This window comes from Mycobacterium sp. NGS62 (assembly GCF_059812285.1).
This window is the reverse complement of sequence record NZ_JCALCK010000001.1, coordinates 1-56,757: the sequence shown is the minus strand read 5'-3', so window position 1 is coordinate 56,757 and position 56,757 is coordinate 1. Positions and strand designations below refer to the sequence as shown.

55 protein-coding genes, 1 tRNA gene and 1 pseudogene (1 of these 57 only partly in view) are annotated in these 56,757 nt (G+C 65.4%); 21 read left to right on the top strand and 36 right to left on the bottom strand.

All coding sequences use genetic code 11. The features are described 5' to 3' along the window. Together eccCa and eccB are read right to left on the bottom strand one after the other, a co-directional pair. Positions 1-2,276: the 5' portion of a type VII secretion protein EccCa gene (gene eccCa, locus AC5Y49_RS00285; protein ID WP_499883853.1), read on the bottom strand. Its footprint begins 1,906 nt before the window's first position; the window shows 2,276 of its 4,182 coding nt (coding positions 1-2,276); its start codon is at positions 2,274-2,276; its stop codon lies off the left edge, out of view. Further along, positions 2,273-3,796, bottom strand: a complete 1,524-nt coding sequence (gene eccB / locus AC5Y49_RS00280; protein WP_499883852.1) for a type VII secretion protein EccB — start codon at positions 3,794-3,796, stop codon at positions 2,273-2,275. The genes eccCa and eccB overlap by 4 nt, the downstream gene beginning before the upstream one ends. Before the next feature lie 274 nt (positions 3,797-4,070). On the opposite strand from eccB, the gene malQ reads away from it, so the two are divergent. The 5 genes from malQ to AC5Y49_RS00255 all read left to right on the top strand — a co-directional run bounded on the left by malQ (position 4,071) and on the right by AC5Y49_RS00255 (position 11,020). Next, complete coding sequence (malQ, locus tag AC5Y49_RS00275) at positions 4,071-6,224, top strand: 4-alpha-glucanotransferase (protein ID WP_499883851.1); 2,154 nt, start codon at positions 4,071-4,073, stop codon at positions 6,222-6,224. Beyond that, complete coding sequence (locus AC5Y49_RS00270; protein WP_499883850.1) at positions 6,221-6,694, top strand: nuclear transport factor 2 family protein; 474 nt, start codon at positions 6,221-6,223, stop codon at positions 6,692-6,694. Before malQ ends, AC5Y49_RS00270 begins: the two co-directional genes overlap by 4 nt. Positions 6,695-6,783: 89 nt before the next feature. After that, positions 6,784-7,683: a metal-dependent hydrolase gene (locus AC5Y49_RS00265; protein ID WP_499883849.1), complete on the top strand. Its 900-nt coding sequence runs from the start codon at positions 6,784-6,786 to the stop codon at positions 7,681-7,683. Between the two features lie 5 nt (positions 7,684-7,688). After that, on the top strand, positions 7,689-8,789 hold the full coding sequence (locus AC5Y49_RS00260) for a PDR/VanB family oxidoreductase (RefSeq protein ID WP_499884593.1): 1,101 nt from the start codon (positions 7,689-7,691) through the stop codon (positions 8,787-8,789). A gap of 497 nt (positions 8,790-9,286) precedes the next feature. Further along, entirely contained in the window at positions 9,287-11,020 is a 1,734-nt protein-coding gene (locus AC5Y49_RS00255) for a molybdopterin-dependent oxidoreductase (protein WP_499884592.1), read from the top strand. 6 nt (positions 11,021-11,026) lie between these two features. Here the strand turns inward: AC5Y49_RS00255 and AC5Y49_RS00250 are convergent, their stop codons facing one another. Next, positions 11,027-12,319, bottom strand: a complete 1,293-nt coding sequence (locus AC5Y49_RS00250) for an NAD(P)/FAD-dependent oxidoreductase (RefSeq protein WP_499883848.1) — start codon at positions 12,317-12,319, stop codon at positions 11,027-11,029. Between the two features lie 49 nt (positions 12,320-12,368). Further along, entirely contained in the window at positions 12,369-13,244 is an 876-nt protein-coding gene (locus AC5Y49_RS00245) for a maleylpyruvate isomerase N-terminal domain-containing protein (protein WP_499883847.1), read from the bottom strand. A gap of 106 nt (positions 13,245-13,350) precedes the next feature. On the opposite strand from AC5Y49_RS00245, the gene AC5Y49_RS00240 reads away from it, so the two are divergent. Continuing rightward, positions 13,351-13,965 (top strand): TetR/AcrR family transcriptional regulator, encoded by a 615-nt coding sequence (locus AC5Y49_RS00240; RefSeq protein ID WP_499883846.1) that lies wholly within the window; start codon positions 13,351-13,353, stop codon positions 13,963-13,965. Positions 13,966-14,048: 83 nt separating this feature from the next. Next, complete coding sequence (gene usfY / locus AC5Y49_RS00235) at positions 14,049-14,342, top strand: protein UsfY (RefSeq protein ID WP_499883845.1); 294 nt, start codon at positions 14,049-14,051, stop codon at positions 14,340-14,342. 20 nt (positions 14,343-14,362) lie between these two features. Here the strand turns inward: usfY and AC5Y49_RS00230 are convergent, their stop codons facing one another. Genes AC5Y49_RS00230 through AC5Y49_RS00220 form a run of 3 tightly spaced genes read right to left on the bottom strand, consistent with a single transcriptional unit; the run spans position 14,363 to position 16,879 of the window. Then, a complete protein-coding gene (locus tag AC5Y49_RS00230; protein WP_499883844.1) occupies positions 14,363-15,823 on the bottom strand; it encodes an aminotransferase class I/II-fold pyridoxal phosphate-dependent enzyme in 1,461 nt (486 codons plus the stop codon). An 11-nt stretch (positions 15,824-15,834) separates the two neighbouring features. Beyond that, positions 15,835-16,263 carry a type II toxin-antitoxin system Rv0910 family toxin gene (locus AC5Y49_RS00225; protein ID WP_499883843.1) on the bottom strand — a complete coding sequence of 143 codons (429 nt, stop codon included), beginning with the start codon at positions 16,261-16,263 and terminating at the stop codon, positions 15,835-15,837. 52 nt (positions 16,264-16,315) lie between these two features. Beyond that, the gene (locus AC5Y49_RS00220; protein ID WP_499883842.1) at positions 16,316-16,879 is read right to left on the bottom strand and encodes a hypothetical protein; all 564 of its coding nucleotides are present in this window, start codon (positions 16,877-16,879) and stop codon (positions 16,316-16,318) included. 162 nt (positions 16,880-17,041) lie between these two features. Here AC5Y49_RS00220 and AC5Y49_RS00215 point away from each other — a divergent pair, with 162 nt between their 5' ends. The 3 genes and pseudogenes from AC5Y49_RS00215 to AC5Y49_RS00205 form a co-directional block, all read left to right on the top strand. After that, a complete protein-coding gene (locus AC5Y49_RS00215; RefSeq protein ID WP_499883841.1) occupies positions 17,042-18,058 on the top strand; it encodes a DNA topoisomerase IB in 1,017 nt (338 codons plus the stop codon). A gap of 184 nt (positions 18,059-18,242) precedes the next feature. Next, entirely contained in the window at positions 18,243-19,856 is a 1,614-nt protein-coding gene (locus AC5Y49_RS00210; RefSeq protein ID WP_499883840.1) for a DUF4407 domain-containing protein, read from the top strand. 216 nt (positions 19,857-20,072) lie between these two features. Then, positions 20,073-20,540, top strand: a pseudogene (locus AC5Y49_RS00205) (hypothetical protein); the annotation flags it as partial. 86 nt (positions 20,541-20,626) lie between these two features. Here the strand turns inward: AC5Y49_RS00205 and AC5Y49_RS00200 are convergent. Then, complete coding sequence (locus AC5Y49_RS00200; RefSeq protein ID WP_499883839.1) at positions 20,627-21,862, bottom strand: sulfotransferase family protein; 1,236 nt, start codon at positions 21,860-21,862, stop codon at positions 20,627-20,629. 28 nt (positions 21,863-21,890) lie between these two features. Here AC5Y49_RS00200 and AC5Y49_RS00195 point away from each other — a divergent pair, with 28 nt between their 5' ends. From AC5Y49_RS00195 to AC5Y49_RS00180, 4 genes are all read left to right on the top strand, one after another. After that, on the top strand, positions 21,891-22,466 hold the full coding sequence (locus AC5Y49_RS00195; protein ID WP_499883838.1) for a TetR/AcrR family transcriptional regulator: 576 nt from the start codon (positions 21,891-21,893) through the stop codon (positions 22,464-22,466). After that, positions 22,463-23,566, top strand: coding sequence for a DUF1214 domain-containing protein (locus tag AC5Y49_RS00190; protein ID WP_499883837.1), 1,104 nt, complete (start codon positions 22,463-22,465; stop codon positions 23,564-23,566). Before AC5Y49_RS00195 ends, AC5Y49_RS00190 begins: the two co-directional genes overlap by 4 nt. Before the next feature lie 98 nt (positions 23,567-23,664). After that, complete coding sequence (locus tag AC5Y49_RS00185) at positions 23,665-24,762, top strand: ferredoxin reductase (RefSeq protein WP_499883836.1); 1,098 nt, start codon at positions 23,665-23,667, stop codon at positions 24,760-24,762. A 15-nt stretch (positions 24,763-24,777) separates the two neighbouring features. Beyond that, positions 24,778-26,172: a fatty acid desaturase family protein gene (locus tag AC5Y49_RS00180; protein WP_499883835.1), complete on the top strand. Its 1,395-nt coding sequence runs from the start codon at positions 24,778-24,780 to the stop codon at positions 26,170-26,172. Between the two features lie 5 nt (positions 26,173-26,177). Here the strand turns inward: AC5Y49_RS00180 and AC5Y49_RS00175 are convergent, their stop codons facing one another. Genes AC5Y49_RS00175 through AC5Y49_RS00155 form a run of 5 tightly spaced genes read right to left on the bottom strand, consistent with a single transcriptional unit; the run spans position 26,178 to position 31,196 of the window. Next, positions 26,178-26,996, bottom strand: coding sequence for an MOSC domain-containing protein (locus tag AC5Y49_RS00175; protein WP_499883834.1), 819 nt, complete (start codon positions 26,994-26,996; stop codon positions 26,178-26,180). Between the two features lie 5 nt (positions 26,997-27,001). Further along, on the bottom strand, positions 27,002-27,526 hold the full coding sequence (locus AC5Y49_RS00170) for a class I SAM-dependent methyltransferase (protein ID WP_499883833.1): 525 nt from the start codon (positions 27,524-27,526) through the stop codon (positions 27,002-27,004). Positions 27,527-27,555: 29 nt separating this feature from the next. Next, a complete protein-coding gene (locus tag AC5Y49_RS00165; protein ID WP_499883832.1) occupies positions 27,556-28,824 on the bottom strand; it encodes an amidohydrolase family protein in 1,269 nt (422 codons plus the stop codon). 4 nt (positions 28,825-28,828) lie between these two features. Next, a complete protein-coding gene (locus AC5Y49_RS00160) occupies positions 28,829-29,602 on the bottom strand; it encodes a class II aldolase/adducin family protein (RefSeq protein WP_499883831.1) in 774 nt (257 codons plus the stop codon). Then, positions 29,589-31,196 (bottom strand): class I adenylate-forming enzyme family protein, encoded by a 1,608-nt coding sequence (locus AC5Y49_RS00155; RefSeq protein ID WP_499883830.1) that lies wholly within the window; start codon positions 31,194-31,196, stop codon positions 29,589-29,591. The genes AC5Y49_RS00160 and AC5Y49_RS00155 overlap by 14 nt, the downstream gene beginning before the upstream one ends. Before the next feature lie 153 nt (positions 31,197-31,349). On the opposite strand from AC5Y49_RS00155, the gene AC5Y49_RS00150 reads away from it, so the two are divergent. From AC5Y49_RS00150 to AC5Y49_RS00140, 3 genes are all read left to right on the top strand, one after another. Further along, complete coding sequence (locus AC5Y49_RS00150; protein ID WP_499883829.1) at positions 31,350-31,658, top strand: Rv1352/Rv1906c domain-containing protein; 309 nt, start codon at positions 31,350-31,352, stop codon at positions 31,656-31,658. Positions 31,659-31,731: 73 nt separating this feature from the next. Beyond that, the gene (locus AC5Y49_RS00145) at positions 31,732-32,520 is read left to right on the top strand and encodes a DUF732 domain-containing protein (RefSeq protein ID WP_499883828.1); all 789 of its coding nucleotides are present in this window, start codon (positions 31,732-31,734) and stop codon (positions 32,518-32,520) included. 464 nt (positions 32,521-32,984) lie between these two features. Beyond that, positions 32,985-33,146, top strand: a complete 162-nt coding sequence (locus tag AC5Y49_RS00140; protein ID WP_499883827.1) for a hypothetical protein — start codon at positions 32,985-32,987, stop codon at positions 33,144-33,146. A 48-nt stretch (positions 33,147-33,194) separates the two neighbouring features. Here AC5Y49_RS00140 and AC5Y49_RS00135 read toward each other — a convergent pair whose 3' ends face one another. Next, entirely contained in the window at positions 33,195-33,584 is a 390-nt protein-coding gene (locus AC5Y49_RS00135; protein WP_499883826.1) for a DUF805 domain-containing protein, read from the bottom strand. Between the two features lie 296 nt (positions 33,585-33,880). On the opposite strand from AC5Y49_RS00135, the gene AC5Y49_RS00130 reads away from it, so the two are divergent. Beyond that, positions 33,881-34,150, top strand: coding sequence for a type II toxin-antitoxin system TacA family antitoxin (locus tag AC5Y49_RS00130; protein WP_023869322.1), 270 nt, complete (start codon positions 33,881-33,883; stop codon positions 34,148-34,150). A gap of 3 nt (positions 34,151-34,153) precedes the next feature. After that, positions 34,154-34,669, top strand: a complete 516-nt coding sequence (locus AC5Y49_RS00125; protein ID WP_499883825.1) for a GNAT family N-acetyltransferase — start codon at positions 34,154-34,156, stop codon at positions 34,667-34,669. A gap of 6 nt (positions 34,670-34,675) precedes the next feature. Here the strand turns inward: AC5Y49_RS00125 and AC5Y49_RS00120 are convergent, their stop codons facing one another. Next, positions 34,676-36,079 (bottom strand): tetratricopeptide repeat protein, encoded by a 1,404-nt coding sequence (locus tag AC5Y49_RS00120; protein WP_499883824.1) that lies wholly within the window; start codon positions 36,077-36,079, stop codon positions 34,676-34,678. Between the two features lie 70 nt (positions 36,080-36,149). After that, positions 36,150-36,323, bottom strand: a complete 174-nt coding sequence (locus AC5Y49_RS00115; RefSeq protein WP_499883823.1) for a hypothetical protein — start codon at positions 36,321-36,323, stop codon at positions 36,150-36,152. A 48-nt stretch (positions 36,324-36,371) separates the two neighbouring features. Between AC5Y49_RS00115 and AC5Y49_RS00110 the strand changes: the two genes are divergently transcribed. Next, positions 36,372-37,703: a plasmid pRiA4b ORF-3 family protein gene (locus AC5Y49_RS00110; protein WP_499883822.1), complete on the top strand. Its 1,332-nt coding sequence runs from the start codon at positions 36,372-36,374 to the stop codon at positions 37,701-37,703. Between the two features lie 371 nt (positions 37,704-38,074). Here AC5Y49_RS00110 and AC5Y49_RS00105 read toward each other — a convergent pair. The 9 genes from AC5Y49_RS00105 to AC5Y49_RS00065 form a co-directional block, all read right to left on the bottom strand. Continuing rightward, a tRNA-Pro gene (locus AC5Y49_RS00105) sits at positions 38,075-38,151 on the bottom strand. An 81-nt stretch (positions 38,152-38,232) separates the two neighbouring features. Continuing rightward, positions 38,233-39,015, bottom strand: coding sequence for a sulfite exporter TauE/SafE family protein (locus AC5Y49_RS00100; RefSeq protein WP_499883821.1), 783 nt, complete (start codon positions 39,013-39,015; stop codon positions 38,233-38,235). A 28-nt stretch (positions 39,016-39,043) separates the two neighbouring features. Next, a complete protein-coding gene (gene der / locus AC5Y49_RS00095; protein WP_499883820.1) occupies positions 39,044-40,441 on the bottom strand; it encodes a ribosome biogenesis GTPase Der in 1,398 nt (465 codons plus the stop codon). Next, the gene (gene cmk / locus AC5Y49_RS00090; RefSeq protein WP_499883819.1) at positions 40,438-41,118 is read right to left on the bottom strand and encodes a (d)CMP kinase; all 681 of its coding nucleotides are present in this window, start codon (positions 41,116-41,118) and stop codon (positions 40,438-40,440) included. Before cmk ends, der begins: the two co-directional genes overlap by 4 nt. Continuing rightward, on the bottom strand, positions 41,115-41,852 hold the full coding sequence (locus tag AC5Y49_RS00085; protein ID WP_499883818.1) for a pseudouridine synthase: 738 nt from the start codon (positions 41,850-41,852) through the stop codon (positions 41,115-41,117). Before AC5Y49_RS00085 ends, cmk begins: the two co-directional genes overlap by 4 nt. After that, on the bottom strand, positions 41,852-42,541 hold the full coding sequence (scpB, locus tag AC5Y49_RS00080) for an SMC-Scp complex subunit ScpB (RefSeq protein WP_499883817.1): 690 nt from the start codon (positions 42,539-42,541) through the stop codon (positions 41,852-41,854). The genes AC5Y49_RS00085 and scpB overlap by 1 nt, the downstream gene beginning before the upstream one ends. Beyond that, positions 42,538-43,344 (bottom strand): segregation/condensation protein A, encoded by an 807-nt coding sequence (locus tag AC5Y49_RS00075; RefSeq protein WP_499883816.1) that lies wholly within the window; start codon positions 43,342-43,344, stop codon positions 42,538-42,540. The genes scpB and AC5Y49_RS00075 overlap by 4 nt, the downstream gene beginning before the upstream one ends. Next, positions 43,341-44,204 (bottom strand): ParA family protein, encoded by an 864-nt coding sequence (locus AC5Y49_RS00070; protein WP_499883815.1) that lies wholly within the window; start codon positions 44,202-44,204, stop codon positions 43,341-43,343. Before AC5Y49_RS00070 ends, AC5Y49_RS00075 begins: the two co-directional genes overlap by 4 nt. After that, the gene (locus tag AC5Y49_RS00065; RefSeq protein WP_499883814.1) at positions 44,204-44,410 is read right to left on the bottom strand and encodes a hypothetical protein; all 207 of its coding nucleotides are present in this window, start codon (positions 44,408-44,410) and stop codon (positions 44,204-44,206) included. The genes AC5Y49_RS00070 and AC5Y49_RS00065 overlap by 1 nt, the downstream gene beginning before the upstream one ends. Here AC5Y49_RS00065 and AC5Y49_RS00060 point away from each other — a divergent pair. Then, positions 44,409-45,161, top strand: coding sequence for an O-methyltransferase (locus AC5Y49_RS00060; protein ID WP_499883813.1), 753 nt, complete (start codon positions 44,409-44,411; stop codon positions 45,159-45,161). The genes AC5Y49_RS00065 and AC5Y49_RS00060 overlap by 2 nt on opposite strands. Positions 45,162-45,232: 71 nt before the next feature. Here AC5Y49_RS00060 and xerD read toward each other — a convergent pair whose 3' ends face one another. The 11 genes from xerD to AC5Y49_RS00005 all read right to left on the bottom strand — a co-directional run bounded on the left by xerD (position 45,233) and on the right by AC5Y49_RS00005 (position 56,373). Next, entirely contained in the window at positions 45,233-46,159 is a 927-nt protein-coding gene (gene xerD, locus AC5Y49_RS00055) for a site-specific tyrosine recombinase XerD (RefSeq protein WP_499884591.1), read from the bottom strand. 20 nt (positions 46,160-46,179) lie between these two features. Beyond that, on the bottom strand, positions 46,180-46,803 hold the full coding sequence (locus tag AC5Y49_RS00050; RefSeq protein ID WP_499883812.1) for an NUDIX domain-containing protein: 624 nt from the start codon (positions 46,801-46,803) through the stop codon (positions 46,180-46,182). After that, positions 46,796-48,553, bottom strand: coding sequence for a CTP synthase (gene pyrG, locus AC5Y49_RS00045; protein WP_499883811.1), 1,758 nt, complete (start codon positions 48,551-48,553; stop codon positions 46,796-46,798). Before pyrG ends, AC5Y49_RS00050 begins: the two co-directional genes overlap by 8 nt. A gap of 137 nt (positions 48,554-48,690) precedes the next feature. Beyond that, positions 48,691-49,632: a copper transporter gene (locus AC5Y49_RS00040; RefSeq protein ID WP_499883810.1), complete on the bottom strand. Its 942-nt coding sequence runs from the start codon at positions 49,630-49,632 to the stop codon at positions 48,691-48,693. Positions 49,633-49,636: 4 nt separating this feature from the next. Beyond that, positions 49,637-50,821, bottom strand: a complete 1,185-nt coding sequence (gene steA, locus AC5Y49_RS00035) for a putative cytokinetic ring protein SteA (RefSeq protein WP_499883809.1) — start codon at positions 50,819-50,821, stop codon at positions 49,637-49,639. 103 nt (positions 50,822-50,924) lie between these two features. Next, entirely contained in the window at positions 50,925-52,700 is a 1,776-nt protein-coding gene (gene recN / locus AC5Y49_RS00030; protein ID WP_499883808.1) for a DNA repair protein RecN, read from the bottom strand. Between the two features lie 2 nt (positions 52,701-52,702). After that, positions 52,703-53,626 carry an NAD kinase gene (locus AC5Y49_RS00025; protein ID WP_499883807.1) on the bottom strand — a complete coding sequence of 308 codons (924 nt, stop codon included), beginning with the start codon at positions 53,624-53,626 and terminating at the stop codon, positions 52,703-52,705. After that, positions 53,623-54,432, bottom strand: coding sequence for a TlyA family RNA methyltransferase (locus AC5Y49_RS00020; RefSeq protein ID WP_499883806.1), 810 nt, complete (start codon positions 54,430-54,432; stop codon positions 53,623-53,625). Before AC5Y49_RS00020 ends, AC5Y49_RS00025 begins: the two co-directional genes overlap by 4 nt. A gap of 7 nt (positions 54,433-54,439) precedes the next feature. Further along, positions 54,440-54,616, bottom strand: coding sequence for a hypothetical protein (locus AC5Y49_RS00015; RefSeq protein WP_499883805.1), 177 nt, complete (start codon positions 54,614-54,616; stop codon positions 54,440-54,442). A 22-nt stretch (positions 54,617-54,638) separates the two neighbouring features. Next, entirely contained in the window at positions 54,639-55,643 is a 1,005-nt protein-coding gene (locus AC5Y49_RS00010; protein WP_499883804.1) for an HAD-IIA family hydrolase, read from the bottom strand. Position 55,644: 1 nt separating this feature from the next. After that, the gene (locus AC5Y49_RS00005; protein WP_499883803.1) at positions 55,645-56,373 is read right to left on the bottom strand and encodes a hypothetical protein; all 729 of its coding nucleotides are present in this window, start codon (positions 56,371-56,373) and stop codon (positions 55,645-55,647) included. Between the last annotated feature and the right edge of the window lie 384 nt (positions 56,374-56,757).

Sequence of the window (56,757 nt, the reverse complement as noted above, 5' to 3'; positions counted from 1 at the left end):
TCCGGGCCGCCGCCCACGCTGACCTCGATCGGCGTAAAGGACGTGGAAAACAGTTGCGGGCGAATGAAATCGACTGAGTGCACCAGCGGCGCCTGCCCGTCCTCGTCGAGTGAGACGCCGCGGCGGTAGTCACGCCACAAGAACTCGGCCTGGAAGCGGACGATCTCCTCGAGGCTCTTACGGAAATACCCCAGCCCCGCCTGAGCCGGCAGGTTCACCGCGTTGGGTACGCCGGCGGCCTGCGCTGCGCCGGCGGTACGGGCTTTGAGCACCAAGCGGTAACCCATGTTCTCCATAAGCTTTTCGGCTCGGCTCTCGATGGTCTGGGACGCCATCATCAGATGGATCCAGTAGGCGCGGCCCTGCCGCCCGATCGAGTCGAGGACATCGACCGCCGTGGGCATGATGCGGAACCATTCGTAGAACTCGTCGATGACCACCACCAGCATGGGCAGCGGCGGCATGTCCTGGCCGCGGGCCCGCATCCGGGAGCGCATCTCGTTGTATTCCTTGGCGTCGTCCACACCGGCGTTGTCGCAGAACGCTTTCCGGCGTGCGATTTCGCCCCACAACGCATCCAGGAAGCGCTCCATCAGCGCTTGGTCTTCTTCGAGGTCGGTGATGATCCGCGACACGTGCGGTACGCCGGCGAACGGTTTGACCGCCGATCCACCTTTGAGGTCGGCCAGCACGAACTGCAGCTCATCGGGTGGATGCCCAAGCATCAGCGACTCCAGCACGGTGCGCACCAGCGTCGACTTACCTGAACCAGTCGTCCCCGACATCACGCCGTGCGGGCCGTCGCCACCCTCGTCGAGCGACTTCATATCCAAAAACAGCAACTCGCCGTTGTCGGAGCGGTTACCGAACGGCACGCGCAGCCGCGACCGGCGCTGCGAGTCGCCGCGCCCGTTCCACAGCGCTTGGAAATCGATCGCGGCCGGATTCTCAACCCCGTAGTAGGACAGGATGTCTCGCGCACCAATATGTGCCACTCGCTGCCCGATTTCCTCGTAGGCCTCGGCGAGCCGCCACTGCGCCATGCGCTGCGCGAACTGTTCGGCCTCGGGCTCGGTCAGTTGATCGGCCAGCGCGAAGAACCACTTGTTGTCGTCGATCACCATCCAGGTGTCGCGATCGCGCGGCAGCGCCTCGATCACCCCGGCGCTGTCGAATTGCAGCATCCGCTCGGGAGCAGTGGTCCACAGCGCTGACCCCGTCAAATCGAAGAACGTCACCCCGTCAACGCCTTCGGTGCTGATCACGTATTCCCATTGCGGATCGTCGACGTCGACGATGATCACGCGATGCGGTGTGGGCGTTTCCGCCGAGGAACTGGCATGTCGAGGCGTGAACGACCCACGCCCGGCGAACAAGTCGGCTTGGTCAGCGGCGAAGTCACGCACCGAGGAATAGACCATCCGTGCATTGCCTGCGGCATCGCGGCGGCGCGGATCCCCGAAGTGGGGCAGCCATTTGACCCAGTCCCACTGCGCCGCATCGGAAGTCACAACGACCATCTGGACATGGTCTGGACCGTGTGAGAACGCCAGCTGGCAGATAATTGCCCGCATCAGGCCCAGCACCTGTTCACGGTCTCCGGCCAGCGCGTACCACGGCTCGACCAGCAGCGACACCATCTTGGGCAGGTTGTAGACGACGCTTTGATAGCGCCCGAATTCCTGGAGTGCCTTACCGGTGACCGGCTCCAACTCGATATCGGTCGGCATGTTCTGCGGCTCGCCCCAGGTCACCTCGGGCCGCGTCATGCCCACCCCGACCCTGGCCACGCCGAAGTTGAAGTCCTTGCCGTCAGGCTTGCGCTCCCACATCCGGCTCGACCCCACCGCGGCCGACAACGTCGCCGGGTCCGGGTGGAACCACCGGTAGTTGGCGTCCATGCTGTCGGCGGATTCCTGCGCGGTTTCGCGCAGCATGTCCAGCATCAACATGAACTGGGCGCGCATCGCGTCCAACTTCGGGCGGCTCATCTGTTGCTGGCCGCCGCCGAAGCGACCGCCGAACATCATCATCGCGACCCCGCCGATCATGAAGATCGGGAAAATCGAACCGGCCCCCAGGAACATTCGCGAGCCATTGGCGACGGTCATACCGACCATGCCGACCAACAGGCCGAGCACCAGAACTCCGACCACGATCAGCCACCAGGGCTTGCCTTCCGGCGGCGGCACGCTCAGCGGCGTCGGCAAGACGATGTTCTCCGGCTTGACTACCGGCGCGCGCTGCGGCGTTGGCCGCGCAAAGCCACGTTTCACTTCGGTACCACCAACTCTGCAGGGTTCATATCGGTCGGGAGGGTGTCATGACGCACCAGCGCATCGGCCCGCGACAGCGTCGGACCGGACGCCAACAGCCGTAGCGCCACCCAGGGTGCCGGACTGGGCGACGACGTCAGCCCCAGCGCAGTGCGCGCGTCGCGGGTGTTGTCGACACCGAACCGCACACCGGATTTGGTCAGCCACCACAGTGATTCGGCGGTGGCAGATCCGGGGTGGTTGCCGGTGACGACGATGAAGTTCGCGTAGTCGGGACCGAAATAGACTTTGTCCGCTTCGAGGCCCGAGTTGTCGGCCTTCACCAGCGACACCACCCGGTTGGTGTCGGACGCGGCCACCGGAATCGTTGGCCCGGACACCACCTGGACGCGGGCGCGCTCCTCGCCGACGGTCTTTTCCCACCACCAGCAGGTGGCCGGATTCTCCCGGATGTCCACGACCTGCAGGGGGCCCTCGGGATACGCCGACAGATCCAGCCCTTTGACCACCGGCATTTTCGCCAGCGCTGCGGGCGCCACCGTCACCAGCTGAGCTCCCGGCGTGCTGCCGGCGTTTTGCAGGATCTGGGCGACCACCGCCGTTACGGTCTGCACACCGTCGGGCAGCACCACCGAATACTGTTGCGGGCCACTGATTTGCGGTGTGACGAACACCGTCCCTACCGGCCCCGGCGCACCGGGGAACCGTGCCGGGCTACCGGCCTCGGGCACCGTCGGGACGGACAGTTCAGGACCGACTGGCAATGCGTCATACAGTGCGCGGCTCATCGGCCGGGCTTGGGTGACTTCTTCGGGCGTAAGGCCCAGCGGCAGCAACACCGACCGGTTCGCAGCGTCGATACGTGACCGCCGGCCCTGCCGGATCACCCAGGTGTCGTTTTCGTAGCGCAGCACCACCGCGTCGGGCCCGCTCAGCACTCGCCGGCGACCTGACAGGTCGGGGGCACCGTCGATCACCGTCACGCTCACGGACGACGGTGCTCCCACGCCCGCCGTCGACGTGACCGAATCACAGACCAGCCAGGAGGACGACGCCGGCGATGTCGGCGAGAACTCCGACGGCGCGCCGGGAATCCCGACCAGCGGGCCGTGCGGTTGCTCGGCGATCTGACTCCCGCGGACCTTGTGCGGGTTGTCGGCCCGGCCGGTGATCAGCCGCGCCGACGCCAGATTCAGCGCCGGATACAGCGTGTCGCCGACACGGACATACAGCGCCCCGGAATCGCGGTCGGCGATGATCGGCGATTCGTTCATCTGGCCGGACGGGTTGATGAACGACCACAGCAGCGCGCCTAAGCAAATCACCGCCGCCGCCGACACCGATGCCACCACGGCCAGCGTCTGGCGCCGGCCGGGTTCGATCTCCATCCGGACCCGCCAGCGGGTCAGCGCCATCGCCGTTCGGCGCGCCAGGAACTGGTAGCCGGTTACCTGGGTTCGTGTCGACAGCCCAAGGCCGTATCCGGAGCCTCGCTGGCCGCCGCCCTGGTCAGAAGGCACGGTGGACCACGCCCCGAGTCGACGGAACGCCCAAATACTGCCGGTCGCCGCTATTCACACCGATAACCGTAGGGCACCCCGACCGGCCTCGCCACGCGAGAAGCGGTGTCGTGACCTGCCCGGATAGTGGTGCGCACCACAGTGTCATCACTTGCTATCTGTCCTGCTGGAATCGTGAAGTCTTCACTGGCATCGTAGCGACGCAGAGCAAAGTCGGCTCGTCAACAAGACGCCAGGTCGCAGGCGCGCCGGACCACCAAGCAAGATTGGCCGCATGACACAGACCGCGCCGTCGTTGGCTGAGCTCGCCCGGCGGCTGGGGATTGCGACCGAGTACGAGGATTGGACCGGCCGGCGGGTACCGGTTCCGGAGTCCACGGTGGTGGCGGTCCTGGCCGCCTGCGGTCTCACCGCCGGCACCGACGCGGAGCGCGCGGCGGCGCTGGACGCCCAGGACCGCGCGTATTGGTCCCGTCCGCTGCCGGCGACCATCGTCGAACGCGCCGGTGCCCAGACGTCGTTCTGGGTCCATGTGCCCCATGGCCAACCGGCCCAGGTGTGGCTGCAATTGGAGGACGGCACCATCCGGGACGGTCTTCGGCAGGTCGACAATTTCACTCCGCCGTTTGATCTCGAGGGCGGCTTGGTCGGTGAGGCCAGCTTCGAGCTGCCGTCCGACCTGCCGCTGGGCTATCACCGAGTGCACCTGCGGTCCAGGGCCGACGAGGCCAGTACGGCGCTGATCGTCACCCCGGATTGGCTGGGCTTACCCGAGCGGCTCGGCGCCCGCCGCGCCTGGGGGCTGGCCGCCCAGTTGTACAGCGTGCGCTCCCGACGGTCGTGGGGCATTGGCGACCTGACCGATCTCGCCGACCTCGCGGTGTGGTCGGCTTCGATCCACGGCGCCGATTACCTGCTGGTCAATCCCCTGCATGCGGCTGCTCCGACCGCACCGATGGAGCCGTCGCCCTACCTGCCGACGTCGCGGCGCTTCGTCAACCCCGTCTACCTTCGGGTCGAGGCCATCCCGGAATTCGCCTACCTGCGCAAGCGGGGCCGGGTGCGGCGATTGCACGACCATGTCCAAGACCGCTGCGCCCGCGCCGATTCCATCGACCGTGACGCCGCGTGGGCGGCCAAGCGGGCGGCGCTGCACGTGGTTTACCGGGTCCGGCGTTCGGCCGGCCGGGAACTGGCGTATGCGGCGTTTCGCGCCCGGGAAGGGTCGGCTCTCGACGACTTCGCCACCTGGTGCGCGCTGGCCGAGGAGTACGGCGCCGACTGGCATCGCTGGCCGGAATCGCTGCAGCATCCCGCCGCGGACGGCGTGGCCGATTTCGTCGCCCGGAATTCGGCGGCGGTGGATTTCCACCGCTGGCTGCAGTGGCAACTCGACGAGCAATTGGCTGCGGCCCAATCGCAGGCGCTGGGGGCCGGGATGTCGCTGGGCATCATGGCGGACCTGGCCGTGGGCGTGCACCCCACGGGCGCCGACGCCTGGGCGCTGCAGGACGTGCTGGCGCTTGGTGTGACCGCAGGCGCACCGCCCGACGAGTTCAACCAGCTCGGCCAGGACTGGTCGCAGCCGCCGTGGCGTCCGGATCGGCTCGAGGAGCAGGAGTACCGGCCGTTCCGGGCGCTGATCCGCAACGTGCTGCGGCATGCCGGCGGCGTACGCATCGACCACATCATCGGCCTGTTTCGGCTGTGGTGGATTCCCGATGGTGCTCCGCCCACCGACGGCACCTACGTGCGCTATGACCACGAGGCGATGATCGGCATCGTGGCGTTGGAGGCGCACCGCGCCGGTGCGGTGGTGGTGGGTGAGGATCTGGGCACCGTGCAGCCGTGGGTGCGTGACTACCTGCGGGCCCGTGGCGTGCTGGGCACCTCGATTCTGTGGTTCGAACTCGACCGCGACGGTGATGGCGGCCCGCTGCCGGCGGAGCGGTGGCGGGAATACTGCCTGTCGTCGGTCACCACGCACGACTTGCCGCCGACCGCCGGATATCTGGCCGACGAGCATGTGCGGCTGCGGGATTCGTTGGGACTGTTGACACGTCCGGTTGCCGAAGAACTGGCCGCCGCCAAGACCGAACGCGCAGCCTGGATGGGCGAACTGCGCCGGGCTGGGCTACTGGGCAAGCATGCCGACCTCGACGCGACGGTGCTGGCGCTCTACCAATATCTGGGCCGAACGCCGTCGCGGCTGTTGGGTCTCGCGCTGACCGATGCCGTCGGCGACTGGCGCACCCAAAATCAGCCCGGCACCACCGATGAATACCCCAACTGGCGTGTTCCACTGTCCGGCCCGGACGGTCATCCGATCCTGCTGGAAGACGTGTTCACCGATGGCCGCGCAAACAGGTTGGCCGAAGCGTTGCATGACCACACTGGGGCCGAGCACACCAGCCAGCCGCTGTCATGACGCTTTCACCAGCTGACCGGGCAGCCCTTGCGGACTTGGTGCACCGATACGCGGCCGGTGTTGATGATCGCCAATTCGATTCCGTGACAGCGCTTTTCACAGATAACGCCGAGCTCGCGGTGGCCGACCCGCCCGCAGAGATGACGCCGGTCCGTCGGCACCGGGGTCAGGCTGCCATCGGGGCGGCCCTGGCAACCGTCGCCGCCGCCGCACGCACCGAGCACGCCATCGTCGGCGAGGTCTACCAGGAGGGCCCCGGAGTCGGTAGTGCTCGCGGTCGTATTGCCTGCATCGCACACCACTGGATGCAGCGCGACGAGAAGATCACCGACGTGGTTTGGCATCTGCGTTATGACGACGAATATCAACGCACTGACGCCGGGTGGCGGATCCGCCGGCGGCAACTGACGGTCAACGCGATCGAACACCGCTCGGTGCGCAGCGTGCGGCCCAGCGATCCGGCGATCTGATCGAACCGGCCAACCGGCCCGCCTTTTCCGTAGACTTCCCCCCAATCCCCCGCGCCACGATGGGGTTAGCGCGAACGGGAGGAGCTCCCATGCTGCGACCGCGCCGGTTCGACCACGAATGTGACCCGGGCCCCGTGCAGATCCAGGCACGCAAAGTGCACTTCGACGTCACCGAGGTCCCGCTGCACTGGATCCCCGGGCATCCGGTGGCCTCGAATTTCGCCAGCCTGCTCAACGTCGTGCTGCCACCGGTCGAACGGTGGTTCGTCGCGGTGTTCAACGAGGCGCTACCGCTGGTCAAAGACGCCAAGCTGGCCGACGATATGCGCGGATTCATCGGCCAGGAGGCCACCCACGCCGATATCCACGACCAGGTGCTGCACGACTTGATGGTGGCCCACGGTGTCGATCCCCAGCCGCTGCTCGATCAGGTTGACTTCGTCTTCTCCCGCACCCTGGCGCCCTCCACGTCGTCGGACCCCAAGCGCCGACTCAACCATCTGTGTGACCGGCTGTGGCTCATCGCCGCGATCGAGCACTACACCGCGGTACTCGGTGACTTCGCTCTCAACTGCAACTGGGACGATCACGGCGCCGACGCCACGATCGTCGATCTGTTCCGCTGGCATGGCAGTGAGGAAGTCGAGCACCGCAACGTCGCCCACGACGTCGCGGTCTACTTCCACGACAGCTACCTCGATCGGATCCGTTCGATGGCGATGGCGGTGACGATGGTCTTCGTCTTCTTTCAGCGGGGTACGTGGTATCTGACGAAGACCGACCCGAATCTCGACATGGGCTGGTGGAAAATGCAGTGGCTTCGGGCGCGGGACTCCAAGGCGGGATTGCTGCCGACCTATCGAAAGTTGTTTGGCTCCAACACATTCACCTACTTCCGGCCGGGTTTTTCACCCGAGGAGATGGGTTCCACGGCGCAGGCCGTCGCCTATCTGGCGAGTTCCGCGGCGGCCCGCGCGGCGCACCAGTGAAGGCGGTGTTGCAGCGGATTCGGCAGACGCCACCGAGCGCGTTCGGCCGGTCCCGCCACGATTTGCTGATCGGACTCGCCGATGCGGCGATCTCCGGGCTGTGGGCGCTGTCGGGATCGATCCGCCGTATCGCTGCACCCGTAGAAAACGACCAGCGCATCGCGCTGACCGTGGTGGAGCGCCGGGTGGTCGCGCATGACCAGGATGTGGTCGCGCTGACGTTGGCGGCTGCCGACGGCGGAAACCTGCCGCCGTGGCGTCCGGGTGCGCACCTCGACATTCAGCTGCCCAGCGGACGGCTGCGGCAGTATTCGCTGTGCGGCGACCCCGACCGTCGCGACGTCTACCGCATCGCGGTGCGACGCATCCCCGACGGCGGCGGCGGTTCGGTCGAGGCGCACGACACACTGCACGTCGGCGCTGCGGTCGACACCCACGGACCGCGTAACGCCTTCCCGCTGACGGTGCCCGGCTATGGCTCACCGACGCAGCGTCTGCGTTTCATCGCCGGCGGTATCGGCATCACTCCGATCCTGCCGATGCTGGGCTACGCCGAGCGGCTCGGCGTCGACTGGTCGATGGTCTATGCCGGTCGCAGCCGCGACAGCTTGCCGTTTCTCGACGAAGTGGCGGTGTTCGGTGACCGGGTCGAGGTCCGTACCGATGATGTCCACGGCGTTCCGACGGCGACCGGGCTCCTCGGTGACTGCGCCGACGGGTCAGCGGTGTATGCGTGCGGTCCGGCGCCGATGTTGAGCGCGGTCCGATCCAGGCTGGTCGGCCGCGGCAATGTGGAGTTGCACTTCGAGCGATTTGCCGCGCCGCCGGTGATCGACGGAGAGGAGTTCACCGCCCGCGTCGCCTCGACGGGCGCCACGGTGTGCGTTGGCGCCGAGGAGACGCTGCTGGCGGCGTTGCGGCGGGTTGGGGTTGCAGCGCCGTATTCCTGCCAACAGGGCTTCTGCGGCACCTGCCGCACCCGCGTCCTCGAAGGGCGCGCCGAGCATCGTGACACGCTGCTCACCGATCCGGAACGCGCGGACGGCATGATGCTGGTGTGCATTTCGCGGGCGCCGAAAGGCGAACAGCTTCTGCTCGACTTGTAACGCTGCAACGTGGTTTGTGACCAATCTCACGTCGTGACTTCAGTTACCCGGCGGAACTCTCCGACCGACGCGCGCGTTCGCGCCTGCGGGGCGCAAAGCCGCAGCGCCTGAAGGGTTTTGGGACCCGAGCGAGTCCGTTCGGACCGGTTGGCCGGCGGCTGGGCCGAAGCCTGGTACTGTCTGCCGCAGACGCGTCTTAATTCCAGACGATTGACCGCAGGCGCGGAACTGTGTCCGCGCTTGCTGAGTCTTATCCAGGCGAGGTCACGTCCGGGCCCGACAACTCGGCCGCGGCGGTCTGCTTCCAGCGGGCCGATGACAGCCGCTGCGAGGCCCGTCATCACCGCGGTGAGCTGCGCGCTTCGTGTATCTTCAGGCCCGTGACGACCACCGACAGGAACAAGCCTGACAGGGACGTCGATTCGGCCGGGACCGGCGGCGCCGCGACAGATACCACGCACCAGGTCGGCTACCCGGCTGACGTGGTGGACGTCGAAATGGAGCTCGAGCAGGGTTATCGCACTGAGGTGCACGCGGCCCACGACATCGTCGACGTGGAAACCTATGGCGGCGGATTCGACCTCACCAGGCGGGCGACGGCTCCGCGGTTGCGGGTGGGCCGCGACAAGTGGTTCAACCTGCTGTGGCTGATCCCCATCGGTTTTGCTCTGCTGATCGCGGCGGTGGCGATCGGCAAAGGCCTGCGCAACATGCCGGGCATCGAGGAGTTCATTCAGCGTTACCCCGGAGCTGAAGAAGCGACCGGAAGCGCGGTCGGCATCCCGTGGTGGGCGAACTGGACGCACTTTTTCAACCTGTTCTTGATGATGTTCATCATCCGCTCGGGCATCCAGATTCTGTGTGACCACCCGCGGCTGTACTTCAGCCGCAACTCCACGCCCGGCAAGGACGAGTGGCTGCGGGTCGGTCCGCCGGTTCCCGACGACGAGTTGTGGACGGCCAACTCCGACACCGTCGCGCTGCCCCCGCAATTCGGGCTGCCCGGGTTCCGGCACTCCATCGGCCTGGCCCGCTGGTGGCACCTGGGCGTCGACGTCTTATGGCTGCTGAACGGCGCGGTGTTCTACGTGCTGCTGTTCACCACCGGCCACTGGAAGCACATCGTGCCGACCAGTTGGAGAGTTTTTCCCGACGCCGCCTCGGTGGCGATTCAGTACCTGTCGCTGGATTGGCCGAAGGACAACGGCTGGGTGGGCTACAACGGCATGCAGTTGATGGCCTACTTCACCACCGTCTTCATCGCCGCCCCGGCCGCGCTGATCACCGGCCTGGGGATGTCGCCGGCTCTCTCGCAGCGGATTACGGTGATCAGCAAGCGGTTGAACATTCAGGTCGCACGGTCACTGCATTTCCTGGTGCTGGTCTACTTCCTGTTCTTCATCCTGGTGCACGTCACGCTGGTCTTTGCCACCGACGCGTTGAGAAACCTCAACCACATGTTCGCCGCCCGCGACGACAACAGCTGGCTGGGCTTCTGGTTCTTCGCAGCGGCGATGGCCGTGACGGCCGTCGCCTGGGTGTGGGCCACCCCGTTCACCATCCGGCACCCCCGGGTGGTCCAGCGGGTCGGCTACGCGCTGATCGGCCCCTTCCAGCGGGCGCTGGAGAACTTCAACCCCAAGCCGGGCGCCTTCACCGAGAAGGACATCTCCCCGCACCACTGGCGCAACGGCCGGTTGCCCGAGACCGTCGAATACAAAGAGCTGGAGAAGAACGACTTCGTCGACTGGCGGCTCAAGGTTTACGGTCTCGTCGAAAACCCGACCGAGTTCTCACTCGAGGACTTGCAGGCGCTGCCCTACCACGACCAGATCACCCAGCACTTCTGCATCCAGGCGTGGTCGGGCGTCGCGAAATGGGGCGGCGTGACGATGGAGACGATCATGGACATCGTCAAACCGCTGCCCGAGGCGAAATGGGTGGTGTTCTATTCGATGGGCCTGGGCGCCACCGGCGGGATCTACTACAACGCACACCCGATCGACCAAATGCGCCACCACATGAGCATGCTGGCTTACAAGATGAACGACCAGCCGCTGCCCTACATGCACGGCAAGCCGTTGCGGCTGCGTAACGAGCTGCAGCACGGGTTCAAACAGGTGAAGTGGATCAAGGGTATCGAGTTCGTCGCCCATTACTCCGAGATCGGTAGCGGCTACGGCGGATACAGCGAAGATCACAAGTACTTCGGGCGCCACCAGACGCTGTAAGCAGCATCAGCCACTCTTCGGCAGCGGAATGCCTTCGCTGGTGGAAAATTCGGCGTCGCGCTGCGTCGCCAACCCCATCGACACCAGGGTGCGCGGGAACAGCGCATCGGTCAGATAAGCCAGCGACACCGCCCACCGATTGACGAACCGCGGTATGGCGTAGAGGTGATAGCCGCGGGTGACGAACTTCGCCGGATACCCGGACAGCGGCACGTTCAGCGGATTGGCGACTGCCGCGCGGGGCCCGAGATCGACGACCAGACCCATGTTTCGGTGCTTGTACTGCTTGGTCTTGCCGTGGCCGAGGCTCGCGGCGACATTGTTGGCCAGCACTTTGCCCTGCCGGATTGCGTGTTGAGCGGTCGGTGGGGTGACCTTGCCGGGCTGGGTCACGTCGGGCACCGCCGCGGCGTCGCCGGCGGCGAACACGTCTGGATGATCGGGAACACCGAAATCGGTCTGTACCTTTAGTCGGCCCTTTTCGGTTGGCAGCCCTAGCTTTTCGATCAGTGGTGCAGCGGTCACGCCGGTCACCCAGGCGACGGTGCGGGTGTTGACCCGCGAGCCGTCGGTGAGCACCACATAGTCCGGATGTACTTCACGCAGTGTCAGGCCGAGGCGAACGTCGACGCCGCGGCGTCGCAGCACCCGCATCGCTTTGTCGCCCAGCCGTTTTCCGACTTCGGGCATCACCTGCTCGGCGAGGTCCAGTAGCAAGAACTTCACGTCGCTCTTGTCGAAGTCCATGTGTTTGGCGGCGGCGTCGGTGAGCGCGCGCAGCTGCGCGGTGAGCTCGGTTCCGGAGTAGGACGCCCCCACGACGACGATCGTGCGGCGCGCCTGTGCGCTGGCGGCGTCGGTGTCCAAACACGACAGCTCGAGCTGCTCGAGAACGTGATCACGCAGGTAGAGCGCTTCGGCCACCGACTTCAAACCCCTTGCGTAGGTGGCTAATCCGGGTATATCGAACAGCCGGGTTACCGACCCGGGCGTCAGCACCAGCCGATCCCAGGACAGGTTGCAGGAGCGCTGTTCCAGGTCGGTGAACGTCAGGGTGTGCTCGTGCAGGTCGACGCTGTCGACACGTCCCCGCACCTTGCGCACGCCGTGCAGCGTTCCCGCCAGCGGGATCGTGACGAAGCGTCCGTCGACGACCCCGCCCGCCACGTCCGGCAGCAACGGCGTGTAGAGCATGTAGTCGACCGGCGAGATGATCGTGACGTCGAAGTTTCGTTTGCGAAGTCGACGTGCGCACTCGAAGCCGGTAAATCCGCTGCCTACGATCACGACCGACGTCACCGTTCCACTGTAGCGACGGCCGGCCGGATCAGCGGTCTGCGCGGCCCCGCTACGGGCTGGCCAGCAGTGTCCCGAATTTGGCTGCCAGCCATGGCTTACGTCCCCCGGCTCGGAGTCTGCCGCGGAGGATCTGCGGCCACTGCGGTACGCGCCCATAACCCAGGAGCAGGAAAGTCACCGGGTCGGCGGTGATCACACAGTCCGCCCTTTCGCCAGTGCGCTGATCGGCTGACGTGACGACGGCGGTGCCATCGTCGACCGTCATCCGATACCGGCCACCACCGCGGATCCGCAGTTCGAAGGTGATGTGCAGATCCTCGGCGCGGGAGGCCCGCAGGTAGTTCGGCGCCAGCGCCAGTGCGGCGGGTACCACGAGCAGCGCGTCGTCGCGGCTGATGGTCCACGGCCGGCGGGCGGCGCGAGCAATGTCCAACCCGTGGATCAACTGCTCCCCCAGCAGCAAGCAGGTCATCACCGCCGGTTCTAGGACCAGACTGTCGGCGGTGGCGATGGCGGTGTGCGCGGTGGGGTCAACCGCGGCGGCAGCGGCGAGGTAGTGCTCGGCGGTCTCCTCCAGCATGTTCGCCAGCCGACGCGGGTCGCGTTCGCGCACATCGCTGAGGTGACGGTCATTGGCCGCCGTCCGCAGCCGGGCCGGCGATCCGTCCGGGATCTCCGGGGCGGTGCGGTCGCCGTTCAGATGCCGGGTAAGCGCCTCGGTGTACTCGCGCATGTCGGCAACCACATGCGCCGCTGTTTGCCCGATCGCCCAGGACAGGCCCGGTACTGGTGCGCCGGCATCGTCGACGCTTCGCCACAATGCAGCGCTGCGAGTGACCGCACTGGCCAGCGCGCTTCTGGTGGTGGCATCGGCGCGCCGGAGTTGGTCGACGGGGCCGGCGGCCGCTGTGGGGACGGCGTGCATGGGCAATAACCTCCATCGTTGAAGCAGATTGCAGATAACATCACTATGTCACATAACGTTACTATGTCAATAGGCTGATGCGATCCGCCTGCACAGGAGTGAAGCCATGGCCGAGTCGACGCCGCAGCCGTCGTCGCTGCGCGCCCAGCAGGTGGCGCAGACGCGCGACTCACTGGTGCATGCGGGCCGGGAGTTGTTCGGTCAGAACGGCTTTCGCAGCACATCGGTCGAAGATCTGGCCCGCGCCGCCCGGGTTACAACCGGCGCCCTGTATCACCACTTCCCTACCAAGACGGCTCTTTTCGAGGCGGTTTTCGAACAGGCGCACACCGAATTGATGGCGGCGTCCATGGCAGCCGCACAAGGCGCTACTGACGACATCGATGAATTTGCCCGGGGCTTCGACACGTTCTTGGACGCCGTTCTGGAGCCGCACTTGCAGCGCATCTTGATTCTGGACGGACCCGCAGTGCTGGGCCTGGCCCGCTACACCGAACTCGACGAAAGGTATGCCTTTGCGGTCATCGTCGAAGCGCTTCGGGCGGCCGTCGACTCGGGCACCCTCAACGTCGACGACCCCGAGACCGTCACCCGGCTGCTGCTGGGTGCGCTCACGCGCGGCGCGATGTTGATTGCGAATTCACCAGACCCGGTGCAGACCCGGCATGCGGTAGCACGATCCATGCGTGCGCTGCTCAACGGCTTTCGGCCACCCGCCTGACCGCAGCACACGTTTTTCCGGGCCCTAGTTCGGGTAGCCGTCGGCATGCGGCGAAACGCAAGCCACACCAGAGGAGTGACCTAATGGGTGACACCGCCCGCGATCCCGTCGATCACCACCGGACCTCCCGAGCTCATGCGGGTGAGACGATGAAAAACACCGCTAAAGCGCCAGGGATTCTCCTGCTGGCGGTCGGCGTGGTGGCGTTCGTGGTCTGTCTGGCCGGATTTGCGTTCGGTCAGATTGGGGTCGGCGTCGCGAGTCTTGTCGTCGCTTTGCTGGCTGCCGGTGCGGGCCTGGCCTGGCTGGCGATGGAAGGCCGCCGAGTGCGAGACGTCGAAAGGGAATGGCTCACACAGCATCCCGACGCGCGCTAGCGCATTTCGGCGCTGGCCGTTTACTCGACCACGCGGATGTGCTCCAACTGCGGATCGGCGGCATCAGGTAACGGCATGCCCGCCGCCAGGCTTGAGCGCAGGAATTCGATGACGGCGTCGTTGAGCTTTTCGCCCGGCACCACTGCCGGTGTGCCGGGCGGATACGGGGTGATCTGCTCTGCTGCGATCCGGCCGGCCGCCTTGTCGGCCGGGACGAGTTCGGTAGGACCGAAAAACGCGTCTCGCGGCAGCATTACCGTCTCCAACTGAAGTTCATCGGGCGAGGGCAATCGAATTGCCGGCGCCCGATCCAGCGAGTCGGCGGTGTTGCGCCAGGCCGTTAATGCGTCAACAAGGCGGTCGGCGGTGTGCTCGTCGTCGGCGAACGACAGCGTCGCGAGGATGCGAGCATGATCCGCCAGCCCGATATCGACGCGGTGGCTTTCACGCAGCCAGTCGCGGGCCTGGTACCCGGTCGCGCCGGTGCCTGACACGTCCACCAGCACCTGCAGGCGGTCCAGGTCATGGGATGCCTCGACGCCGAGCAGCTGGTCGTCGAGTACCACGATGTCAGGTATGTGATTGATACGTTCGCGCACCGTGTGTGCGAGAGTGAGTGCGGCACTGAGCAATTCGTGGCCATGCTGCACCATTTGGCGGCGCCAGCCATCCATTGCGGCATAGATCATCACATTCGGGCTGGTCGTCATCAACAGATCGGCGTTGGCCTCCAGTCGATCCTGGTCCACCAAATCGCCCTGTACGTGGTACACCGAACCCTGCTCGAAACCGGCCCCCATCTTGTGCACGCTGACCACGCACACGTCGGCGCCGGCGTCCATCGCCCAGGCGGGAAGGTCGGGGTGGAACGGCAGATGTGCACCCCACGCTTCGTCAACGATCAATGGCTTGTCGCGTTCGTGACAGATGTCGGCGATCTGGGCGAGGTCCGCGCAGGTGCCGTACGGCGTCGGGCTGACGATCAACGCGCCGGCAGCATCGGGGTTCTGGTCCCAAGCGTCGCGTACCTGTTCCGGCGACGGCGGATGCGAAAGGTGACGAACGGCGTCCCAGCGTGGGGTGATCCAGTGTGGCTGGATGCCGGAAAAGATCAATCCGCCCACTATCGACTTGTGGCTGTCGCGTGGCACAAGTAGGCCACCGGACGCCGCTCCGGCCACCACCATCATCGCCGCCCGCACCGATAATGAGCTGCCGCAGGTCGAGAAGAAGGCCGAGGACGCCCCGACTGCGTCGGCCATCAGTTCCTGGGCATCCGAGAGGTACCGGCCCGTCGAGCGCCAGTCGTCCAGACCTCCGCTGGCCAAAACGTCGTCGTGGAACGGCTCGCGCCCCAGCACCGCCAATACCCGCTCGTCGGCGCCGCGTCCCTGACGATGCCCGGGTGGGCTGAACCCGTACCGCTCCAGCCGGTGATAGTCGGCCAGTGCGTCTAACAGCGGCGCTCGGCGGTGGTCCATGTCTTGTGTGGTTACTGCAACGCAGCCAGGTTGTCCACCGACTTCCGCACGTCGGATTTCAGCACCCGAGCCACCAGCCCGCCGATCGGGCCGTTGAGCAGGCCGCCCTTGAGCTCGGCGGTCATCCGAAACGTCGACCCCGGGTCGTCATCGGTGACGTTCATGGTGACGCCGATCCGGATCCCCCCGCGGCCACGGCCCTCCAACTCGATCGTGTGTGGCTCGTCGTACCGGGTGACCGTCCAGTGGATGACGTTGCGGAAGCCTTTCACCTTGACGCACGACGACACGCACGTGCCCTTCTCGAGGCGGGACGGGACCTCGCTACGCCAGCCCGCGAAGATCGTCATCCACTCCTGGAACCGGCTCAAGTCAGAGGCCAGTTTCCACGCCGCCTCGGGTTCGAGGTCGGATGACGTCGAAACATCTACTCGTGCCACGTCCCTGTCCATACCCGGGTGCGACGGCCCGATAAACCCGAATACAACCGGGTCAGATACCCGTCCAGGTCTCGCCGACCTGGGCGGCCACATCGATGACCTGAGCGGCTTGCGATTGTGGCGAATCGATTTCGTCACCGACATACTGCGCAATGAAGCGCCGAATCTCACCGTCAACGCCGGCCACGATGCGTAACACCTCGCCGCGGATGGATTTCGACGACACGTGGACGGTGATATCCGACGCACGCGGCTTGGCGACGTCGATGATCAACAGCAGCGGTTCGGCAGCGCGCGCGACCGCATGCAACGCGATGTCGCCGTCGACCAGGAACCGCTGCTTGTCCAGGCGGAGGTCCACAAGGAGGTCGATGGCCAGCGGGATGTGGATGTTGAAGGTGATCGCGTCGTCGACGTTTCGGTGGACCTGCGGCTCCTGAATCCGGACCTTGGCGCTGATTTTGGCGATCTTGCCTGGCCCCTGGGCGATCGGCGCCATCTCGAACTCCTCGCCGGCAATCGCGGCGAAGGCGGCGCCGACGCGGTCTTCGGTGACGGCTACCTCGAAGAACCGCCGGCCGAAATCCTCGTAGGTCATGTAGTCGAAGGTCTGCATAAGTTGATACCGTCTCACGTCCTGTTTCGGCTCCACGGTTGATCCGGCTGTGTCGGCTCAATCCGAATGTGGTCGTGGTGTCACCCGATACCACCGCGGGTAAACCCATGCGGTGAACACGCAGTATTCGCAGCAGCGCATCCTCCCCAGGACGGCCGCGGCATGAGGTTGCGCCGAAGCACCGTCGGTGGCCCCGGAATTCGTCGCATCGGCCGGGGCCGGGGATTCTCGTACGTCGACAGCCAGCGGGACTGCGTCGACGACCCGGAGGTGTTGGCGCGTATCGAGGCGCTGGTGATACCGCCGGCGTGGAAGAACGTCTGGATCTGTCCGCATCCGAATGGTCACATCCAGGCCGTTGGCACCGACGCCGCCGGACGTCGCCAGTACCTCTATCACGAGCGATGGCAGGCCGAGCGGGCCGAGGAGAAGTATGACCGGGCGCTGAGCCTGGCCAAGCGCTTGCCCGACTGGCGTGACCGGGTGCTGGTCGACCTGCGTGGGCGCGGCCTGAAGCGTGACCGGGTGCTGGCAATCGGCCAGCAGTTGATTGATCGTGGCTATTTCCGGGCCGGCGGCGAGGAGTACGCGCAGGAGAACGGCAGTTTCGGGCTCGCGACTCTGCTTCGCGACCACGTCCGGTTGTGCCGCGACAGCGTCGAGTTCGACTACCCGGCCAAAAGTGGAGTGCGCCGGACGATTTCGTTGGAGGACCCGTTGGTGATCCGAGCGGTGCGCTCATTGTTGCGCGCCGATACCAAGATCCCGCGACTGCTGGCCTACCAGACGTCCGACGGCTGGTGCGAAGTGCGCGCTGACGATCTCAACTCCCGGTTTCGCGAGCTCGTCGGCGACGAATTCAGCGTCAAAGATCTGCGAACGTGGCACGGCACGGTGTTGGCCGCCGAGGCGTTCGCGACCGCTCGGGAGCCGACGTCGAAGACCGCACGCCGTCGCGAAGAAGCGGCCGTGATGCGGGCTGTTGCCGACGAATTGGGCAACACGCCCGCGGTCGCGCGTGGCTCTTACGTGGATCCGCGCCTCGTGACGGCTTATGAGCAGGGCATCACAATTGGCCCGGCGCTCCGCCGAGCCAAGCGTGAGCGCACACCGCTAGGCCGACAGCATGTGCTCGAGCGGGCCACTGCGCGCATCATCAAACGCATCGAACGCAGTTGATCACCGAAACATGCGCTGCCCGACACCGGAAGCGCACATGTGAGAGAATTCGTGCCATCGCACTGCAGCGATTTGGGGCCTGCGCGATTCCGGATGCGTTGTGAACCGCACCACATGTCAACTCTGCCGGTCGGTGTCTGGCCGTGGCCCGTCAGCCGGCAAAACCTGGAGGTGTTCTCAGTCCATGTGCGCCCATAAAGCAGCCGAACCGCGCCGGGCCGGTTCGTGGACCAAGTCCGCGCTGGCCTGGCTGGGCGGTGGAGAGTGGCAGGATCTCAGTGAGCGTCATGAGCGGTCTGCTCATGCGATCACTGGCCTGGTCGTGGTGCTCACCGCTGCGCTGGCCGGACTTGTTTCGGCGCTGACCTTGTCGGAATCCGTGCGCTGGCCGATCCCGGCCATCGCGGCGCTGGCTCTGGCATGCGGAATGTTGGTCGGCTCGATCGCCCGCGCGATCGTCAGCGGCCCAGCGCGCGGCTGGCGCGGCATGGTCGGGCGTGCTGCGGTCGCGGTTGCCCTCGGCTTCGTGGTCGGCGAACTTGCTGCGCTGGCCGTCTTCTCCGGCTCGATCGACCACCGGCTCAACGCAGTGGCATCGCGCAATGCCGACTCGACAGCAGCCGTCGCGCAAGCCGCCGCCGATCTGCAGCAGACGCGCAACGCGCGTAACGCCCTCGACAAAGCCGTCGACGAGGCCCGCGCACACCGCAACGAAGCACTGGTCGTGGCCCGCTGCGAGTATCACCCCACGCCGGCTTGCCCGCAGACCAATATCACCGGCGTACCCGGTGCCGGGCCGGAGACACTCACGGCTAACGAACGTCTCGCCAACGCTCAACAGGAACTGAACACCGCCATCGGCAATCGCGATCGGCACGCCGCGGAGCTGGCTGCCCGACTCGACGCCGGCTCCGCCCAACTCGCGCAGGCACGTCACAGCGTGATCGCCGAGACCGATCGGGGCCTGGCTGCGCGGTGGACGGCCATGCACGACATCACGACGGCTGACACAGGTGCGCTGCTGTTGCGCTTCGTCACCGTCGGCTTCTTCATCCTGCTGACCCTGCTGCCGTTGATCCTGAAACTGTTGGGCGGTGAGACGACTCACGATCGGCGTGCAGCGGCCCACGCCCAACGCGATCACGCCGAGGTCGCGGCCGACACCGCGATCGCGGTCAAGCGAGCCGAAGTACGCGCGGCCGCCGAAATGCTTTGGGCCGAGCAGCAACTCGCGCAGGCCCGGCTTGCGGTTGAGGCACAGTTGGAAATCGACCGCGCGAACCATCAGCGTCGAGTCATCGAGGCGCTCGAGGACCCGCCCGCTCCCGCGCCGGTCGAAGAAGACATGTATCTGCCGATCGCCGCCGAGGCGGAAGCCGCAAGTTTGGCGGCGGCGGAACCGCCCGCCAGCGAACAGACCGTCGCCGAGCCGGAGAACCTGCCGGCAGTACCGCGGTCTACCCCGCTGCTCCCGACTATTCCTGAAGTGACCAAGACCGCGGCGCGCTGGATTCGGCCGTTGGTTCCGACGTTCGTCGCCCGCGCCATCGACACCACGACCCAGCCGCTGCGCACCGCGCGCCAGGTGTTCGAAGAGGTCGAAGAGATCACGTTCTCGTTCAAACGCACCCGCAAGGTGACCGTCGACACCGAAGAGGCGGTCCACTCACCGCACAGGCCCGCTGCGTACCGGGCAAGTGACGATGTCGGACCGCCAGGCAGTCGCGTGCCGTTAGCTGCGGCGCACCGCCACATCGGGCCGTCGCTGGCCCCGCGGGAGTTGCCGCCTGCTGAGTAAATCGGGATTGCATTGCATTGCAGTTGCTTTCCCGGGTAGTTCGGCGCCATTGGGTCTTGCGTTATCGAAACGTTAGAAGTAACTTGAATTTTCACTAGAACTTTCGAAAAAGACCATGGTGCAGCGTCTTTTGCTGGCATATGTAATGCACGTCATCTTTTAGCGCCAAACGTGAGGGCCACCACAAATTTTGGTTGTCTATCGATCTTGTTGTTAATGTCCCGGCGCATGTTTGTTTTAGCAACGGTAATGGCGTTGATCCAACAGGTTTCGGGGACGCCGTATGTCACGGGCGGGGATTCCCCTGCGGGAACGGATTGTTCGGGCCTGGCATCCTGGGTGTCCAATGCTGCAACTGACCGACCGGTTTTCGGAGACAGATTCCATACCGCCAATGAAGAATCAGCACTGCTGGCACGCGGTTTCCAGTACGGAACTGCGCCTGGTGCTTTGGTGATCGGGTGGAACGGCAACCACACTGCAGTGACACTGCCGGACGGGACTGCGGTATCCAGCGGAGAAGGCGGCGGCGTGAGAATCGGTGGCGGCGGCGCATATCAGCCCCAGTTCACTCATCACATGTTCCTGCCGGTGGACCCGGAGGCGATCGACGATGCCCCACCGCCGCCGGACGGCGCCGTGCTGGTCGACGCCGTCGAACCGGAAGCACCCGCTCCTGATCCGGCTCCGGCCGAAGAGGTGGACGCGGAAATGCCTGCGCCCGAGCCGGTCCCGGCCGGCGATGAAGTTGGCGCAGACGTCTAGGAACATCACTCCAAGAAGCGCTGAACATACGGCGTGAAGCGGGCGGTCAGGTCGCCCTCGTCGAGCCCGAACATCTCGGCCGATGTCGCGACCTGACCGAGCCGGCCGCGTCGGTGACTCGCCAAATACTCGGCCATCCCCGCGTGGGCGTTGACCGTCAGCGGCTCGCCGGCAAGCTCGAAGAGCCGTTCGGTGACGCCGAGCTCGTCGGCCATGAAGTCGTCGAAGCGGACGTCGATCGAACGCTCGGGTCCGATGACGTCCCGATCACGGATCAGCGCGGCCAGCATCAGCTCCAGACGGTCGATCCACGATGCCGCGATTTCGGTGACCGGCACCGGTGAGCGGTGCATCCGTGCCGTGTAGGTGATCATCGCGATCATCGACAACGCCACCGGCACCGGGTCGCGGTGGGTACAGACGACCACCACGCCAGGAAAGACTTTGTCGAGTACCGGCAGTTGCTCGAGGTGCTGGGGTGACTTGAGCAGCCAGCGACGCCCGCCGCGGAGAAACTGCAGCGCCTTCAACTGCAGCGCCAGGTACTCATAGGACGAGGACTGATCGTGGGCCAGGTAGTAGTCACGCCATCGCGGGACCTGGGCCAGGGTTTCGAACAGCATCGAGGAGAAGTCGTTGGCCAGCAGCTGAATCTCCTCGTGGACATGATCGGTCGTCATCTCGTGCATGAGGCGAAAGTGCGGCATGACGGCGTTCATCACCTCAACGGCGGCGTCCATCCGGGTGCGGCGCGGATCTGGCTCGAGGCCGATCTCGGCGGGTAGCGGAAATGGCTCGACGCTCTCCCAGTACGGCAGAGTGCGAAACGTCGAGGCTGCCGCGAGCAGGTTATGCAGATGTGTGGTGCCGGTCCGCGGCAGGCCGGCGATGACGATCGGCGGCTGCAACTCGATGTCGCCAATCTCGCGATGCTGCTTCAACAGGGCGCTGAGCAGGAGCCGGTTTTTCAGCCAGCCCACCAGCTGTGCGTAAAAGTTGACGATTCCCGGTCCGTGCATGCCACTGACCTCGTGTAGCGCTGCGAGGTACACGTCGAGGCGTTCGCGGTAGTCCGCGGGCCCGAAGTCGCTCAGCCCGGTATCAGCGGTGGCCCTGGCATGCAGCGCGTCGACGTCCAGGGGGCACTCGGGCGCCATCGCGGCCATCAGTTCGCGGATCTGCTCGACGTCCGGGCTGAAGCGCGGCTCGGCGAGGTCGTCAAGGTGAGTGATGTCGGTCACGCCGACTTAAGTTACTATGAGTTTCGTAATGACGACGGAAATTGGCCGGCCTCGCGACAAGCGCATCGACAGCGCGGTGCTGCGCGCGGCCGTCGAGCTGCTGGCCGAGACCGGCTATGCCGAGCTGTCAGTCGACACGATCGCCCGGCGGGCCGGCACCAGCAAGCCGGCGATCTACCGGCGTTGGCCCAGCAAGGCGCACCTGGTACACGAGGCGGTGTTTCCGATCAGCGACGCGACCGCGCTGCCGGACACCGGGTCGTTGGCCGCCGACGTGCGGGAGATGGTGCGTCGCACTGCGGCGGTACTGACCACGCCGGCCGCGCGGGCGGCGCTGCCCGGGCTGGTCGGCGAGATGGCGGCGGACCTCACTCTGCATTCCGCGCTGCTGGAGCGTTTCGGCGGCATCCTTTCGCGCGGTCTGTCCGAGCGTCTGGATGCCGCCGTCGAGCGCGGCGAGGCGCGGCCCGACATCACCGCCGCCGAGGTGGTCGAGGCCGTTGCCGGCACCACATTTTTGGCGCTGCTCACCCGAGGGGACGCGCTCGACGACACCTGGGTGGAACGCACTGCCGCCCTGATCACGAGAGGAATCAGCGTATGACGCACCAGTCGACGGCCGCGTGGCACGAGTTGCTGGAAACTCTGGGCAGTCTTGAGCATTCGTTTCTCGAGGGCGACCGCGCGGTCACCGACGACCGGCACATCGCCGACGGCTACCGCATGCTGGCGACGACGCTGGGGGTGGCTTTCGACACCTATCTCTTCGCCGAGCCCAGCCGGCCGGCGTTCGTGGAAGTCAACACGCCGTTTCGGCGCGATCGGCGTTGGGGCGGCGACAACACCGACGCCTACTACTACATCTGCCCGGTCGACCCCCAAAGGCGCTACCGGATCAGCGGCAATCGCGGTGACAGCGTGTACTTTTCGCTGACGGCCTATAACGAGCCGTCGCCGGGCGCTTGGTCGGATCGGATCGTGGCGATCGTGCGTGACGACGATCTCGACATCGACGCGGACGGCAACTTCTCGTTCGAGCTCGGCCCGTCACCGGATGCGGCGGTGTTGATGACTCGGGACTACCAGGCCGACCCGCTCACCGGCCGGCCCGTCAGCTGGCGCATCGAGGCGTTGGATGAGCCGGAGCCGGTGCGGCACGGCGACGCCGAAACGGCTGCGGCGCTGCGGGCCAGCGCCGCCTGGCTGCGCACGATGTTCGCCATTGTGCCGCTTGCCGTCGGTGTGCGGTCCGACGACGCCCATACCCTTGGGCACGAAATCTCCCAGATCGCAAACCAATTCGCAGATCCCTACCAGGTGCCCGACGCCAACTTCGGCTGGTCGGCCCGCGACGCCTGCTATGCCTACGGCAGTTTTGTGCTCGCCGACGACGAAGCGCTGGTGATCACCCACCGGCCCCCGGCTTGTCGGTTCTGGAACCTGGTGGTGTGGAACCAGTTCATGGCCACCCACAGCGTCATCGACGCGCGCAGTTCCATCAACGGTCACAGCGCGGTGTTCAACGCAGACGGCACGGTGACGATCGTCGTCTCTTGGGGCATGACTGCCCACCCGAACTCGCTCACCACACTGGAGTATCCGCGCGGCAACCTCGCCTTCCGATGGTTTCTTGCCGACGCGGTTCCGGCTCGCCCGGAGGTGCGGTTGGTGAAGGTGTCCGAGGCGCCGACCGCTATTCAGTGAACGTACGTTTTACTTCGTAAGGGCGTTAATAGTACGGCTGAACAGCGCAGTTATCGCGTTCGCTTGAACTCGGTGGACAGCTGTGTACCATCGCGATCATGGCGGAACGCGGCGCTCAGCCCCCGGTTCCACGCGGTCGGCGGTTGTTCCTGAGAGCAGTGCGGCAACTGTTCAGTCCGTTACGTCCAGACGATTACCTCGAGATGATCAACCCGCTCTGGACGACGAAGGAACTGCGCGGAAAAGTCGAGCGCGTCGAGCCGCAGGGCTCAGAAGCGGCGAGTGTGCTGATTCGGCCGGGCTATGAATGGCGAGGCCATCAACCCGGCCAGTACGTGCGGCTCGGCGTGATCATCGACGGCCGCTATCACTGGCGGGCATATTCGCTGACCTCGGATCCACAGCCAGCGGACGGGCTGATCAGTGTCACCCCCAAAAGGGTGGACAGCGGTGTGGTGTCACCGTATCTGGTCGAACGGGTCAAGCCCGGCGACATCATTCGGCTCGGTGAGATTGAGGGAGTTTTCACACTGCCCGATCCGCCGCCGTCGAAAATGCTCTTCATCAGCGCCGGTAGCGGCATCACACCGATCATGAGCATGCTGCGCAGCCTTGATCGCCGCGGCGAGCTAGGCGATGTCGTGGTTATTCACTCCGCGCGCAGCCGCGAACAAGTCATGTTTTTGTCCTTTCTGGAAGACCTCGACCGCCGTTGCGACGGGATGCGGCTCGATGTGCGGCTCACCTCCGAGCGGGGCCGGATATCGCCGGACGACCTGGACGAGCTGGTTCCCGACTGGCGCGAACGAGAGGCGTTCTGTTCTGGCCCCGGCGAGTTGCTCGATGCGCTGATCGAGCATTGGGAGAAAAACGGTGATGCAGATCGCCTGCACTTTGAGCGGTTCCAGCCGAAAATCGGCGGCGATGCGGGGGAAGGGCAAGGCGGTTGCGTCAGCTTCCTGGACAGCGACACCACTGTCGAATGCGACGGCGGCACACCGATTCTGGAAGCCGGCGAGCAGGCCGGTCTCAATCTCGCGTACGGCTGTCGGATCGGAATTTGCCATACCTGTGTCGGGACGCTGAAGTCGGGCAAACTGCGCGATCTGCGCTCCGGCGACGTCACGGAACCCATCGGAGCGGACGTGCGGATCTGCATCAACACCGCCGAAGGTGACGTCGAACTCGAACTGTGACCGGAAGGAGCCATAGTGACCACTGCTGTGGAGAGCCCGCTTGCACGCCTGAGCGAACAAGAGCTGGAAAAGCTTGCGAAGGAATTCGACGCGATTCACGACGAGGTGTTTGCCGATCTCGGTGAGCGCGACCGGCGCTACATCAAGACGGTGATCTCGGTACAGCGCCAGATCGTGGTCGTCGGACGGGTGCTGCTGCTGGCGTCAAGGTCTAAAACCGCTTGGGTGCTCGGCACAGCGTGCTTGGGCATGGCCAAGATCTTGGAGAACATGGAGATCGGCCACAATGTGATGCACGGTCAATGGGATTGGATGAATGATCCCGATATCCACTCCTCGGTGTGGGATTGGGATACCGCGTCAACCGCCGAAGCTTGGAAGCACTCGCACAATTACATCCACCACACCTTCACCAATATCCGGGGCAAGGACAAGGATCTCGGCTACGAGATCATGCGAATCGATCCGGCTCAGAAATGGCATCCGGTCTATCTGGCGCAACCGTTCTACAACGTACTGCTTACCTTGCTCTTTGAGTGGGGCGTGGCTGTGCACGACACCGACCTCAAAGCCTTGTGGGCGGGCGAGAAGTCGATGTCCGACTTGCGCAACGACTTCAAAGGCATTGCAGGCAAGGCACGCTCGCAGATTCAGAAGGATTACGTCGGCTGGCCGGTTATCAGCGCGGGCGCTTTCGGACTTGCGCAGCTAGCCCTGCGCGGGCGCATCGATCAGCCAGCGGAGTCCCGCGCCAGCAGACTGCTTCGGAGGATATCGCGCAAGGGCAGACTCGGGTCGACCGCGAGTTTTCTGGACCGGGCTTTTGCGGGCGTGGAAAGCACGTACTTGCGCACCCTGGCTGCCGATGCGCTGGCCAATGTCATCCGCAACGTGTGGGCCCACGCCATCATCTTCTGCGGACATTTCCCGGACCAGACTTATACGTTCAGCCAGAGCGAAGTGGAAGATGAGACGCGCGGCGGGTGGTACGTTCGCCAGTTGATCGGCGCGGCCAATATCGACGGCAGTCCGCTGTTTCACGTCATCAGCGGCAATTTGGGTTATCAAGTGGAGCATCACCTGTATCCCGACATGCCCAGCAGTCGATACTCGGAGATCGCCCCGAAGGTCAAGGACATCTGCGAGCGCTACCAGCTGCCGTACAACTCCGGACGATTTTCGAAGCAGTGGTACACGGTGCACCGCAGCATCTTCCGGTTGGCTTTCCCCGGGGGGAAATCCCGGCCGAAGCCTGGGCCCTACCACAGCGCGGAACGGCGTGCCGGGACGCAGGATTCGAGCGAGGCGACCCGATTTCGCGATCGTGTCCCGGCTGAACACCCGGATGCAGGGCCGGAGCACGAGTCAAGCGGTGTCGAGGTGCAGCCGCCGCCGCGTGGTAACGATTGAGTGGATTAGGCCAGGCTGACCGGGTCGCCGGTGTGGATGGTGCCGCCGGTGATGACTTCCAGGTACACGCCGGCACAGGGCACCGATCCGGAACCTGGTGACTCCACCCGGTTTTCGGCCACCAGCGTACGCAATGCGTGCAGGGCTCGTGGGAGTGTGCCGTGCTCGAGGGTGGGAACCGCGCACCGCGATGTCGGCTTGAGGACACTCAGCCGCGTCTCCCCTACGCTCAACTCCCGGCCCACCCAGGTGTTTTCCGCATAGGGCGGATAGTCGGGCGGTACCGCGATCACCAGATTGGGCCGATAGCGCAGTGCTTCGGTCCCGACACGCTCCAGAGTTGCCGTCGTGATCGCGTGCAGCGGAGCAAGGTCGGTGAACGAATCTCCCGGCGTCGCCGCGGCGATCTCGACGATGCGGGTGTCGACCTCGGCGTCCATCCCCTGCTCGAGCACCTGCTCCGGGTCGGGCCGTTCGAGCGTGGCGCCCTGCGGCCGCTTGCGCACCAGTTGGACCGGACGTCCCAACAGCCTCGACAGCAATTCGTCGATGTCCGGATCGTCAGCAGCCACCCTCGTCCCGTCCGGTATTCGAATGTGTACGTGGCCGTTATCCCGAGTGGCGCTGAACTGCAACAGCTCACGCCACAACCGGGGCTGCTTGGCGCTGGCCACCCGCCCGGTCACCGCGTCAACCAGCGCCAGCCGCCGGTCTCCGTCGGCGCCCCGCTCGTCGACGACCATGCTGGCCACCACCTCGCCCAGCATGGACTTGACCGGGTAGCGGCACAGACTTTCGACGCGCATCTGCACTGGACCGGTCATGACTTTCAGTATGCGCTTTCGCGCCTCGCCAGCAGCCACGCTTCCCCGTCGCCCTCGCCGGCTGCAATCAGGTCTAGGTCGACGAACGCGGCGGTCAGCTCGCCGCGGGCGGCGCGGAAGGGGCCCGGGGCGGCGCCGACCTCGCTGAGCGCGCTGATCGCCAATAACGCGCCTGGTGCCAGTCGCCGGATGATCGCCTGGTCGAGGCGACGGTCCCGGAACCGGTGACACACGATGACGTCTGCCGGCGGACCTGCCGGTAGGCCCTCGTCGAGATCGACGACGTCAAACTCGCACCGGTCAACGACGTCGCTGCACCGGGCAAGTTCCCGTGCTTGGGTGATGGCCACCGGAGAGACGTCGAGTCCGCGCACGTCCATGCCGCGGCGGGCAAGCCACACCGCGGCGAGCCCCTGCCCGCAGGCCACATCGAGCGCGCGCCCCGTCGTCGGGAACAGATCGGCATAGGGTTCAAACGGCGGTGGCGCGCCCACGGCACTGATGGTCGCCGGCCCGCGATTGGCATACATACCGTCCCAGCGAACGCGATCCTGGTCGGTCAGAATGCCTCCGGGTTCCGCTGGATCTCGTCAGGCACCGGATGACGATATAACCGTGACGCGTTCTGCCAACTGATTTTGCGAATCACGTCTCGCGGCAGATCGCGAATCTGTTCGTGGACCGCTTGTTGGGTGTGCGGCCAGGTCGAATCGCAATGCGGATAGTCGGCTTCCAGCATGATGTTGTCGGCACCGATTCGCTCATGCTGGATGAACGACGACTGATCCTCCACGGCGCAGAACCAGAAGTTTCGGGTGAAAACCTCTGCCGGCGTGAGGTTCTCCCCCAAGGCCCGCCAGGTGCCATACATGGCGTGATAGCTGAGCATGTGGTCGAGGCGATCCAGCAGCCCGGCCACCCAGCCGATCCCGCCTTCGGATAAACAGATCTTGAGGTTGGGAAACCTGCTGGGCAGACCGGAATACAGCCAGTCGACGGCCGCGGAAATGGCGTAGGCGAAGAACAGCACACCTTGCACGTCCGGCGGCGCGTCCTCGGTGGTCGACGGCGACGATCCCGACGATCCGATGTGTAGATTGACGACCGTCCCGGTCTCCGCGCAGGCTGCCATCATCGGATCCCAGTGACCGGAATGGATGCTGGGCAGTCCGAGCATCGCCGGATTCTCGCTGAAGGTGACGGCATGAAAGCCACGCTCGGCGTTCTCATAAATCATCCTGGCGCCCAGTTGCGGGTCCAACAACCACGGCAGTTGACAGGGAATGATCCGGCCGGGATAGCAACCCGCCCACACCTCGAGGTGCCAGTCGTTCCAGGCGCGCACCGAGGCCAGCGCCAGGTCGCGATCGTTGGTCATCTGTTGTAGTCGCTGGCCGGCGAACCCGGGCAGAAACGAGGGAAAGTTGAGCGAGGCGTAGACGCCGTTGAGGTCCATGTCTTTGATCCGCTCATGGATATCCCAAGCGCCCTTGCGCATTTCGTCGAATCGGACCGGTTCGAAGCCGTATTCGGACACCGGCCGCCCAACTACCGCATTGAACCCGACGTTGGGCAGTTCCCGATCGTCGTAGATCCAGGTTTGGCCCCCGCTCGCGGTGTCCACGACCCGTGGTGCGCGGTCGGCGAATCTGGCTGGCAGACGTCCGGTGAAGGTGTCCGGAGGTTCAACGATGTGATCGTCGACTGAGATCAGCGTGTAGCGGCGTTGGGCGCGGGGCGGATCCGGCAGAAAGGTCACTGACCGACTGGCGCCGGTCTTGGCGGTGGTGAAGTTCGGGTTGGCGGCCAGCTCGTCAATCGATTTCACTGTGTCACCTGAGCATGTCGGGGTCGGCTTTGATGGTCATCCGCGCTGCGCCTGCCCAGTACACGTCGGCTGCCCGTTCGATCAGCGACGCCTGCATGCCCGCCATGTCCGACCAGTTCATTGTCACGGGCTGTTTGCCGGTCAGCATGACGTCGTAGGCCAGCTTGCAGACTCGTTCGATCGATGCCGCCCGGTAGACGGCTTCGGCCAGGGTGCGACCGGTTGCGATCACGCCGTGGTTGGCCAGAATCGTCAGGTTGGCACCTCCGATGCGGGCCGCGAGATCAGCTGCGCGGGATGGATTGTCGATCTCGCCGTCATAGGTGCCGACCAGGCAGAGGTCGTCAAGGAACAGCGAACCCGTCTGGTGTAGGAGGTCGGGCAACCGGCCCAGCGCGGCAAACACGCTGGCGTAGTAGGGGTGATTGTGAATGACCACGCGCGCGTCGTCGCGGACGCGGTGCAGTTCGGTGTGGATATGGATCGCCGGGGTGACGTCCCACCGACCGCGAACCACCCGCGCATCGCTGTTCACCACGCAGATGTCCGACGCGGTCAGTTCTTGCCACCACAGTCCCCACGGGTTGACCAGCATCTCGGTTTGGCCGTCAGGTTGCCAGGTGATGTGTCCGGCCATGTTCTCGGCGAATCCGATAGCGGCCAGGTGGCGGAAGGCCACGGCAAGTGCCTGCTCGTCGGACAGTTCGACGCCGATCGGGGGCACCACGGACGGCGCCCACACTTCCAGACCGCCGGGCCGCGCGTTAGGAGCATTCATGATCGGCCTCCATCCTGGCTCGAATATCCTCGCGGAGCTCCCCTTTTGCAATCTTTCCCCCGGATGAGCGGGGTAGTTCGTCAACCACGATGAGTCGTTCGGGCAGCAGCTCTTTGGACACTCCCTGTGCCAGCAGATGCTCGACGAGTTCGGCCAGCTCGATGGTGTGAGAATCAGCAAGTTCGGCATAGAGGCAGACTTTTTCACCGAATACCGGATCGGGCATCGCGACCGCCGCTGCTAGCGCGATCGCGGGATGAGTCATGGCAGCGTCCTCGACCTGCGCGGCGCTGATGTTCTTGCCGCCGCGGACGATGAAATCGGAGGTTCGGCCGGTGACGGTCAGGTACCCGTCCGGATCGATCTCGCAGATGTCGCCCATGCGCATCCAGCCGTCGCGGGTAAACAACGTGTCGTGGTCGGCGCCGCCGAGGTAGCCCAGGCTGGTCGCCGGACCTCGGCAGGCGGGCTGGCCGCGGCCGGTCGAGGTGACGTCCTGATCGCCGTCGAAGAGTCGCACCGCCATTTCCGGCACAATGCGACCGCCGGTGCGCAGTCGTCGGTGGCGGGAGTCGTCGAGCGTGGTGCCGCTGAGCAGGCCGGTTTCGTTCGAGCCGTAGAACTGCAGAATCTTCGCGCTGGTGAGTTCCTCGAATTCGGCGGCCGGCCGATACGGCAACGCCTCGCCGCCGGTGAAAACCACCCGCAGCGAACTCAAGTCGTAATTCCGGCGCTCAGGATCCGCCATCAACATCGTCAATTGCGTACTGACGCAACACAACACGGTGACCTGGTGCCGAGCGATCGCTTCGCATACCGCCTTGGTCGTAAAGCGTTCCAAGATCACCGCAGTGGCAGCCAGATAGATCGGCGTCGAATGGCTGGTCCAGATTCCGAACCCGAACGGAGTGGGGATAATCGGTAAGAAGATGTCGTCAGATGCCAGTTGTCCGTTGGCGACGGCCTTTTGATGGAAGTAGTGCCACCGGTTCTGGGTGTGCATGACGCATTTGGGCAACCCCGTCGTCCCAGAGGTGGAGTTGATCAGAAAGAGGTCATCGGGCCCGAGCCGAGTCTCGGGCTTTGGCGCTTTGGGCTTGGCGTCGGTGTTGAGCGACAGTGTGTCGTTGCGGTTGAGGACGAGTGTTTCTGGGGCTACGGATGCCGCGGCGCTGCTGCGCTGCTGATCGCTGACCAGAAGCTTCGGCTGCGCGCTGCGCAATACCGCCGCAACCTCACGGGTGCCGGCGCGGGCGCCGATGCCGACGACGACAGCGCCGCAGCGCTCGACCGCGACGAGCAGCGCATGGATGGCGGCGGAATCACCGTGCCACACCCCGACCCGATCGCCCGGCACGACGCCGATGCCGGCCAGCTGCTCTGCCAGAGCAGTTGCTGCGACCTCGAATTCACGCCAACTCTGCGATGTGCCGGGATGGTCGATATATGCGGCGCGGTCGGGTGATCGTTCGGCATTGCGACGTACGGTATCGGACAGCGTCGAGTCGGACCACCAGCCGGCGGCGCGATACCGGGCGGCATCTTCAACGGTGAAGGCCGGCGATCGCATCGCTTCCAGGCCGCCGGCGCTCATCATCAAATGATAGGAACAGGGCGCGTATGCGGCCCGATGTGCTCCACGTAGCGGGCCAGCTAGGCTCCCTCAATGCAGGGAAAGCGAACTGCTATCGCCGCCGCGGCGATAGTTCTCGCGGGTTGCGGGGGGTCTGGCCACCCAGCGGCCACCGTGACCTCGACGGTGCTCGTCAAAGAAACCGTCACGGTGACCAACCCAGCACCGCCGACGCCCGCCCTCAAAACGACGATGGAAACCGACGGCACCTATCGAATCGGTACTGACATCGAGCCGGGCACCTATCATTCCGGCGGTCGCAGTGATGAAGGCGAATCCGATTGCTACTGGGCGAAGCTGCACAGCCTCAACCCAACCGACATCGTCAGTAACGGCCTCGGCAATGATCCGCAGGTAGTCGCACTCGACCCGGGTGACGTGGCGTTTTTGACGCATAGCTGCCAGCCCTGGCAGAAAGACTGATCCACCGAAGAGCGAGGCCGGCTTGCTGGCCCAGTCGCTGACGAACGGCGACATGCTGCTTTAGGCTCAGAGCATGCGCGATCGGGACACGATCGACTCCGAGTTGCGGCGCCTTGCAGCGGTGCGCCGGGAGATGCGGGAGCGCGGCGACGAACCGTCGAGTCGTCAGTTCGACGCGCTCCTCGACGAGCGCCTGGGACACCCTCCGGAGGAGTACCCGACTGAGGCGGTTCACGCGGGTAAGTCGCGGGTTCTCGTCGACACCTCACGTGACAAACCCCGCGGGATCAAGTCCTACCGACCTAACGCAGTGCTGCGCCGCTTCGGCTCCGTCGCCGCGTTGCCACTGTCGCTGGTAGCCATCGCCGCGGCATTGGTGGTGTGGTTCGCGGTTCACAACCCACGACCCACGGCGCCGCCAGCGGCAGCCCCGCCGTCGGCCGCAGCTCCACCGTCGAGTGCGCAATCGGCCCCGGTGGCGCCGCAACCGCCCGCTTCGCAGGCTGACATTGCCGACAAGGCGCTCATGGCAGCGTTGAAACAGCAGGGCGTGCCGGTTCCCAACCGCGACTACGTGGTAAGCAATGGCCACGCTGTCTGCGACTTTCTGGCCGATCAACACGACTTCGCAGAGGCGATCAGCTTCGTGCAGCAATCGACAATTTGGGACGCCGATCAAAGCGCCCAATTCGCTGCCGGTGCCATCGTCTCGTATTGCCCTCAGTACGGATCAAGCCCCCGCGAAATGCAACAGGTCCCAACGGCTCTCCCCGATCTGCCAAACATCCAGGGCGATCTGCAGAACATCCTGGACGACCTGAGGGGCATTCGAGACAATCTGCCGGCGATCCCAGGGCAGTAATCACGCGCCCAGCGCCAAAGTCATAAAACCGCGCCCATTGCGGCTCGATCGAGATGCCAGGTGACGTCGCGAAACACAGGTAGTCAATTACTCGTGCCCCGACCGAGTTATCGAAGGACGATAGCGACATATCTTCGCGGGGTTTGAGAGCTCGTGAGGCAGCTACGGCAAAGGAGCGGCCATGAAGATCGCAGTAGCGAAAGTTGGCTCCGCCCCGATGGCGCAGTACATCGACCTGGAATTCTGCTGATGTGGGGAAGCGGGAAGTCTCACGACAGGCACCAGGAATGTGGCGTCAAGACGGCTGATGGCCAGCCGTGCGTGTTGGCCACCGGCCACGACCTCACCCAGCCGTGGCAAAACCGCGTCCACAGCACCGCTAGTGGTGCTGAGTTCACTTGGCAGCAGGGCCAGATCGCTGAATTTAGCGAGAAGGCAAGGCAGGTGCCCTTCTACCCGTACTGGTGCTGAGCGACTCCGATGCTGCGGGGACGACCTACTTCAGCGACGACGGTCAGTGGCCGATCCATACCCTCAAACCGGGCGAGCACCCGTCCCGGGAAGGACGGCTCGGCGATCGCGACGAAGCGACGGCCGGAATCGACGCCGGACGTCAAGCTGCGTGAGGACGCAGTGAGAGCACGCAGTCGTCCCGCCGCAGAACGCGCCCTGCCCTAAGCTGGAGCGCCGAATGGCTGATCCGGCAATGGCTTTGCGGCTAAAGGATCGGATCCGAACCGGTTCGGTCCCTCGGTGCCCTTGGCGGCGAACCATATGTAGAGAACGATGGCGCCGATCAACGGGATTACGGCGATCAGAAGCCACCAACCAGAGCGGTCAGTATCGTGCAGGCGCCGAACGGCGACGGCCCAGCCGGGAATGAAGAGCGGGATCGCCAGAAGCAAGTTAACCAAATGCGTGTGCAGCATCGCGTTGCCGACGTTTCCCACGATGGCGACGATGACGCCGAAGAGAGTCCAATACCAGTATTCGGACCGGCGGGCCCGGTCGCTGAAATTGAAGTACTTGATGAATCCGGTCGAAATTGCTTCCCCGAAGTTCATATGGTCACCCCGCTTCACAGCAGCCGTGGAAGCGGGAGCGTACCACAGCGGCGCCTCAAAAGCACCGTCTCTCAAAAACCGCCTCTGACCTGCTTATACTTTGGCCGGGCTGACAGTGTCTGACAATCCGTGACGTCCATGCACGTGCAAGTTGTTCAGCATCGCGCGTAGCGCCTGGTCCCCGCGTGGTCCCCAGCGGTTGCCACGACCTGATAGCCTTGTACGGACAGTTACCGTACATTTGTTTGGTCGATGTCTGCGAGCAGGGGATTGCAGGAAGACAAAGGAGGTTCGCCATGGCAGTCAAGACGAAGCGCATCGAGCTTCGCGCGGAGCAAGCGACCTTGGACCGCATCCAGCGCGCCGCGAACCTTGTCCATGAGCAGACGTCGGAATTTGTGCGAAAAGCTGCGATGCAACGGGCCGAAGACATCCTGCGTCAGGAACTAGTGACGGCAATGGAGCCCGAACAGTTCGACAAACTGATGTCCTCGCTCGATGCCGCTGACGACGCGCCGCGGCTGGCGGCAGCCGCACGCAAACCAGCGGTCTTTACAAGGCGCTGAACAATGTTCGAGTCCGCGCGACTCACTGACGCCCACATGTTGCAAGGATTCGACTGCGGCAAGGAATCGCTGAATACGTGGCTCATCGCACATGCTCGTCGCGCGGACAGCAGCGGAGTCGCGCACGTCTACGTGTGGACGCCGCTCGGCGAACAGAAAGTCAGCGCCTATTTCGCCATCTGTCCCACCGAGATAGTGCGCAACGACGACGGCGTCTCGGGATCCATGGCCGGCGGCTATTCCCGCATACCCGGATACTTGATCGCCCGCCTGGCAATCGACACATCGCTGCGGGGTCAGGGATACGGCGAGCAGCTGCTCCTCGACGCGCTAGGCAAAGCCGTGGCCGCATCCGAAATCGGCGGCGGCCGACTCATCGTTGTTGACGCCATCGATGACGAAGCACGGTCCTTCTACGAGCACTACCACTTCGTTCGCGTCCACAACCGCGAGCGTCGCCTGGTCATGAAGGTATCCACAGCGGCGAAGGCACTCGGCGAGCGCTGGCGCAGCGAGTGAGGTCGCTCAGAGTCCCTTCGCCTTGAGCGCCTTCATCAGCGAGGGGCGCCTGCCGTAGTCTTGCCGGATCTTCGCGACGTACAACGCGAAATCAGCACTGCGACTGCCTCTTTCGTACAGTTTGGCCATCGTTGCCAGCGTCGCGGCAACGCCCGGGTAGAGCTTGGTGTTGGGATGCCGCAGGTCGTGCTCGAGCCTGGGCCGGTACAGATCTGCAGCAGCTATCGGCCGAGCATCGGCGCCTTGCGTAGCAAGTTCCTGCCATACCCATCCGGCACCATAACGGTCGGCGGCCTCCCAGGCGGCATCCACGTCTCCCTCACTCAGTGCGAGTTGGATCAGGACCGCCCCCTGGCGGGGTCCGCTGGCCTCTTCTCTCGCGTGGTCGAACGCCCAGGCACGTTCGGCATCGGCGCCGTCGATCGCAGCGGCAAAGTCCAGCAGTGCCCGGTAGGCGCGGACCTCGGGTTGCCGGACGAAATCGGCACGCAGCACGGCGATCGCGTCGTCGTCGCGTCCGAGTCCCCGGTACGTGTCGGCGACAGCAGATGGGCTCAGCCAGTAGTGATTACCGCCGCCGTGACTGTTGATTCGGCCTTCGGCAACCGCCCGATCGATCCAGCTCACTACTTCGTCATCACGTCCCGCTTCCCGCAAACGGGCGATGATCACACCGTACTGCGGGTGCTCACGTTCGTTCAGCAGCGCAATAGCTCGATCGACGTCGCCGTCGTGATCGGCGAGCTCCAGCAACATGGTGTCGACTTCAAACCGGCTCCAATGGCCGCGACCCGCGTGCTTGCGGTCCAAGTCCGCGACTGCAGCGCGGTAAATCTTGAGGGCTCGGTCGTCGAACGCGTCGACGAAATCTGCGAGCACCAGTGTCGGCCAACCCGGCGAGGTGGCCCGGAAAGCCACCAGCCACCGCGCCAGTTCGACGGGATCGGGCCGACCCAGTCGGCACGCCTGCGCGTACAGGTCGGCAGCGTGTTGGCATTCAGCACCGATCACTCCCGACGAGTCATCCGCCTGCTCGGTGATCGTGCGCAGCACGGTTAATGCGCACAGCAGGGCCGGCCGCACGATTTCGGCGGACCCTGCCTTCAGATGGCGCTCGAGCTCATCGAGTACTTGGCTGGCCGCTTCCGCGACCGCGTAGGACTCGCGATAGTCGACGAATCCGCGGAATTCCAGGGCGTTGCGCACATAGGCTTCAAACTCGGCCTTGGCGGTCGTGTCATCGCCGGATGCCGCTGTGGCGCGAACCTCCAGCATGCGCCGCACTTCGCCGTCGCGGTGGGCGAGGGTCATGACGAGTTCGCGAAGCTCGTCGACGTCCATCGCTTGCACGGTCGCTTGCAGCGCCGACGCCACCTGAGTGGTGTCGTCAACGCCGCCACTGTCGATCACGGCGAGTCCGACGGCGACCAGGTGCTTGCAGAAGTGACCGTCGCCGGCATACGGACACGTGCAGTAACCATCAAGTTGTGGACCGGACCAGTCGAGCCACCATGTAGACCCGCTTTGCCTGGACCGAAGCATCGGCCTTGTCGGCGGCGATCCGAAGCCCTCGGACGTAGCGGCCATAGTCTTCGCCTCGGGCATAACTCCGGTCACCGGCCGCCTCGACCAGCCCCCTCTCCGACAACGGCATACCGACATGGTGCCGGATTGACAGCGCAACAGCTCTAAGGTGAGCGCCATGAGCGCGCGCCCATACCTGCGTCTGGTGCCGGAACCGGTGTCGCGCCCGGATCTGCGTCGCGCGCGACGGCGTGATGTCGTCGTCTACCGGGTCCGGGTGCACCTCGAAGACAGCGATCCAACGATCTGGCGACGGCTGGATCTGCGCTCCAACCTGGCGCTGGAACTGCTGCACCAGGTCTTGCAGGTGGCGTTCGACTGGACCGACTCGCACCTGCATCGCTTCTCACTCGGCGGCCGTGCCTTCGACCACCACAGCCAGCTGTTCCTGTGCCCGTACGACGTGGACAACAAGGAGTGGCCCGAACACGACGGGCTGCCCGCCGCCGACACTCGACTCGACGAAACCCTCAGTGAGCCCGGCGATGTCCTGCACTACCTCTACGATTACGGCGACAACTGGGAGCTGACGCTTCGCCTCGAAGAAATTCTTCACGCCGAGAGTGACTGTCCCGCAGCAGTTGTCATCGACGGCGAGCGCGCCGCGCCGCCAGAAGACTGCGGGCATCTAGTCGATGCCGACAGCCTCTCCGAGCTGCTCCCTGACCCCGCGCTATTCGAGCCGGAACGGCTCAACAAGGGGTTCAGCGACGCGTACTTCGTGCTGCGCGAGGCAGGCATCGATGCGCGCCTGGTCGACCTGGTTCATCAGCTCACGTACACCCCGTATGGCGACGACCTGACGAAGGCGGCACTTACGGTAGCCGGTGTGCGACCGTCGGACACGGTCGCCCTTGCCGACAATCTGCGGGCGCATCAGTGGTTTCTGGACCGCGCCAAGGACGGGGGCATTGCGTTGACGACCGCCGGATACCTCAAACCGGCTGACGTCGAGGAAGCCTCGAAAGTCGTTCCCGTAATGCAGGATTGGATTGGTAGGCGCAACCGCGAGGTCCAATGCTACGCACTGCTGCGGTTCCGCGAAGGCCTGCGGTCGTTAGGACTACTGCGCAAGTACAAGGGCACGCTGTTGCTGACCAAGGCTGGCGTGGCGGCCCAGCGTGACGCCGACAGACTCTGGGAGCATATGGCCGGTCGGTTGATTCCCAAGTCCAACACGACGTTTGAGGAGCAGGCCACCCTGATGATGCTGGCCTTTGCGGCGGCTTCGGCCGGTTCCAGACTGCCGTTCGACAAAATGACGGCGCTGCTGGCCGACCTCGGCTGGCGCTACTCCGACGGTCGGTCCATCTCCGAGTCGCCCCTGCACCAACTCCCCGCCTACCAAATCCTGATCAACGTGAGCGACCAGCCCGTCACCCGGGCGCGGCGGGATGCCGTCAGTCCAGCGGCCGCAGCATTGGCGCGTAGGGCGCTCGGCGGGAACTGAAACCCTCAGCATGCTGGAAGTCATTCGCCGGCGACTTCGCGAAGCGCGCCGTACGGCCGCCCAACCGTGCCGGGCCAAAGCCGTCAGTCGCTGACAAAATCGAAACGGGTTCCCTGACCCGCGCATGACGTTGATGGGACTTACGTGCCACCACACCACTTGACCAGCGGACAACTTCGGCACAAGGACGGCACCCGGCTGAGCCGGATAACGTGTATGGGCGTGCATGACATGCAGTCGAACTGCTCGAGACTCCCTTGAATCAGTCCGTCGAGCGCGCCGCCGGCGCTGGCATGTTCTCCAGGGCGGTCGACCCGTCAAGCGACGGTTGGGTTGAGACTCTGCGTTATCGCAGGCCAAGCCCTGTTTTTTGGTCGGGCTGACAGGATTTGAACCTGCGACCACTTGACCCCCAGTCAAGTGCGCTACCAAACTGCGCCACAGCCCGCCGCCGCCGGTGCACCCGGCAGCAGGTCGAAAGCCTACCGCAGCCGACCACGGGCGAAGAATCCACGCAGACCGCCGTATCTCAGAGGGTGAACAGGCGGTAGAGCCCGATGGCCCCGACGATGACGATCGTGACGCGCAGCGCAGTCGGGGAGAGCCGACGCCCGTAGTGCGCGCCGAGCCAACCGCCCACCAGTGAGCCGACGGCGATAAGCCCCGCCGCCGCCCAGCTGATTCGGTCGAAGGCGACCAGGGTGTAAGCCGAGGCCGCCACCAGGTTCACCACCAGCGCGAGCAGGTTCTTCGCTGCGTTCATCCGCTGCATCGACTCGGGAAGCAGCACTCCCATCACCCCGATCAGCAGGATGCCCTGCGCGGCGGCGAAGTAGCCGCCGTAGACACCCACGGCGAAGGTGCCTGCCACCAGAGCCGTCATCCGCCCTGGGCTCAGGTGATCTGCGGAGCGGCCGGCGCTCACCGCGCGTCGCCCCGCCCAGGCTTGGATCCGCGGGCCGATGACGACCAGGATCAGCGCGGCGATCAATAGTGCCGGTACCACCGCGTTGAACACTTTTTCGGGCAGGTGCAGCAGCAGCCAGGCGCCCAGCATCGCGCCGGTGAGCGATCCCGGAATCTGCCAGCGCAGCCGATGCCACTGGCCGCGCAATTCGCGACGGTATCCCCAGGTTCCCGACACACCGCCGGCCACCAGGCCGACCGCATTCGACATGGTGGCTACCACCGGTGGATAGCCCAGCGTCACCAGCGTGGGAAAGGTAATCAGGGTGCCGGATCCCACCAGGGAATTCACCGCGCCGGCCCCCAGTCCGGCCAACATGATCAACACCAGGTGCGAAACAGACACTGTGGCACCCTAATGCCAAGCTGACCGCTCAGCGGGTCTTGGCGCTCCGCTTCTCGCGCACCCGCACGTTGATCCGGATCGGACTGCCCTCGAAGCCGAACGCTTCGCGCAGCCGTCGCTCCAGGAACCGCCGGTAGCCGGCCTCCAGAAACCCCGTGGTGAACAACACGAACGTCGGCGGCCGGGCTGTCGCCTGGGTGGCGAACAGAATGCGGGGCTGCTTTCCACCGCGCACCGGCGGCGGTGTCGCGGCCACCACCTCTTTGAAAAACGTGTTGAGCCGTCCCGTCCCGATCCGGGTATCCCACGACTCCAATGCGCTTTCCAGTGCCGGCACCAGCTTCTGCACCGCCCGGCCCGTCTTGGCGGAGATGTTGACCCGCTGCGCCCAGCGCACCTGCACCAACTCGCGGTCGATTTCGCGTTCCAGCAGATAGCGGCGGTCCTCGTCGACCAAATCCCATTTGTTGAACGCCAATACCAGCGCGCGTCCGGCTTCGATGACCATCGACAGCACCCGCTGATCCTGTTCGGTCAACGGCGCCGAGCCATCGATCAGCACGATCACCACCTCGGCGGCATCGATGGCGCCATGCGTGCGCACGGAGGCGTAGTACTCGTGTCCACTGGCCTGACCCACCTTGCGGCGCAGACCGGCTGTGTCCACGAAACGCCAGATCTTGCCGTCAATTTCGATCAGCGAGTCCACCGGATCAACCGTGGTGCCGGCCACCTCGTGGACCACCGAGCGCTCATCCCCGGCCAGCCGGTTCAGCAGCGAACTCTTACCGACGTTGGGCTTGCCAACCAGCGCCACCCGTCGCGGCCCGCCGGTGACCGACGCCGACTCAGCCACTTGCGGCAGCGCGCCGACCACCTCGTCGAGCAGATCGCCCACACCGCGGCCATGCATCGCACTGATCGCATGCGGTTGCCCCAGTCCCAGCGACCACAGCGCCGCCGCGTCGGCTTCGCCCTTCTCCCCGTCAACCTTGTTGGCGGCCAAGAACACTGGCTTGCCGGAGCGTCGCAGGATCCGGGCGGCTGCCTCGTCGCCGGCGGTCGCCCCGACCACGGCGTCGACCACCAGGACCACCGCGTCGGCGGTGCGCATCGCCACCGCCGCCTGCTCAGCCACCAGCTGCTGCAACCCTTTGGCGTCGGGTTCCCATCCGCCGGTGTCCTGCACGACGAACCGCCGGCCGGTCCACAGCGCGTCGTAGGACACCCGGTCACGGGTCACGCCGGGAACGTCTTGAACGACGGCTTCACGCCGGCCCAGGATGCGGTTGACCAGCGTCGACTTGCCGACGTTGGGCCGGCCCACCACCGCCACGACCGGTGGCGGTCCCGACGATTCGTCAACTGAATCGGATTCGCCGAGCTCCCAATCGCTTTCGTCGGCCCAGGTGCCGTCCTGGCTCATCGCAGTGCCTCGCTTCGCTGCTGCACCAGTTCGAGCAGGTGCGCGATCACCTCGGTCTCGGTCATTTCACTGGTGTCGACGACGACGGCGTCCGACGCCGGCCGCAGGGGCGAGACCGTTCGGCTCGAATCCAGATGGTCGCGCCGACGCACGTCAGCCAGCACGGTGTCGTAGTTGTCGGGTAACCCGGCAGCGACGTTCTGGTCGTTGCGCCGCCGCGCCCGAGTCTCGGCCGTTGCGGTCAAAAAGATTTTCACGTCGGCGTCGGGCAGCACCACGGTTCCGATGTCGCGACCTTCCACGACGATGCTTGACTTGCCGTCCGCGAACTCGCGCTGCAACTCCACCAGCCGGGTACGCACCGCCGACACCGATGACACCGCCGACACTGCGCGGGTGACCTCGTCACCGCGGATCTCGGCCGAAACGTCTTCACCGGCAAGGTAACAGCGGTCTACGTCGGGGTCATAGCCGACCGACAACTCAACCGTGGCCGCGGTGGTGCCCACGGCTAAGTCATCCTCTGGGTCGATGCCGGCGCGTAGCACCGCCAGCGTCACGATGCGGTACATGGCACCGGTGTCGAGATAGCGCGCTTGCAGGGCGCGAGCCAATCCCTTGGATACCGAAGACTTTCCGGTCCCGGCCGGCCCGTCGACCGCGACGACTACGTTCACAGGCCGACCGCCCGGTAGAGGTCACCGATCTCCTTGCGGCCCAAGGCCCGGATGCTGCCGGGGCGCTGCTGCCCCAGCGAGACCGCGCCAATGTCGGTGCGCACCAGCTCCTGCACGGGGAAGCCGACCGCGGCCAGCAACCGTCGCACAATGCGTTTGCGGCCCTCGTGCAGCGTCACCCGCACCAGCGTCTTGCCCGGAACGGTGTCCACCACCGCGAAATCATCGACGGCAGCGGGGCCGTCGTCCAATTCGATGCCACCGCGCAGTTTTTTCCCGAGACCGCGGGGCACCGCTCCCGCGACGGTGGCGATGTATGTCTTGGGCACCTGATATGACGGGTGCATCAGCCGGTGCGCCAATTCGCCGTCGTTGGTCAACAGGATCAGTCCCTCGGTGTCGGCGTCGAGCCGCCCGACGTGAAACAGCTTCTGGTTGCCGCGCACCCGATGCTCGATCAGTTCGCCGATGCAGGGCCTCCCGCGGTCGTCGGACATCGTCGAATGCATGCCGCGCGGCTTGTTCAACGCCAGATATACCAGCGACTCGTCGAGAACCACCCGCGCCCCGTCGACCCGAATCACCGACGCGCCCGGGTCGACACGGGTGCCCAGTTCGGTCACAAGCTGCCCGTCGACCTCGACACGGCCGTCGGTGATCATCCTTTCGGCGACCCGCCGCGAAGCAATTCCGGCCTGCGACAACACTTTCTGCAGGCGTACACCTTCGGCCATCACTGGTCCACGTCGAACGACAACGGCTTATCGGCCTCATTGGTGTCGCCGGAGAGCTTGATGAAACGTGGCTCGGCGTCCAGCGATTCGCTCAAGTCGTCGATCATGTCGACATCGGGCAGCAGCGGCGCGATATCGGGCAGATCAGCCAGCGAGGAGAGCCCCAACCGTTCCAAGAACAGCTCGGTAGTAGCGAACGTGACCGCGCCGGTGTCGGGATCGGTGCCCGCCTCGGTGATCAGCCCGCGCGCCAGCAAGGTCCGCATGACCGCGTCGACATTGACCCCGCGCACCGCGCTCACCCGCGCCCGGGTCACCGGCTGGCGGTAGGCCACCACCGCCAGCGTCTCCAACGCCGCGCGGGTCAGCTTCGAGCGAGACCCGTCCAGCAGCAGCCGCTCCACATACGGCGCAAACCGGGCCCGGCTGTACATCCGCCATCCGCCGCCGGCCTCGCGCAGGTCGATCCCGCTGTCGCGTTCGGTGAGCGCCGCCGCCATCATCTGCAGCTTGGTGGCGATCCGGTACACCGGCTGTTCGGTCGCCGCGGCCAGCGCCTCCACGGTTACCGGGGTGTCGACGACCAGCAGCAGCGCCTCGAGCACGGCGCCGAGCTCGTCGTCGGGCAATTCGGGTGCGGTCGCGACGTCGATACCCAGGTCGGCATCGCCGGCGTCGTCGGTAGTCATGATCGGTCTCGCAGTTCCAAGTCGTCGGTGGTCGGCCGTTCTCCGGTCCACGAAACCTGGAGCACACCAAGCGGTTCTGACTGGTCGAATGCTACCGCCCGGGCCCGATACAGTTCGAGCAGCGCCAGGAACCGGCCGACGATCTCGATCGGCGCCTGGCAATCGGCGACCAGTTCGGAAAACGACGCCCACTGCCCCGTCCCCCGCGCCTCCAACAGCGACAATAGCCGTTCGGCCTGTTGCGGCACCGACACCATCAACTCGTGCAGATGCTCGGTGGTCACGGTCGGCACCGGGCGCGGGGTGAAGGCGGTCGCGGCGATCTCGGCGAACCGCTCAGCGTCGACGCCGAGCATCACCTCGGGCAGCAGACCTTCGAATCGGTCCTCCAGCGACACTGCCCGCGGATAGCTGCGCAGCGCCGCAGCCTCCAACTCGGCGAACATCTCCGCCACATGCTTGAACGCCCGATACTGCAGCAGCCGGGCGAACAGCAGGTCGCGCACCTCCAACAGCGCCAGGTCTTCCTCGTCGTCGATCTGGCCCGACGGGAGCAGCCGCGCGGCTTTGAGGTCGAGCAGCGTGGCCGCGATGACCAGAAACGCCGTCGTCTCCTCCAGCCCCAATTGCGGGCCGATCTCGCGGGTATAGGCGATGAAGTCATCGGTGACCTGGTGCAGCGCCACCTCGGTGACGTCGAGGCGGTGCGCGAAAATCAACTGCAGCAGCAGGTCGAACGGCCCCTCGAAATTGGTCAGCCTGACCTGGAAGCCGTTCTGGGTAGCGGTGTCGGTGCTGGTCACGCGCCGAATCGGTCGATGACCTCGCGGGCCAACGCGCGGTAGGCCTGCGCGCCGCCCGATTTGGGCGCCCAGGACGTGATCGGTTCGCCGGCGACGCTGGTCTCCGGGAAGCGGACGGTTCGGGTAATCACCGTGTCGAACACTAGGTCACCGAAGCGCTCCAGCACCCGGGCCATCACCTCGCGGGAGTTCACCGTGCGCGGGTCGTAACGGGTGATCAGGATGCCGCTGATCTCCAATTTCGGGTTGAGCCGGTCGCGGACCTTCTCGACGGTATCGGTGAGCAGCGCCAGCCCGCGCAGCGAGAAGTATTCGCACTCGGTCGGAATGATCACCCCGTCCGAGCAGGCCAGACCGTTGACGGTGAGCAGGCCCAGCGACGGTTGGCAATCGACGAGGACGTAGTCGTAGCGGTCCAGCACCGGATGCAGCGCGCGGCCCAATGACTGCTCGCGGCCAACCTCGTTGACCAACTGGATCTCGGCGGCCGACAGGTCGATGTTGGACGGCACCAGGTCCATGGTTTTCACGCGGGTGTGGATCAGCACGTCGTCGATCGACACCCGGGGCTCGACCAGCAGGTTGTGGACGGTGCGCTCCAACTCGTAGTGCGGCACACCCAGGCCCGCTGACAGCGCACCTTGCGGGTCGAGATCCACCAGCAGCACCCGGCGGCCGTACTCGGCCAGCGCCGCGCCCAGGTTGATCGTCGACGTGGTCTTGCCCACGCCGCCCTTCTGGTTGCACATCGCGACGACCTTGGCCGGGCCGTGCGAGGTCCGTGGCCTGGGCTCGGGGATCGCCCGCGGCGGGCGACCGGTCAGGCCGACCTCCGGGCTGCTGTCGGTGTTGTCGGTCATCAGCGCCGCTCCTCGATCCCGGCTACGCCGGCCCCCTCGTCGTCGGCGCGGGTCATGCCCGGCCGCTGCTCGGCGCGCACCACCGAAGGGTGCGCGGCGTTCGGGTAATGGCGGACATCGGGGGAAAGTGTAGCGGTTTTGCGCGGCTGCGCCGGGAGACTTGCAGGCGATATAACCAGCCAATACGCGACTATCGTGTCGGTCATGAGTCTGAAGCAACGCATTCCGTTTCTGCGGTGGTCGGTGTGGCGGATGGCAACCGGGGCCCGCAACATCACCACGACAGGTCAGATCGGCGACGGGCGGGAGGCCGCTGCCGTCGACTACGTCCTGCAGAACGCCCGTGCCGGCGACGTCGACGATGTGCTGGCCACCATCGATCGCTTTGCCTACGAGAAGTCGATGCTGATCAATGTCGGCGACGAGAAGGGTGCGCTGCTGGACGCCGCGGTCCGGCGGGCCGACCCGAAGCTGGCGCTGGAGCTGGGTACTTACTGTGGCTATGGCGCGCTGCGGATCGCCCGGGCCGCGCCGACCGCCAAGGTCTACTCGGTCGAGTTGGCCGAGGCCAATGCGGACAACGCTCGGCGGATCTGGGCGCACGCCGGCGTCGCGGACCGGGTGACGTGTGTGGTCGGCACGATCGGCGACGGCGGGCGCACCTTGGAGGCGCTGGCCGACGACTACGGATTCACCGCCGGCGCGCTGGACTTCGTCTTCCTCGACCACGACAAGAACGCCTATCTGACCGACCTGCAGAGCATTCTCGACCGCGGCTGGCTACATGCCGGCTCGATCGTGGTGGCCGACAACGTCAAGATGCCCGGCGCGCCGAAGTACCGCGAGTACATGCGCCGTCAGCAGGACACGCTGTGGAACACCACCGAACACAAGGCGCACGCCGAATACCAAACCCTGATCTCGGACCTGGTGCTGGAGTCGGAGTACCTGGGCTAGCTCGTCGAACGTCGACTTGTCGTCAAAATCCGGGCGAATCTGCCCATCAAGTCGACGTTCGGCGCAGAAAGTTAGTGCGCGCGGGGGTGGGCGCCGGCCCACACTTCGCGCAGCGCGTGCACGGTGACCAGCGTGTAGATCTGCGTCGTCGTTACCGAGGCATGGCCCAACAACTCTTGCACCACCCGCACATCGGCGCCGCCATCCAGCAGGTGCGTCGCAAACGAGTGCCGCAACGTGTGCGGTGACACCCCCGACGTGATCCCGGCCCGTTCGGCCGCGTCCTGAAGAACCTGCCAGGCGCTTTGGCGGGATAACCGGCCACCGCGCGCGTTGAGGAAAATCGCCGGTGTACCACGCCCACGCCGCGCCAGATCCGGTCGCCCCCGCACCAAATAGGCGTCCAGCGCCTGCACCGCGGGCCGCCCGACCGGCACCAGCCGCTGCTTGCCGCCTTTGCCGCGCAGCAGCACCGAGCGGTCATGGACGTCGACGTCGTCGACGTCGAGTCCCACGGCTTCGGAAATTCGCGCTCCGGTCGAGTACAGCAGTTCCAGCAGAGCCCGGTTGCGCAGAGCCAGCGGCCCATCCGACGGGCTGTCGCCGCCGGCACCGGCCAGCAGGGCCAGCACCTCGTCGAGAGTCAGGCTTTTGGGCAGCCGGCGTCCCGGGGTGGGCGGCTTGACGGCGCGTGACACGTCGAGTTCGGCCAACCCCTCGGCGGCGGCAAACCGATGCAAACCGCGCACCGCGACCAACGTCCGAGCCGCCGATACCGCCGACAGCGGCAACACGCCCGTCTCCGGGTTTCCGCGACGCAGTGCCACCAGGAACTCAGTGACATCGTTTTCGCTGACGCTGGCCAGATCGTCAATGCCGCGCAGCGCGAGGTACTCCGAGTAGCGGCGCAGGTCGCGGCGATACGAACTCAGCGTGTTGGCCGCCACGCCCCGCTCGATGGTCAGATGATCCAGATAACCCTGCAACTGGGCCTGCAACGGCGGCGGCGCCAGCGTGGTCACCGGGTGGCCCGCCGTTTAGCGAACGCCGCCGGCTTGTCGATCCACGGCGCATCTACCGGCCGCGGTAGCGCAACACCCTGGCGTACTGCATGCGCCGCCAAAATACCCGCCACGGCAAGCGAATTCACGATCTCGCCCGCAAATACCCGGCTGACGGCATCACTGAGGGAATACCACTGCAAGGTCATGTCGGCTTCTTCGTCATGGGCGTCGGGTCGGTCCACCTGCGTCAACCCGGTCGCCAAGTAGACGCGCACCGATTCGTCGCTGAAGCCCGGGGTGGAATCGAGGTCCACCAACACCTGCCAGCTCTCTGCTTGCAGCCCCGCCTCCTCCCGCAGTTCTCGGGCGGCCGTGTGCTGCGGGGCCTCGCCGTTGACATCGAGCAGCCCAGCCGGCAGCTCCCACAGCCGTCGCCCGAACGCGTGCCGGTACTGATACACCATCGGGAGGTTGCCGTCGTCGTCCATGGCGACGATGGCAACCGCACCGTAGTGCTCCACGACTTCGCGGGCGGCGATTTTGCCGCCCGGCATCCGGACATGGTCAGTGCGGAGTGCGAAAATCTTTCCGGTATGCAGGGTTTCGGACGACGTGGTCTCGAAAACGTGCTCAGCCACGGGCGGCAGGCTCGGGCTCGGGGTGAGTTGCCGTGGAACTGTCGCGATGGTCATTGCCGTTGGCCCGATGCTCCGGAATCTCGACTGGTAGCCGTTCGGCGGCCTTGTAGTCGATGGCGGCGCCGACGAACGCGGCGAACAGCGGGTGCGGCCGGGTGGGCCGGCTCTTCAACTCCGGATGTGCTTGAGTGCCGACAACGAACGGGTGTATCTCCGGCGGGTATTCGACGAATTCCACCAGGTGCCCGTCGGGGGAAGTGCCGGAGAACCGCAGGCCGCTCTTGGCGATCTGATCCCGGTAGGCGTTGTTGACCTCGTAGCGGTGCCGATGCCGCTCGGATACCTGCGTCGATTGGTAGGCCTGGGCGACAATGGAATTCGGTTCAAGTACCGCGGGGTAGGCCCCCAGCCGCATGGTGCCACCCAGATCTGCTTCGCCGGCGACGATCTGCTCCTGGTCGGCCATGGTCGAGATGACCGGATCCGGGGTGTCCGGATCGAATTCGGCGGAGTCGGCCTGGGCTAGGCCCGCTGAGCGCGCAGCTTCGATCACGATGCACTGCAAGCCAAGACACAGCCCTAACACTGGGAGACCCCTGGCCCGCGCATAGTGGATGGCACCGATCTTGCCTTCGATGCCGCGGATACCGAACCCGCCCGGTATCAGCACACCGTCGACTTCGCTGAGCGCCGCTGCCGCACCGGTCGCGGTTTGGCAATCGTCGGACGCTACCCACCGCATCTCGACCTTGGCGTGATGCTTGAATCCACCGGCGCGCAATGCCTCGGTGACCGACAGGTAGGCATCGGAGAGGTCGACGTACTTGCCGACCAACGCGATTCGCACCGTCTCCTGCGGTTCATGCACCCGGCGAAGCAGGTCGTCCCATTCCGTCCAGTCGACATCGCGGAACGGCAGGTTGAGCCGGCGGACGACGTATGCGTCAAGTTCCTCGCGATGCAGAACCTTCGGGATGTCGTAAATCGACGGCGCATCAGGAGTGGAGATGACGCCGTCGATGTCGACGTCGCACATCAGCGCGATCTTGTTCTTCAGCGATTCGGGAACGTCGCGATCGCAGCGCAGGATCAACGCGTCGGGCGTGATACCGATGCTGCGCAGCGCCGCGACCGAATGCTGGGTCGGCTTGGTCTTCAATTCACCCGAGGGCGCCAGGTAGGGCACCAGTGACACGTGCAGGAAGAAGACGTTCTCCCGACCGAGATCGTGGCGTACCTGTCGAGCTGCCTCCAGAAAGGGTTGCGACTCGATATCGCCTACCGTGCCACCGATTTCGGTGATCACCACATCTGGACGCTTACCGTCGGCGTCCGGCTCGGCCATTGCCAGGATGCGGCTCTTGATCTCGTCGGTGATGTGCGGAATCACCTGTACGGTGTCGCCCAGGTACTCGCCGCGGCGTTCTTTGGCGATCACCGTCGAATACACCTGGCCGGTTGTGACATTCGCCGAGCCGGACAGGTCTCGGTCCAGGAACCGCTCGTAGTGACCGACGTCGAGGTCCGTCTCGGCGCCGTCCTCGGTCACGAAGACCTCGCCGTGCTGGAACGGGTTCATGGTGCCCGGGTCGACGTTGAGATAGGGGTCGAGCTTCTGCATTGTCACCTGCAACCCGCGCGCGGTCAGCAATTGCCCCAAGCTGCTGGCAGTCAGGCCCTTGCCGAGCGAAGAAGCGACGCCGCCGCTGACGAAGAGGTGCTTGGTGGCGGTTTGCGGATGCCTACGCAATAGAGCGACCTCCGTGAAGACGGCGCAGGGCCTTCCTTTTTAGGCTGGTTCCCAGCCTGCGTTGCGCCTGCCGACCCACGGAACCCCACCCTAACACCCACACCGTCGAGCGGTTGCTAACACGCCCGGCGAGAGGATTACTGCACGACAGTCAGCGAGCTCGCGCCGTGACCGATGCCGTATTGACCAGTACGGCCGCCGTTGAGCAGGTCATGCAGACCCAGGATCGCGGTGATCTGGCCGGAGGCGGCGTCCACATCGTCGACGGTGCTGATCGCCGATGCCATGGCCGCATCGGCGCGTGCCACCGCCACGGCGGCCGTGCCCACCGAGCAGCCGTCGCGGCCGGCCAGCAGCACCCCCGAGCCGTGTGGTGCGAGCGCCGATGCGAACCGCGCCACGCTCACTCCCTGGTTGCCGGCGTCGTCGCCGAGGCCACCGCCGGAGACCACCAGCGCAGCATTGGCCGCACCGACATGCTGGTCGCCGTAGGCGATAAATCCGGTGTCGCGCAGCGCCGCCAGCACAGTGTCACGCTGGGTGTCGTCGACGGTCGGAACGGCCGGATCCCGGTTGATCAACAATGCAATCCCCAGCAGGTCGCCGGCCTGCGAGCCCTGATCGACCAGTTTGGTGCTCAACTGCGCACCCGCCGGCACGATCGACGAGTTGACCACCGACCGCAGTTTCTCCGCGGAATTGGCGTCGACGAACTCCTGGGTCAGCGACACCGTGCCGGTGAGCGCTCCGCCGGCCTGGCCAGCCATTTTCGACACCGCATCGACGTCGTCGTCGGTTGCGTCGGGAGTGCGGAAGACGACGATCGACTTGCCGTCAAGGGTGTCGTGCACCATCCGGCCGGCCATTTGCGCATCGAAGTTATTTGCCGCACTGAGTTTTTCGTTGAGTGCGTTCTTCTGGTCGTTGAGCGCATTGATCTGCGAATGTAGGTCCCGCTTTTCGTCACGTAGACCCGACAGCAACGTGTCAGACAGTAAGCCAGAACCCAGGACGACACCGACCGCAAGCGCCAGAAACACCGCAGCAAGCGAAATCGCATGTTGGCGTAAGGAAATCACGGTTCTAGCTGATCCAGCTCTGCACCCACAGCGAGAAGCGGTTCCAGTAGTCCACGATCCACTGCATCACCAACGCGTCGGTGCGTGAGACCCACAGCACGATGATGACCGCGATCAGCATCGACAGGATCAAAAAGGCGATGGCCCCGGCCGAAACGCGGTTGCGGTACAAGGTGGAAACCGCCTTGGCATCGACCAGCTTCTCTCCCACCCGCAGCCGGGTCAGAAATGTCGACGGGTTGCTGTGCTGACGGGTCCGGTCGAAGAACGTTTCGATGTTGGCGGTATGCCCGGCGGTGACCAGCAGCGCGGCCCCATGATGGTCGGCCAGCAGCAGCGCCAGATCGGTGGACGAGCCGGCGGCTGGAAAGGTCATCGCACCGACACCGAGATCCTGGATCCGCTCCAGGCCGGGGGCATGGCCGTCGGCGTCGGCGGGCAATACCACCTGCGCACCGCACTTGAGCACTTCGGTGCTGAGTTCGCTGGGGTCACCGACGATGATCTGCGGACGATATCCGCCTCTGCGCAGGACATCGGCGCCGGTGCCGACGCCGATCAAAACCGGTTGGTACTCCTTGATGAACGGCTTGAGGCGCTTGAGGTCATCCTCGGCGTGCGCTTCGTCGGCGACCACCACCACATGGCGACGGCGTAGGTCGACGTCGATGTCGGGAATACCGATCCCGTCGATCAGCAGCGGACTCTCACTTCGGATGAATTCAATCGTGTTGCCGGCGAATGCTTCCAGATGCGCGACCAGGCCGCTCTTGGCCTCCTGCATCAAGTCGGCGATGTCGTGGTCGGTGCGCTCGGTGCCGAGGATGAGTCGGCGGTCACCCGAGTACACCCCGCCGTTGTGCAGCCGGACCTTGGCACCGTCTTTGACCTTCTTGAATACCTCTGGCCCGGTCTCGTCGATCAGTGTCACGCCGTTGGCCACCAACACCTCTGGGCCCAGATTGGGGTAGCGGCCGGAGACCGACGGGGATGCGTTGACGACGGCGGCGATCTCAGCGTCGACCAGTGCGTCGGCGGTGATCCGGTCTAGATCCAGCACATCGAGGACGACGATGTCACCGGGGCACACTCGTCGCAGCAGCCGGTCGATGTCACGGTCGACCCGGGCAGTGCCGACGACGCCGGGCCGCGGCGATGCATTACGGGACAGAAGAGCAGTCATCCTCATGGGGGCGATTCTGTCGGTGAACTAGTGCTGCGACGAGGAGGCGCGCCGTAACAGCAGCATCAGAAGTTATATCTTTTCACACCTGTCACATCCTGAGAAGCGGTCAGGATGTCGCGATCCGGTCACATTGAGCGGCCTCAAGTAATTCCCGAGCGTGTGCGCGGGCGGTGTCGGTCTCGCCGAGCCCAGCCAGCATCCGGGCCAGTTCACCGACGCGTTGGTCGTCGTCGAGGCGTCGCACACCGCTGGCGCCCTTGCGTCCGGTGGGCTCCACCATCAGGTGCACATCGGCGTACGCCGCGACTTGCGGGAGATGTGTCACCACGATCACCTGATGACTGTCGGCCAACCGGGCCAGCCGCCGCCCGATTTGGACCGCCGCCCGGCCGCCCACCCCGGCGTCGACCTCGTCGAAGACCATCGTGGTGCCCGCAGACCGGTTCGATGACGTCGCCAGCACCACCTCCAAGGCGAGCATCACCCGCGACAGCTCACCGCCGGACGCACTTTTGGCCAGTGGCAGCACGACCATCCCGCGATGCGCGGCGAACCCGAACTCGACCTGGTCGACGCCGTCGCCGCCGGCATGCACCAGCGTTCCGGACGGCAACGTCAACGCAGCCGGGTCGCCGTCGCTCGCGGGCATCGGGGTCACGCTGATGGTGAATTCGGCGTCGGCCATCGCTAAACCGGACAGTTCCGCCGTGACCGCTTTGGCCAATCGCTTCGCGGCCTGGCTGCGCGTCTTGCTGACATCGACTGCGGCATCGCCCAATTGGGCTGCCAATTCGTCGACCCCGCGTTGCAGCCCGTCGAGCGCTTCCTCGGAGATATCCAAGTGCGCCAACCGGTCTCGCGATTCGCGGGCCCAGGCCAACACGCCGTCGATGTCAGCGGCGTATTTGCGGGTCAGCGTCCGCAGCTCGGCTTGCCGGGCCAGCTTGGTATCCAGCGCGCTGGCGTCTGCCGGCAGCTCGTTGAGGTAGTCACTGAGCTCCCGGGCAGCGTCGCCGATCACCGTCAATGCCTGTCCCAGTTGATCGGCCAGGCTGCGCAACGCGGTGTCGTCGGCGGCTTCCAGCGCGGTCTTCGCCCGGCCGAGGCAGTCGGCTGCTGAGATCGGCTGCAGCGCATCGACGTCGTCGGTTGCCCCGGCGAGCGCCGCGCGCGCGGCCGCGGCTGCCTCGCGCAGGGCGTCGAGTTCGGAAAGTCGGTTGATGTCGGCGACCAGTGCATCGTCCTCGCCCGGCGCCGGATCCACCGCGTCGATTTCCTGCAGCGCGAACTTGAGGCGATCGGCCTCCTGGGCCAATTCACGCGCTCTGTTGCGGCGGTCAGCCAGGTCGCGGCGGGCCGTCTGCCATGCGTCGCGCAGTTTGCGGTAACGCTCGAGGCGAGAGTCGACAGCTGCCGACCGGTCCAGCGCGGCCCGTTGCTCTTCGGGCCGCATCAACCGCAGCTGGTCGTTTTGCCCGTGCAGGGTGAGCAGCTCAGTGGTGAAACCACTCAGCGATTTGGCCGGTACGCTGCGACCGCCCAGATAGGCGCGCGACGGGCCGTCGCGGCTGACCGAGCGCAGTGCAATCACGCTGCCGTCTTCGTCACGGTCTGCGCCCGATGAGTCCAGGATGTCGTCGACGCGCGAGGCCACTGAATCCTCGAGATCTGTTGTGGTGAAACGACCTTCGACGACGGCCCGCTCTGCTCCCGAGCGTACCCGGTTGGCGTCGGCGCGGGCCCCACCCAGCAGGTGCAGTCCGGTGACCACCATGGTCTTTCCGGTCCCGGTTTCGCCGGTCAGCACCGTCAGGCCACGGCCGAACTCGGCAACGGCAACGCTGATGGCGCCCAGCGAGTCGATCCGAATTTCCGCTAGCACCGCTACTGCCCGCGCCAGCCGGTGACCGGCAGCCGGAACTTGTGCACCAAGCGGTCGGTGAACGGTGCGCTGTCCAGCCGCGCCCATTTCACCGCGGTGTCGCAGCGCGTCACCTCGAGCCGTCCGCCGGCCGGCACCAGCATCTCGCGGCGCCCGTCGCAGAACACCAGCGCGTTGTGCCCGCCCGCCTCGATTTCGATCGCAACGGTGGCGTCCGGGCTGGTCACCATTGGCCGGGCGAATAGCGCGTGAGCATTGTTGGGCACCACCAGAATTGCCTCCAGGTCCGGCCACAAGACCGGGCCGCCGGCGGAGAACGCGTAGGCCGTGGATCCGGTCGGTGTCGACACCAACACACCGTCGCAGCCGAACGTCGACACCGGCCGGCCGTCGACTTCGACCATCACCCCGAGCACACCCAGCCGCGGGCCCTTTTCCAGGCTGGCGTCGTTGAGCGCCCATCCGCGGTCGATGACCCGGCCTTCGGCACGCACCGCGACATCCAACGTCAAGCGATGCTCCACCCGGTAGCTGCGAGCCACGACGTGGTCGAGCACGATATCGATCGCCTCGGCTTCGGCCTCGGCCAAAAATCCAATCCGGCCCAGGTTGACGCCCAAGACCGGGATGCTCGCGTTGCGTGCCAGTTCTGCGGCCCGCAAAAAGGTGCCGTCACCACCGAGCACCAGCACCAGTTCGCATCCGTCGGCGGCGTGCGGATCAGCGTCGACGACCTCGATGTCGACGCCCAATGCGCGCATATCATCAGGCGCCAGATGCAACGATCCCCGATCGACTGCCTCGGCCGATAGCACACGAAGCCCAATACCGTTGTCGCCCAGTACTTTCTCCACGCGACGAGCGGTCTCGGTGGCTTCTTCGCGTCCGGTGTGGACGACCAGCAGCACGGTGCGTTCCTGCATCATTGCGGCCCCTCGCGGACGGCGTCGTGCACCGCTTGCACCAGGTCGTCACCCGAGAGTGCCGACCCGGTCTGGGTGCGCAGCCACAGGAAGTATTCGACATTGCCCGACGGGCCGGGCAGCGGGCTGGCGGTGACGCCGGCGGTATCCCATCCCAGCTCGGCGGCGTGTCGAGCGACAGTGAGCACCGATCCCGCGCGCAGTTCCGGATCGTGTACCACTCCTCCGGGCCCCACCTGACCTTTGCCCACCTCGAACTGTGGCTTCACCATGGGAACGATATCGGCCTCTGGCAAAGCGCATCGCGCCAGTGCGGGCAACACCGTCGTCAACGAGATGAACGACAGGTCAGCCACAATCACGTCGACGGGGCCACCGATCACGCCCGGTGACAGGTCCCGGACGTTGGTCCGCTCGACGACGACCACCCGCGGATCCGAGCGCAGCGACCAGGCCAGCTGGCCATACCCGACATCAGCGGCGACCACCTTGCGCGCACCCCGGTCCAGCAGGACTTCGGAGAACCCACCGGTGGACGCGCCGGCATCCAGGCAACGCCGACCCTCGACACTGATCCCGAAAGTATCCAGCGCGCCGATGAGTTTGTGAGCGCCGCGCGATACCCAGGTGCGCCCACCATCACCGGTGACGGTCAGCGAGGCGGTAGCTGTGACCGCGGTGGCGGCTTTGAGCGCCGGCATACCGTCGATGCTCACCTTGCCCGCGCCGATCAGCTCAGCAGCCTGTTGACGGGACCGCGCCAGTCCACGCCGAACCAGTTCGACATCAACACGGGCACGCCGTGGCACAGCGCACTCAACCCTTCTCCGCCGACTCCAGGGCACGCACCAACATGTCATGCGCCTCGGACAGACGGCGGGCGATCTCGTCGAGATCGGTCTCGGCGAGAGCGTTTTCGCCGTCGCCAGGATCGGGCAGCTCGGCGAGCACAGCGTCGATCTGCGCGCGAATCTCTTCAGGTTCGGTATTCATTACGCTCCTTACGCTAGTCGATTTACACCAGGGAGCAGCGCTGCAGGGCGTCGCGGGCGGTGTCATCAGCGGCCTCGATGGTGAACGGCTGACCGTCGAAGTGCGCCTTCCATACCGCGCAGGCGACCGCGCGAACAACCGACAACCCGTCGTCGGATTCCGGTTGCGCACCGCTGCTGACAGTTATCGATCCGCCGCCGGTATCGACCTGCCAACTCGCTTGCGGCGCCACGGCCAGCAGGTCGGCGTCCTGATGCAGCGAACGCAGGTCATGCCCGATGTAGGTGGGCCGCTGTTCGGGTATCGCGTGGACGGCATCACGCGCGGAATTGGCGCCGGTGAGCACCATAATGCTGGGCAGTCCGGCTGCATTGGCCCCCGCGATATCGGTGTCCAGTCGGTCACCGACCACCAGCGGGGAACGAAAATCTCCGCGCGCCAGCGCATCCTTGATCAACGTGGGTGAGGGCTTGCCGGCCACTTGCGGTTCGGCATCGGTGGCGGTTTTCAACGCGGCCACCATGGATCCGTTGCCGGGCAGCATTCCGCGCTCGGACGGCAACGTGGGGTCGACGTTGGCAGCCACCCACAGCGCTCCGGCGCGGATTGCCAGTGCGGCCTCGGCGAGATCGGACCAGCTGGTTTCAGTCGAGTGGCCCTGCACCACCGCGTCCGGCTTGTCCTGCCACAGCCGTACCGGCCGTAATCCCACCGCCACGATCTCGTTGGCCAGCGACTCGGTGCCGACGATCAATACCCGGGTGTCGGGGTCCAGTTGTTCGGCCAGCACCCGGGCGGCGCTTTGCGCACTGGTGACGACGGCGTCGCCGGTGGCGTCGAGGCCCAGATCCCGTAGGTGTTCGGCCACTTCGTCAGCGCTGCGTGATGCGTTGTTGGTGACGAACAGCTTTCGGCCGGGCACCTTGTCCAGCGACGCGACCGCACCCTCGGTGAGCTGATGGCCACGAAACACCGTGCCATCCAGATCGAGTAGTAGGCAATCGTATTGCTGTGCAATCGTTCCCACGTCAGCCGAGCTCGCTCACTCTGTCTTCGGCGTCGGTGACGCCCTCGACATCCGCGGCCGCCGAGCGCAGAAACCACTGCAATGCCTCATCACTGCGCTCGAGGGCCAGCAGCGTTTCGGCGTAGGCGTAGAACAACCGCGCCGCGGTCGGTCCGGTGCGGGCGGGATCGAGCTGCGGGGTGGACAGCACCGTCAAGGCCTGTTCGAGCTGGCCGAGGTCCGCGCGGGCGCCGGCAGCGACGATGCGCAGCTCGTCGGCGTCGTCGCCACTGAGCTGGGCCGCCTCGGACCCTCGGGCCAACTCAACCGCACGCTCTGGCCGGCCGAGACCGCGCTCACAGTCGGCGATCAGCGGAAGCAGCGCAGACTTGCTGCCCATCCGGCGGGCTGCGCGTAATTCGGCCAGCGCCTGCGCCCAGTCGCCACAGTGATAGGCCGCAATTCCGACAGCCTCACGGACGGCGGCGATGCGGCCGGACCTGGCGCGGGCCGCACGGGCATGCTCAAGTGCCGCCTCGGGCTCCTCATCGAGCAACTCACCGGCTGCCACGAGGTGACGCGCGACGAAGTCTGCGGTATTGCGGTCCAACGTGGTGAGCTCGCGACGGATCTCCGGCGAAAGCTGACGAGCCTCAATGTCGGCGGCCAGCGTTGGTCCACCTTGGCCGGTTGGTGCTTCGGTGTCTTTGTCGGGCTGGGCTCGACGAGCGCGTTGTGGCCCCGAACGCATCGGCGGCCGAGGGCGCTTCTCTTGCCGTTGCGGACCTCGTGGACCACTGCCGTTTCCGTCGCGGGACTGACGACGCTCACCACCCGCGCTGTTGCCGACCAACTGAAAACCCTTTCAATCTTTCGTCACGAAGCCTCGTGTCAGGATACGGGCCGCACCGGATAGACCGCGGTGGCGACCGATCCACCACACCGCATCCCAGCGGTGTACAGGAATGCTTGCCGGGACCAACCATGGGACGCCCGACGACCCCAGTATGGCTACATTAACGGTGGTTGTTTTCTAGTCAATTAATTTCCCGCCCCTGAATGGTGGGAGTGCCGCGCATTAGCGGCTATAGATATGCCCGTGCCCCCCAATCAAATTGGGGGGCACGGGGCTTAA

Bases quoted from the DNA above. Each gene is read 5' to 3' on its own strand.
- malQ (WP_499883851.1), top strand. From the start codon at position 4,071: ATGACACAGACCGCGCCGTCGTTGGCTGAGCTCGCCCGGCGGCTGGGG.
- AC5Y49_RS00270 (WP_499883850.1), top strand. From the start codon at position 6,221: ATGACGCTTTCACCAGCTGACCGGGCAGCCCTTGCGGACTTGGTGCAC.
- AC5Y49_RS00265 (WP_499883849.1), top strand. From the start codon at position 6,784: ATGCTGCGACCGCGCCGGTTCGACCACGAATGTGACCCGGGCCCCGTG.
- AC5Y49_RS00255 (WP_499884592.1), top strand. From the start codon at position 9,287: ATGGAGCTCGAGCAGGGTTATCGCACTGAGGTGCACGCGGCCCACGAC.
- AC5Y49_RS00245 (WP_499883847.1), bottom strand. From the start codon at position 13,244: ATGCACGCCGTCCCCACAGCGGCCGCCGGCCCCGTCGACCAACTCCGG.
- AC5Y49_RS00240 (WP_499883846.1), top strand. From the start codon at position 13,351: ATGGCCGAGTCGACGCCGCAGCCGTCGTCGCTGCGCGCCCAGCAGGTG.
- usfY (WP_499883845.1), top strand. From the start codon at position 14,049: ATGGGTGACACCGCCCGCGATCCCGTCGATCACCACCGGACCTCCCGA.
- AC5Y49_RS00230 (WP_499883844.1), bottom strand. From the start codon at position 15,823: ATGGACCACCGCCGAGCGCCGCTGTTAGACGCACTGGCCGACTATCAC.
- AC5Y49_RS00220 (WP_499883842.1), bottom strand. From the start codon at position 16,879: ATGCAGACCTTCGACTACATGACCTACGAGGATTTCGGCCGGCGGTTC.
- AC5Y49_RS00215 (WP_499883841.1), top strand. From the start codon at position 17,042: ATGAGGTTGCGCCGAAGCACCGTCGGTGGCCCCGGAATTCGTCGCATC.
- AC5Y49_RS00210 (WP_499883840.1), top strand. From the start codon at position 18,243: ATGTGCGCCCATAAAGCAGCCGAACCGCGCCGGGCCGGTTCGTGGACC.
- AC5Y49_RS00195 (WP_499883838.1), top strand. From the start codon at position 21,891: ATGACGACGGAAATTGGCCGGCCTCGCGACAAGCGCATCGACAGCGCG.
- AC5Y49_RS00190 (WP_499883837.1), top strand. From the start codon at position 22,463: ATGACGCACCAGTCGACGGCCGCGTGGCACGAGTTGCTGGAAACTCTG.
- AC5Y49_RS00185 (WP_499883836.1), top strand. From the start codon at position 23,665: ATGGCGGAACGCGGCGCTCAGCCCCCGGTTCCACGCGGTCGGCGGTTG.
- AC5Y49_RS00175 (WP_499883834.1), bottom strand. From the start codon at position 26,996: ATGACCGGTCCAGTGCAGATGCGCGTCGAAAGTCTGTGCCGCTACCCG.
- AC5Y49_RS00170 (WP_499883833.1), bottom strand. From the start codon at position 27,526: ATGTATGCCAATCGCGGGCCGGCGACCATCAGTGCCGTGGGCGCGCCA.
- AC5Y49_RS00160 (WP_499883831.1), bottom strand. From the start codon at position 29,602: ATGAATGCTCCTAACGCGCGGCCCGGCGGTCTGGAAGTGTGGGCGCCG.
- AC5Y49_RS00155 (WP_499883830.1), bottom strand. From the start codon at position 31,196: ATGAGCGCCGGCGGCCTGGAAGCGATGCGATCGCCGGCCTTCACCGTT.
- AC5Y49_RS00145 (WP_499883828.1), top strand. From the start codon at position 31,732: ATGCGCGATCGGGACACGATCGACTCCGAGTTGCGGCGCCTTGCAGCG.
- AC5Y49_RS00135 (WP_499883826.1), bottom strand. From the start codon at position 33,584: ATGAACTTCGGGGAAGCAATTTCGACCGGATTCATCAAGTACTTCAAT.
- AC5Y49_RS00130 (WP_023869322.1), top strand. From the start codon at position 33,881: ATGGCAGTCAAGACGAAGCGCATCGAGCTTCGCGCGGAGCAAGCGACC.
- AC5Y49_RS00125 (WP_499883825.1), top strand. From the start codon at position 34,154: ATGTTCGAGTCCGCGCGACTCACTGACGCCCACATGTTGCAAGGATTC.
- AC5Y49_RS00115 (WP_499883823.1), bottom strand. From the start codon at position 36,323: ATGCCGTTGTCGGAGAGGGGGCTGGTCGAGGCGGCCGGTGACCGGAGT.
- AC5Y49_RS00110 (WP_499883822.1), top strand. From the start codon at position 36,372: ATGAGCGCGCGCCCATACCTGCGTCTGGTGCCGGAACCGGTGTCGCGC.
- der (WP_499883820.1), bottom strand. From the start codon at position 40,441: ATGAGCCAGGACGGCACCTGGGCCGACGAAAGCGATTGGGAGCTCGGC.
- AC5Y49_RS00085 (WP_499883818.1), bottom strand. From the start codon at position 41,852: ATGGCCGAAGGTGTACGCCTGCAGAAAGTGTTGTCGCAGGCCGGAATT.
- scpB (WP_499883817.1), bottom strand. From the start codon at position 42,541: ATGACTACCGACGACGCCGGCGATGCCGACCTGGGTATCGACGTCGCG.
- AC5Y49_RS00070 (WP_499883815.1), bottom strand. From the start codon at position 44,204: ATGACCGACAACACCGACAGCAGCCCGGAGGTCGGCCTGACCGGTCGC.
- AC5Y49_RS00060 (WP_499883813.1), top strand. From the start codon at position 44,409: ATGAGTCTGAAGCAACGCATTCCGTTTCTGCGGTGGTCGGTGTGGCGG.
- AC5Y49_RS00065 (WP_499883814.1), bottom strand. From the start codon at position 44,410: ATGACCGACACGATAGTCGCGTATTGGCTGGTTATATCGCCTGCAAGT.
- steA (WP_499883809.1), bottom strand. From the start codon at position 50,821: ATGAGGATGACTGCTCTTCTGTCCCGTAATGCATCGCCGCGGCCCGGC.
- AC5Y49_RS00025 (WP_499883807.1), bottom strand. From the start codon at position 53,626: ATGATGCAGGAACGCACCGTGCTGCTGGTCGTCCACACCGGACGCGAA.
- AC5Y49_RS00015 (WP_499883805.1), bottom strand. From the start codon at position 54,616: ATGAATACCGAACCTGAAGAGATTCGCGCGCAGATCGACGCTGTGCTC.
- AC5Y49_RS00005 (WP_499883803.1), bottom strand. From the start codon at position 56,373: ATGCGTTCGGGGCCACAACGCGCTCGTCGAGCCCAGCCCGACAAAGAC.